At 65.3% G+C, this 55,177-nt stretch carries 59 protein-coding genes (1 of these 59 cut by a window edge); 31 read left to right on the forward strand and 28 right to left on the reverse strand.

Annotated features, from left to right (window positions below; translation table 11 throughout):
* From OB2597_RS02645 to OB2597_RS02665, 5 genes are all read left to right on the forward strand, one after another.
* The coding region (locus OB2597_RS02645; RefSeq protein ID WP_009803967.1) for a flagellar M-ring protein FliF C-terminal domain-containing protein at positions 1-743 on the forward strand (743 nt) is incomplete at its 5' end.
* 3 nt (positions 744-746) lie between these two features.
* Complete coding sequence (locus OB2597_RS02650; RefSeq protein WP_009803968.1) at positions 747-1,409, forward strand: FliH/SctL family protein; 663 nt, start codon at positions 747-749, stop codon at positions 1,407-1,409.
* A 3-nt stretch (positions 1,410-1,412) separates the two neighbouring features.
* A complete protein-coding gene (gene fliN / locus OB2597_RS02655; RefSeq protein WP_009803969.1) occupies positions 1,413-1,799 on the forward strand; it encodes a flagellar motor switch protein FliN in 387 nt (128 codons plus the stop codon).
* A gap of 3 nt (positions 1,800-1,802) precedes the next feature.
* The gene (gene fliP, locus OB2597_RS02660; protein ID WP_009803970.1) at positions 1,803-2,636 is read left to right on the forward strand and encodes a flagellar type III secretion system pore protein FliP; all 834 of its coding nucleotides are present in this window, start codon (positions 1,803-1,805) and stop codon (positions 2,634-2,636) included.
* Positions 2,637-2,651: 15 nt separating this feature from the next.
* Positions 2,652-3,698, forward strand: a complete 1,047-nt coding sequence (locus OB2597_RS02665) for a flagellar motor switch protein FliG (protein ID WP_009803971.1) — start codon at positions 2,652-2,654, stop codon at positions 3,696-3,698.
* Positions 3,699-3,704: 6 nt separating this feature from the next.
* Here the strand turns inward: OB2597_RS02665 and OB2597_RS02670 are convergent, their stop codons facing one another.
* From OB2597_RS02670 to OB2597_RS02715, 10 genes are all read right to left on the reverse strand, one after another.
* The gene (locus tag OB2597_RS02670) at positions 3,705-4,529 is read right to left on the reverse strand and encodes a DUF1217 domain-containing protein (protein WP_009803972.1); all 825 of its coding nucleotides are present in this window, start codon (positions 4,527-4,529) and stop codon (positions 3,705-3,707) included.
* Positions 4,526-5,008 (reverse strand): flagellar biosynthesis repressor FlbT, encoded by a 483-nt coding sequence (locus OB2597_RS02675; RefSeq protein ID WP_009803973.1) that lies wholly within the window; start codon positions 5,006-5,008, stop codon positions 4,526-4,528. Before OB2597_RS02675 ends, OB2597_RS02670 begins: the two co-directional genes overlap by 4 nt.
* Positions 5,009-5,011: 3 nt before the next feature.
* Entirely contained in the window at positions 5,012-5,410 is a 399-nt protein-coding gene (locus OB2597_RS02680; RefSeq protein ID WP_009803974.1) for a flagellar biosynthesis regulator FlaF, read from the reverse strand.
* 135 nt (positions 5,411-5,545) lie between these two features.
* Entirely contained in the window at positions 5,546-6,382 is an 837-nt protein-coding gene (locus tag OB2597_RS02685) for a flagellin N-terminal helical domain-containing protein (RefSeq protein ID WP_040608967.1), read from the reverse strand.
* A gap of 307 nt (positions 6,383-6,689) precedes the next feature.
* The gene (locus tag OB2597_RS02690; protein ID WP_009803976.1) at positions 6,690-7,526 is read right to left on the reverse strand and encodes a flagellin N-terminal helical domain-containing protein; all 837 of its coding nucleotides are present in this window, start codon (positions 7,524-7,526) and stop codon (positions 6,690-6,692) included.
* A gap of 282 nt (positions 7,527-7,808) precedes the next feature.
* Positions 7,809-8,645, reverse strand: a complete 837-nt coding sequence (locus OB2597_RS02695; protein ID WP_009803977.1) for a flagellin N-terminal helical domain-containing protein — start codon at positions 8,643-8,645, stop codon at positions 7,809-7,811.
* Between the two features lie 264 nt (positions 8,646-8,909).
* Positions 8,910-9,746 (reverse strand): flagellin N-terminal helical domain-containing protein, encoded by an 837-nt coding sequence (locus OB2597_RS02700; RefSeq protein ID WP_009803978.1) that lies wholly within the window; start codon positions 9,744-9,746, stop codon positions 8,910-8,912.
* Positions 9,747-9,852: 106 nt separating this feature from the next.
* A complete protein-coding gene (locus OB2597_RS02705; protein WP_009803979.1) occupies positions 9,853-10,254 on the reverse strand; it encodes a flagellar P-ring protein precursor in 402 nt (133 codons plus the stop codon).
* Positions 10,251-10,574 carry a rod-binding protein gene (locus tag OB2597_RS02710; RefSeq protein ID WP_009803980.1) on the reverse strand — a complete coding sequence of 108 codons (324 nt, stop codon included), beginning with the start codon at positions 10,572-10,574 and terminating at the stop codon, positions 10,251-10,253. Before OB2597_RS02710 ends, OB2597_RS02705 begins: the two co-directional genes overlap by 4 nt.
* Before the next feature lie 12 nt (positions 10,575-10,586).
* Positions 10,587-11,693, reverse strand: coding sequence for a flagellar basal body P-ring protein FlgI (locus OB2597_RS02715; protein ID WP_040608968.1), 1,107 nt, complete (start codon positions 11,691-11,693; stop codon positions 10,587-10,589).
* A gap of 179 nt (positions 11,694-11,872) precedes the next feature.
* On the opposite strand from OB2597_RS02715, the gene OB2597_RS02720 reads away from it, so the two are divergent.
* Complete coding sequence (locus tag OB2597_RS02720) at positions 11,873-12,586, forward strand: response regulator transcription factor (protein WP_009803982.1); 714 nt, start codon at positions 11,873-11,875, stop codon at positions 12,584-12,586.
* Positions 12,587-12,732: 146 nt separating this feature from the next.
* Here the strand turns inward: OB2597_RS02720 and OB2597_RS02725 are convergent, their stop codons facing one another.
* From OB2597_RS02725 to OB2597_RS02740, 4 genes are all read right to left on the reverse strand, one after another.
* On the reverse strand, positions 12,733-13,815 hold the full coding sequence (locus OB2597_RS02725; protein ID WP_009803983.1) for a flagellin: 1,083 nt from the start codon (positions 13,813-13,815) through the stop codon (positions 12,733-12,735).
* A 12-nt stretch (positions 13,816-13,827) separates the two neighbouring features.
* Complete coding sequence (flgK, locus tag OB2597_RS02730) at positions 13,828-15,240, reverse strand: flagellar hook-associated protein FlgK (RefSeq protein WP_009803984.1); 1,413 nt, start codon at positions 15,238-15,240, stop codon at positions 13,828-13,830.
* Between the two features lie 62 nt (positions 15,241-15,302).
* A complete protein-coding gene (locus OB2597_RS02735; protein WP_040608969.1) occupies positions 15,303-16,613 on the reverse strand; it encodes a flagellar hook protein FlgE in 1,311 nt (436 codons plus the stop codon).
* Between the two features lie 136 nt (positions 16,614-16,749).
* Positions 16,750-18,531: a hypothetical protein gene (locus tag OB2597_RS02740; protein ID WP_148234657.1), complete on the reverse strand. Its 1,782-nt coding sequence runs from the start codon at positions 18,529-18,531 to the stop codon at positions 16,750-16,752.
* Between the two features lie 242 nt (positions 18,532-18,773).
* Between OB2597_RS02740 and flgF the strand changes: the two genes are divergently transcribed.
* From flgF to OB2597_RS02765, 5 genes are all read left to right on the forward strand, one after another.
* Positions 18,774-19,526: a flagellar basal-body rod protein FlgF gene (flgF, locus tag OB2597_RS02745; protein ID WP_009803987.1), complete on the forward strand. Its 753-nt coding sequence runs from the start codon at positions 18,774-18,776 to the stop codon at positions 19,524-19,526.
* 12 nt (positions 19,527-19,538) lie between these two features.
* A complete protein-coding gene (gene flgG, locus OB2597_RS02750) occupies positions 19,539-20,324 on the forward strand; it encodes a flagellar basal-body rod protein FlgG (RefSeq protein ID WP_009803988.1) in 786 nt (261 codons plus the stop codon).
* A 15-nt stretch (positions 20,325-20,339) separates the two neighbouring features.
* A complete protein-coding gene (gene flgA / locus OB2597_RS02755) occupies positions 20,340-21,008 on the forward strand; it encodes a flagellar basal body P-ring formation chaperone FlgA (RefSeq protein WP_009803989.1) in 669 nt (222 codons plus the stop codon).
* The gene (gene flgH, locus OB2597_RS02760) at positions 21,005-21,778 is read left to right on the forward strand and encodes a flagellar basal body L-ring protein FlgH (RefSeq protein WP_009803990.1); all 774 of its coding nucleotides are present in this window, start codon (positions 21,005-21,007) and stop codon (positions 21,776-21,778) included. The genes flgA and flgH overlap by 4 nt, the downstream gene beginning before the upstream one ends.
* A gap of 87 nt (positions 21,779-21,865) precedes the next feature.
* Positions 21,866-22,687 (forward strand): hypothetical protein, encoded by an 822-nt coding sequence (locus OB2597_RS02765; RefSeq protein ID WP_009803991.1) that lies wholly within the window; start codon positions 21,866-21,868, stop codon positions 22,685-22,687.
* On the opposite strand, the gene OB2597_RS02770 is transcribed toward OB2597_RS02765, so the two are convergent.
* The 10 genes from OB2597_RS02770 to OB2597_RS02815 all read right to left on the reverse strand — a co-directional run bounded on the left by OB2597_RS02770 (position 22,688) and on the right by OB2597_RS02815 (position 33,025).
* Positions 22,688-23,353: a flagellar hook assembly protein FlgD gene (locus tag OB2597_RS02770; protein ID WP_009803992.1), complete on the reverse strand. Its 666-nt coding sequence runs from the start codon at positions 23,351-23,353 to the stop codon at positions 22,688-22,690. It lies immediately after the preceding gene.
* A gap of 10 nt (positions 23,354-23,363) precedes the next feature.
* The gene (locus OB2597_RS02775; protein ID WP_009803993.1) at positions 23,364-24,707 is read right to left on the reverse strand and encodes a flagellar hook-length control protein FliK; all 1,344 of its coding nucleotides are present in this window, start codon (positions 24,705-24,707) and stop codon (positions 23,364-23,366) included.
* A complete protein-coding gene (locus OB2597_RS02780; RefSeq protein ID WP_009803994.1) occupies positions 24,707-25,456 on the reverse strand; it encodes a sigma-70 family RNA polymerase sigma factor in 750 nt (249 codons plus the stop codon). Before OB2597_RS02780 ends, OB2597_RS02775 begins: the two co-directional genes overlap by 1 nt.
* Positions 25,457-25,552: 96 nt before the next feature.
* Positions 25,553-26,311 carry a hypothetical protein gene (locus tag OB2597_RS02785; RefSeq protein ID WP_148234658.1) on the reverse strand — a complete coding sequence of 253 codons (759 nt, stop codon included), beginning with the start codon at positions 26,309-26,311 and terminating at the stop codon, positions 25,553-25,555.
* A gap of 279 nt (positions 26,312-26,590) precedes the next feature.
* Positions 26,591-27,610, reverse strand: a complete 1,020-nt coding sequence (locus OB2597_RS22620) for a flagellar motor protein MotB (protein WP_009803996.1) — start codon at positions 27,608-27,610, stop codon at positions 26,591-26,593.
* A gap of 26 nt (positions 27,611-27,636) precedes the next feature.
* On the reverse strand, positions 27,637-28,053 hold the full coding sequence (locus OB2597_RS02795) for a MucR family transcriptional regulator (protein WP_009803997.1): 417 nt from the start codon (positions 28,051-28,053) through the stop codon (positions 27,637-27,639).
* Between the two features lie 81 nt (positions 28,054-28,134).
* The gene (locus tag OB2597_RS02800) at positions 28,135-28,452 is read right to left on the reverse strand and encodes a MucR family transcriptional regulator (RefSeq protein WP_084658542.1); all 318 of its coding nucleotides are present in this window, start codon (positions 28,450-28,452) and stop codon (positions 28,135-28,137) included.
* 118 nt (positions 28,453-28,570) lie between these two features.
* On the reverse strand, positions 28,571-30,430 hold the full coding sequence (locus OB2597_RS02805; protein WP_009803999.1) for a tetratricopeptide repeat protein: 1,860 nt from the start codon (positions 30,428-30,430) through the stop codon (positions 28,571-28,573).
* Between the two features lies 1 nt (position 30,431).
* Positions 30,432-31,781 (reverse strand): FkbM family methyltransferase, encoded by a 1,350-nt coding sequence (locus OB2597_RS20795; protein WP_009804000.1) that lies wholly within the window; start codon positions 31,779-31,781, stop codon positions 30,432-30,434.
* Positions 31,778-33,025, reverse strand: coding sequence for a hypothetical protein (locus OB2597_RS02815; RefSeq protein ID WP_009804001.1), 1,248 nt, complete (start codon positions 33,023-33,025; stop codon positions 31,778-31,780). The genes OB2597_RS20795 and OB2597_RS02815 overlap by 4 nt, the downstream gene beginning before the upstream one ends.
* Positions 33,026-33,136: 111 nt before the next feature.
* Between OB2597_RS02815 and motA the strand changes: the two genes are divergently transcribed.
* From motA to repC, 6 genes are all read left to right on the forward strand, one after another.
* A complete protein-coding gene (gene motA, locus OB2597_RS02820; protein WP_009804002.1) occupies positions 33,137-34,003 on the forward strand; it encodes a flagellar motor stator protein MotA in 867 nt (288 codons plus the stop codon).
* The gene (locus OB2597_RS02825) at positions 34,003-34,347 is read left to right on the forward strand and encodes a hypothetical protein (RefSeq protein WP_009804003.1); all 345 of its coding nucleotides are present in this window, start codon (positions 34,003-34,005) and stop codon (positions 34,345-34,347) included. Before motA ends, OB2597_RS02825 begins: the two co-directional genes overlap by 1 nt.
* On the forward strand, positions 34,347-34,763 hold the full coding sequence (locus tag OB2597_RS02830; protein ID WP_009804004.1) for a hypothetical protein: 417 nt from the start codon (positions 34,347-34,349) through the stop codon (positions 34,761-34,763). Before OB2597_RS02825 ends, OB2597_RS02830 begins: the two co-directional genes overlap by 1 nt.
* A 161-nt stretch (positions 34,764-34,924) precedes the next feature.
* A complete protein-coding gene (repA, locus tag OB2597_RS02835) occupies positions 34,925-36,103 on the forward strand; it encodes a plasmid partitioning protein RepA (protein ID WP_009804005.1) in 1,179 nt (392 codons plus the stop codon).
* Between the two features lies 1 nt (position 36,104).
* Positions 36,105-37,082: a plasmid partitioning protein RepB gene (repB, locus tag OB2597_RS02840; protein ID WP_009804006.1), complete on the forward strand. Its 978-nt coding sequence runs from the start codon at positions 36,105-36,107 to the stop codon at positions 37,080-37,082.
* A 181-nt stretch (positions 37,083-37,263) separates the two neighbouring features.
* Positions 37,264-38,409, forward strand: coding sequence for a plasmid replication protein RepC (gene repC, locus OB2597_RS02845; protein WP_040608971.1), 1,146 nt, complete (start codon positions 37,264-37,266; stop codon positions 38,407-38,409).
* A gap of 254 nt (positions 38,410-38,663) precedes the next feature.
* On the opposite strand, the gene fliI is transcribed toward repC, so the two are convergent.
* Complete coding sequence (gene fliI, locus OB2597_RS02850; protein ID WP_009804008.1) at positions 38,664-40,016, reverse strand: flagellar protein export ATPase FliI; 1,353 nt, start codon at positions 40,014-40,016, stop codon at positions 38,664-38,666.
* Between the two features lie 105 nt (positions 40,017-40,121).
* Here fliI and OB2597_RS02855 point away from each other — a divergent pair, with 105 nt between their 5' ends.
* From OB2597_RS02855 to flhB, 8 genes are read left to right on the forward strand one after another with little or no spacing between them, the layout of a single operon-like run.
* The gene (locus tag OB2597_RS02855; RefSeq protein WP_040608972.1) at positions 40,122-40,508 is read left to right on the forward strand and encodes a flagellar basal body rod protein FlgB; all 387 of its coding nucleotides are present in this window, start codon (positions 40,122-40,124) and stop codon (positions 40,506-40,508) included.
* A 15-nt stretch (positions 40,509-40,523) separates the two neighbouring features.
* A complete protein-coding gene (flgC, locus tag OB2597_RS02860) occupies positions 40,524-40,934 on the forward strand; it encodes a flagellar basal body rod protein FlgC (RefSeq protein WP_009804010.1) in 411 nt (136 codons plus the stop codon).
* Positions 40,935-40,944: 10 nt separating this feature from the next.
* Positions 40,945-41,271, forward strand: a complete 327-nt coding sequence (locus tag OB2597_RS02865) for a flagellar hook-basal body complex protein FliE (protein ID WP_009804011.1) — start codon at positions 40,945-40,947, stop codon at positions 41,269-41,271.
* A gap of 10 nt (positions 41,272-41,281) precedes the next feature.
* Entirely contained in the window at positions 41,282-41,551 is a 270-nt protein-coding gene (locus OB2597_RS02870) for a flagellar biosynthetic protein FliQ (RefSeq protein ID WP_009804012.1), read from the forward strand.
* On the forward strand, positions 41,551-42,327 hold the full coding sequence (locus OB2597_RS02875) for a transglycosylase SLT domain-containing protein (RefSeq protein ID WP_009804013.1): 777 nt from the start codon (positions 41,551-41,553) through the stop codon (positions 42,325-42,327). Before OB2597_RS02870 ends, OB2597_RS02875 begins: the two co-directional genes overlap by 1 nt.
* Before the next feature lie 3 nt (positions 42,328-42,330).
* Entirely contained in the window at positions 42,331-44,436 is a 2,106-nt protein-coding gene (gene flhA, locus OB2597_RS02880) for a flagellar biosynthesis protein FlhA (RefSeq protein WP_009804014.1), read from the forward strand.
* Complete coding sequence (locus OB2597_RS02885; protein WP_009804015.1) at positions 44,436-45,188, forward strand: flagellar biosynthetic protein FliR; 753 nt, start codon at positions 44,436-44,438, stop codon at positions 45,186-45,188. Before flhA ends, OB2597_RS02885 begins: the two co-directional genes overlap by 1 nt.
* 10 nt (positions 45,189-45,198) lie before the next feature.
* Complete coding sequence (flhB, locus tag OB2597_RS02890) at positions 45,199-46,323, forward strand: flagellar biosynthesis protein FlhB (protein WP_009804016.1); 1,125 nt, start codon at positions 45,199-45,201, stop codon at positions 46,321-46,323.
* Between the two features lie 110 nt (positions 46,324-46,433).
* Here flhB and OB2597_RS02895 read toward each other — a convergent pair whose 3' ends face one another.
* Both OB2597_RS02895 and OB2597_RS02900 read right to left on the reverse strand, forming a co-directional pair.
* Positions 46,434-47,207, reverse strand: coding sequence for an alpha/beta fold hydrolase (locus OB2597_RS02895; RefSeq protein WP_009804017.1), 774 nt, complete (start codon positions 47,205-47,207; stop codon positions 46,434-46,436).
* Positions 47,200-49,182, reverse strand: coding sequence for a flavin-containing monooxygenase (locus tag OB2597_RS02900; protein ID WP_009804018.1), 1,983 nt, complete (start codon positions 49,180-49,182; stop codon positions 47,200-47,202). The genes OB2597_RS02895 and OB2597_RS02900 overlap by 8 nt, the downstream gene beginning before the upstream one ends.
* A gap of 243 nt (positions 49,183-49,425) precedes the next feature.
* Here OB2597_RS02900 and OB2597_RS02905 point away from each other — a divergent pair, with 243 nt between their 5' ends.
* The 6 genes from OB2597_RS02905 (at position 49,426) to OB2597_RS02930 (ending at position 54,452) form a co-directional block, all read left to right on the forward strand.
* Positions 49,426-50,217: an SDR family NAD(P)-dependent oxidoreductase gene (locus OB2597_RS02905; protein ID WP_009804019.1), complete on the forward strand. Its 792-nt coding sequence runs from the start codon at positions 49,426-49,428 to the stop codon at positions 50,215-50,217.
* Between the two features lie 36 nt (positions 50,218-50,253).
* Entirely contained in the window at positions 50,254-51,015 is a 762-nt protein-coding gene (locus tag OB2597_RS02910; RefSeq protein ID WP_009804020.1) for an SDR family NAD(P)-dependent oxidoreductase, read from the forward strand.
* A 36-nt stretch (positions 51,016-51,051) separates the two neighbouring features.
* Positions 51,052-51,834, forward strand: coding sequence for an ABC transporter ATP-binding protein (locus OB2597_RS02915; RefSeq protein WP_009804021.1), 783 nt, complete (start codon positions 51,052-51,054; stop codon positions 51,832-51,834).
* Positions 51,831-52,544: an ABC transporter ATP-binding protein gene (locus OB2597_RS02920; protein ID WP_009804022.1), complete on the forward strand. Its 714-nt coding sequence runs from the start codon at positions 51,831-51,833 to the stop codon at positions 52,542-52,544. The genes OB2597_RS02915 and OB2597_RS02920 overlap by 4 nt, the downstream gene beginning before the upstream one ends.
* Before the next feature lie 12 nt (positions 52,545-52,556).
* Complete coding sequence (locus tag OB2597_RS02925; RefSeq protein WP_009804023.1) at positions 52,557-53,435, forward strand: branched-chain amino acid ABC transporter permease; 879 nt, start codon at positions 52,557-52,559, stop codon at positions 53,433-53,435.
* A 90-nt stretch (positions 53,436-53,525) separates the two neighbouring features.
* Positions 53,526-54,452: a branched-chain amino acid ABC transporter permease gene (locus OB2597_RS02930; protein ID WP_238529695.1), complete on the forward strand. Its 927-nt coding sequence runs from the start codon at positions 53,526-53,528 to the stop codon at positions 54,450-54,452.
* Between the two features lie 277 nt (positions 54,453-54,729).
* Here OB2597_RS02930 and OB2597_RS02935 read toward each other — a convergent pair whose 3' ends face one another.
* Positions 54,730-55,177 carry the end of a flavin-containing monooxygenase gene (locus tag OB2597_RS02935; RefSeq protein ID WP_050759187.1) on the reverse strand. 1,223 nt of this gene lie beyond the right edge of the window, so 448 of the gene's 1,671 nt are visible here — the last part of the coding sequence; the start codon falls outside the window, past its right edge; the stop codon is at positions 54,730-54,732.

Below are 55,177 nucleotides of genomic sequence, written 5' to 3' on the forward strand. Positions count from 1 at the left end.
GCAAGACCGACGAGGTCGTGAATTACGAGATCGGCAACACGCAGAGCGAGACGGTCCGCGAACCGGGCGAGATCCAGCGCATCTCGGTCGCGGTTCTGGTGAACGGCATCTACAACATCCAGGACAACGGCGAAGTCGCCTATGAAGAGCGCAGCGAGGAAGAGCTTCAGCGGCTGAACCAGCTGGTGCAGGCCGCCATCGGCTTCGACGAGCAGCGCGGCGACAGCGTCTCGGTCGACAGCCTGCGCTTCATGGACTACTCGATGGACGTGGGCGAGCCGGTGTCGACCAGCTTCGTGCAGATCCTCAAGGACAACATGATGGCCATTCTGCGGGCGGTCTTCGCCCTGGCCGTGATCGCCGCGATCCTCGTGTTCGGGGTGCGGCCGCTGGTGGCGCGCGCCCTGCCCGAAAGGACCGAGGGCGAGGACCAGTCCGATGTGCCGGCCCTGCCCGGCGGCGAGGCGCAGGCCGAGGGCGAACTCGCGGCCGACGGCGACCGCGCTCCCCAGGGTCTTCCTGCGCCGCAGCAGGCGCGGCCTCGGCGCGCCGGGTCGGGCGGCGCGGTCTCGGGCACCGTCCTCGAACCGATCAGCATGGCGGGGCCGGATGACCTGGTGACGCTCGGTGCGGTGAACGGAGGCGTTCACAAGGGTTGGATCAATACCGTAAGCGGACTGGTCGAGCACCAGCCCGACGATTCACTGAAGGTCGTGAAGACCTGGCTGGCAGAGGGGTTGTAATCCATGAGCTTTGTCTTTGACCGGGATTTCGACGAGGAAGCGGAATTCGAGAAACGCAAGCGTATCCACGAGCAGCGGGCGATCTTCACGCCCGAGGACCTCGAGGAAGCGGTGCAGAAGGCGACGCAGGACGCCTACGAGGACGGTCGGCTTGCCGGACGCGCCGAGGCCTCGGTCCAGCATGCGGAAACCAACGCCGCCCGCTCGGCCGACGCGCTTGTGGTGCTGGCCCCCCGCCTGCAGGAGATCCTGACCCAGGCGGACCAGCACAAGGCGGCGCTGGAGCATCAGCTGCTGGACTATATCCTGACGATCTTCCGACAGGTGGTGCCGCAGCTGATGGACGACACGGCGCTTCTGCGGACCGAGGCCGAAATCAAGCACGCGATCCGGATGGCCATCGGCGCCTCGTCGCTGCGCATCGTGGTCCCCGCGGACATCGCGGGCGATCTGACCGAAAGCATCGATCATCAGGTGCAGCAGGCCGGCTTCCACGGCCGTGTCCAGATCCAGACCGATCACCGGATGCAGCCCGGTGATACCAAGGTGGTCTGGGATCACGGGATGCTGGACTTCAGCCTGAACGAGATTTGCGACCACATCCTGAAGGCGCTGAAGCAGGCCACCGACGACGCGCTGGCCCGCAGGAAAGCTGAATTGGAGTAAGCCTTGGCCGACGAACCCGAAGACAAGAAGCCGGACGAGACGGAGACCGCCCCCGAGCAGGCCGAACAGGCCGCTCCGGAGGCCGAGGAAACCGTGATGGACGCGATGATGTCGTCCCGCGGGGACGGCAAGGACGGCTACAACATCGACGCGATGCTGAATGTCGGCCTGAACATCCAGATCGTCCTGGGCCGGACACGGATGCCGATTTCGCAGTTGCTCAAGCTGTCGCGCGGCTCGATCATCGAGCTCGACAAGAAGATCGGAGAGCCGGTGGACATCGTGATCAACGACCGGCTGGTGGCGCGCGGCGACCTCGTCAAGCTGGACGAGGAACGGGTCGGTGTCTCGCTCATCGAGATCGTCAAAGACTACGTGTCGGAGAAATAGACGGTGCGGGCGGGGCTGACCGTCCGTCCGGCTGTCCCGGCGCTGCTCGCGCTCGGGCTGCTGTGGCATGGGGGCCCCGCCGTCGCGCAGGACGGCGGCAGCTTCCTGTCGTCCGTCACCGACGCGCTGAGCGACGCGGCCCCCGGCTCGGACGAACGGGCCACCCTGGCGGGCCGGCTGATCCAGCTGGTCGCGGCGATGACGGTGCTGTCGATCGCGCCGGGGCTGCTGGTGATCATGACCTCGTTCACCCGCTTCGTGATCGTCTTCTCGATGCTGCGCTCGGCGCTCGGGCTGAACCAGACGCCGCCGAACATGGTGCTGTCCTCCATGGCGCTGTTCATGACCTTCTTCGTCATGCAGCCCGTGTTCGAGGACGCCTGGGAGATGGGGATCGACCCGCTGATCAACAACGTGATCACCGAGGAGCAGGCGCTGGAACGCACCGCCGAACCCTTCCGCACCTTCATGCTGGCCAACACGCGTGAAAAGGACCTGGCGCTGTTCCAGGACATCGCGGCCCGCTCGGCCGGACAGACGGGGGCGGACAATCTCCAGGTGGACGAGGACGGCCTGCCCTCGTGGCGCAGCCTCGTCCCGGCCTTCATGATCTCGGAACTGCGCCGCGCCTTCTCGATCGGGTTCCTGATCTACCTGCCTTTCGTGGCGATCGACCTGATCATCGCCTCGATCCTCATGTCGGCGGGCATGATGATGCTGCCGCCGGTGCTCATCTCGCTGCCGTTCAAAGTCATCTTCTTCGTCCTCATCGACGGCTGGTACATGCTGGCCGGCTCGCTGATGGAAAGTTACCTGCCCGTCGCGGGCGGGGGTTAAGCAAAGGAAACCGCCATGGCCGTCACCGAAGTTCAGCGCAAGCAGACCCAGGGCCGTCTCCCCTCCCGCCGGCCGCTCAAGGGGCCCGAGAAGGCCGCGATCCTGTTCCTGTGCCTGGGCGAGCAGCGCGGCTCGGCCCTGATGCAGAAGCTGTCGGACGACGAGATCCAGACCATGACCCGCGCGATGTCGAGCCTCGGCGTCATCGATGCCGAACAGGTCGAACAGGTGATGACGGATTTCGTCGAGGGCATCGCCAACGGCGGCGGCGTCGTCGGCTCGTTCAGCGTGGCCGAGGACATGCTGCGCGCCTTCCTGCCCGAGGAACAGGTCAACGGCATCCTCAAGGACATCCGCGGCCCGCTGATGGAAAAGGACCTCTGGGCGCGGTTCTCGCAGCTGTCCGAGAACGTCATCGCCAACTATCTCAAGAACGAGCACGAGCAGACCATCGCGGCCATCCTGTCGAACGTGAAGACGGATGTCTCTGCCCGGGTCCTGCCGTTGCTGGGCCAGGACAAGATGCAGAACGTGGTGGAACGGATGATCCGCATGGAGGCCGTGCCCCACCACATGATGAAGCAGATCGAGGAAACGCTCCAGACCGACATCATCAGCGCCCCGGCCCAGCCGACTGCGAATGAGATGCAGCAGAAGATGGCGGACCTGTTCAACAAGCTGGACGTCGTTGCGTTTCAGGAACTCTCCGAGGCGCTGGAGCAGCGCATTCCCGAGACCTTCAGCGCGATCAAGGGCAAGATGTTCACCTTCGACGATCTCGCGAACCTCGAGGCGATGGACCTGGCCCGCGTCATGCGGGGCGCGCCGGGCAACGCCCTGCCGATCGCCCTGCGCGGTGCCAAGAAAGAGGTGCGCGACGTCTTCCTCGCCGCCCTGCCCGGCCGGTCGCGCGACATGCTCGAGGAAGAGATGAACACCATGGGCCCGGTTCGCGGTCGCGACGTCCGCGAGGCGCAGGCGGGGCTGGTCGACTATGCCAAGGAGCTGGCCGACGACGAGGTCATCGCCCTGCCGATGGCGGACGACGAGGAGTTCATCTGACCCGCGTCAGAAGTAGAACCGCGAGGCGGAATAGCTGACCGGGTCGATGTTCATCGTGATCTCGATGATCGAGGCGGCGGCGTTGCCGGAATTGCCGGTCAGCATCTGCAGCGCGCCGTTGCTCTGCGTCGAGGTGCCGCTCAGCGCGTCCGAAATGGCGACATATTTCCGCACCAGCTTGTCGACCACCTCGGGATCGCTCAGCGTGTCGAGGTCGATCTTGCTTTCCAGCAGTTCGGCCTGCTTGTCGATGTCGATGCCCGACATCTGCGACGGCAGCCCGAGCGCGGTCTGGAAGAACCGCGTCATCTGGTTGTCCTTGAGGATATCGAAGACCGAGTTGATGTCGCCGACCTTGTTGCGGAACTCGAGCGCGATCCCGACCGTCTCGTTCTGCTCTTCGGTGAAGTTGATGAACTGCCGTTCCACGTAACGGTCGACCATGCGGTTCTGCCAGGTGTTGAGGATCGTGTTCAGGTTCCCCTCCCCGTCCGTGCCGAAGCCGAGTTCGTTGTACATCTCGCGGAAGCGCGGATCCGTCAGCCGGTTCACCAGCGCGTCGTTCTCCTCGATGTTGCTCTTGAGAACCTTTTCGATCATCGCCTTGCCGAAGATCTGGTCCTCGAGATCGAAGGCGCGCATCACGAAGGCGTAGAGCTCCTGGTCCTCCAGCAGCTGATCCACGGTCTCCACGTCCTTGATATTCGCCTTGAAGTGCTCGATCGCGCGCTTGTGCTGCGCAGAGTTGCGAATGAGATCGAGTTGCGTGTCCCTGGTCTGCTCGACCAGTTTCAGGCCCGTGATGGACGGGAGACCGGATGTGGGGATCATCCTGCTTCTCGGCGGTACGCCGGCTCCTCTTCCTGGACGACGTGCTGGCCGTCGCGCTCCATTTCGTCGCGCAGGCTGGCGGGGCGCGGCACGTTCGCCCCGAGGATCTCGGCCTCGCGTTTCATCAGCGGACGCAGGGCGCGCAGGGCTTTGTAGAAATCGCCCTGGCTGACGAAGTTCGCGGCCTCGAACACGCAATGCACGTTCGGCGGCCCGAATGCGGTGGCCAGCGCCGCCAGCTGCTGCTGGATCGGCTTGCGCAGCTTGTCCTGCAGGGCGGGATCCGTCAGCGCGGTCTGGACCAGGAAATAGGCCTGGTTCACCGGCGTCACGGCCGCCTTCTTGCTCAGCAGGTCCTGGCCGCGCACGACGTCGGCCTTGGTCTCGATGACGATCGTCGACTTGCGGGTCGAGTTGCGGACCACGCATCCGTTGATGACGAGCCTCTCGAACGGTTTCAGTGTAAGTTGCAGCGCCATCCGTCAGCCCCTCGGTCCGGGTGAGTGGCCGGAGAGGCCGGAGATGAGGTTCTGGTTGATCTGGACCAGCACGCCCAGCCCGGCGCTGCCGCCAAGGCAGTTGGCCGTCTGGCGTTCCACGAACAGCGCCAGCGAGATTAGGCCGGCCTTCAGCTGAACCGGCAGACCGTTTTCGGGCTGGGAAAGATCGTGCTTGATCGTGGACCAGAGCTTGAGGTTCTCGGCCAGGTGCGACCGAAGCCCGCCGGCCAGGAGATCGGCCCTGTCCGCGCGCGAGGCGGCCTTGTCGAAGGGCGTTGATTTCTTTTCGAGTTCGCCCGTCACGCGAAGGAAGACCCTCCGTTCGATCTGTCGGGGGGACTCACTTTCTCGGATCGTGCGTTTGTACGCCGCGATGCTCATCTTGACCTGTCCTCGTGTTCCGCTTTCTGCGGTTTTGATTGTGTGGTTCGTTTTGTGCCCCCGGTTGGGTCCGGGGTGGATTGTCGGAGGGCCGCGGCCAAAGCGCCCCTCCGCTTTTCATGATCGCTCGGCGCGTTACTGGAACAGGCTGAGGATGTTCTGCGGCGACGAGTTCGCGATGGAGAGCGACTGCGTGGCCAGCTGCTGCTGCACCTGCTGCGCCTGAAGCCGTGCGGCCTCCTGTTCCATGTCGGCGTCGATCATCGACCCGATGCCGCTGTCGAGCTTGTCGGTCAACTCGGCCAGGAATTCCTTCTGGGTTTCGATGGACCGTTCGGCAATGCCGAGCGAGGTGGCGGCGGCCACGGCGGCCGAAAGCTGCGCTTCGGCTTGCTGCAGCACGGCGACCTGCGCCCCGGCCGAGTCGGCGGTGGTGACGTTGATGGCGTTCATGACAGAGGCGATGGCGCCCAGGTCCTGCTGCATGAAGGACATCGTCGTGGTGCTGATCGTGCCTCCGGCGGCGCGGCTGATCCCGGTGACCAGCGTCACGGTCGTGGCGGCGTTGACATAGTCGGTGCCGTTGAAGGTCGACTGCGCGATGGTCGTGGTCATACGGGCGACCAGTTCGTCCAGTTCCGCCTGGACGTCGGCGCGGACCTCTTCGGTGCCGCCCTGGGCAAAGGCGACGCGTTCGACGAAATCATTCGCCAGTTCGACCAGCGTTTCGGCGCCGAGGCGCGCGGTCGAGACGGCGTTTTTCTGCAGAGTCAGGGTCTCGTCGATCGCCTTGAACATGCCGCTGTCGCCGGCCATCGTCTTGGAGATCGAGAAATAGGCTGCGTTGTCCTTGCCCGATGCGATCTTGAGACCGGTGGAAATACGCCCCTGCGTTTCCGTCAGGTCGTTGTTGATCTGACGCAAAGTGGACAGCGCGGTCATCGCGCTGTGGTTCGTGAGGATAGAAGACATCTCTTACTGCTCCGATTTATTTTTATCGTGTCGCCGACTTCTGTCGAAAACGGGCCTGCCCGTGCGCGCACCGTAACACCTCTGATTGTGAATGTGTAAGAGAATATTTGCACGTGCAGCGACTGTTGCACAGGCGTCACGCCCCGCACCCTTTCAGGGCAGGTGGCGCAGGTATATCAATAAGTGCAATTACGTCAGTGCAATAGCCCGGCAGACACGGTGTGCGTCAGCAAAAGATCGGGGGTATGCAGTCGTGGTGAGGCCGCGTTCTGCCGCGGCCCCGATTGTTGACTAAGTGCTATTCCTGTTAGCGGAACAGACTGAGGATGTTCTGTGGTGCCGAATTCGCGATCGAGAGCGATTGCGTCGCCAGCTGCTGCTGGACCTGCAAGGCCTGAAGCCGCGCCGCCTCGTCCTCCATGTTGGCGTCCACCATCGAGCCGATGCCGCTGTCGAGCCGGTCGGTCAGTTCGCCGAGGAAGTCCTTCTGCGTCTCGATGGATTTCTCCGCGATACCCAGGGCCGTGGCCGAGGCGACGGCGGCGGAAAGCTGGTACTCGGCCGCCTGCAGCGCAGAGGCCTGTTGCGTGGCCGTGCCCGCAGAAGCGATCGAGACCGCATCGAGCGCGGACTGGATTGCGCCCAGATCCTGCTGCATGAAGGACATCGTGGTGGTCGAGATCGAGCCCGAAGAGGACCGGCTGATCCCGGTGACGACCGTCACCGTGCTGTTCGCGTTGACGTAGTCGGCGCCGTTGAAGGTCGACTGCGCGATCGTGGTCGCCATGCGGGCGGCCAGTTCGTCAAGCTCGGCCTGAACGTCGTTGCGGACTTCCTGGGTGCCGCCCTGCGCGAAGGCGACGCGCTCGACAAAGTCCTGGGCCAGGTCCACCAGGGTTTCGGCGCCGAGGCGCGCGGTCGAGACGGCGTTTTTCTGAAGTGTCAGGTTCTCGTCGATCGCTTTGAACATGCCGCTGTCGCCGGCCATCGTCTTGGAGATCGAGAAGTAGGCGGCGTTGTCCTTGCCCGAAGAGATATTCAGGCCCGTCGAGATCCGGCCTTGCGTGTCCGAAAGGTCGGAGTTGATCGAACGAAGGGTCGACAGGGCGGTCATCGCGCTGTGGTTTGTCAGGATGGAAGACATTGTCTGCTCCGATTATTCTTATCTATTTATCGGATTTCTTCCGAACCCGGGCCTGCCCGTTGGGCCAGTAAACAAGGACTTTCGGGCAAAATTAAGAAACCGGTCACAAAGAGCGCACTTTATCGCGAGTTTTTTTCCGTGATTTGCCAAAAGGTTGTGTGGCGCTCGCGTGGATCGGGGCGAAATGTGGCGGAAATGGGGCAAAGGATCGGCAAAATCGGAAGGCCGCGACCAGGGCGGCCTTCCGAAGGTTCTCGGCCCTGGCGGGCTAGCCGAAGCGGATCAACGGAACAGGCTCAGGATGTTCTGAGGGGCCGCATTCGCGATCGAGAGCGACTGCGTCGCCAGCTGTTGCTGGACCTGCAGGGCCTGAAGTCGCGCCGCCTCGTCCTCCATGTTGGCGTCGACCATCGACCCGATGCCGCTGTCGAGCCGGTCGGTCAGTTCGCCAAGGAAGTCCTTCTGCGTCTCGATGCTTCTCTCGGCGATCCCGAGCGAGGTCGCCGCGGCCACGGCGGCCGACAGCTGCGCCTCGGCGGTCTGCAGCGCGGTCGCCTGCGCGCCGGCGGAATCCGCACCCGTCAGGTCGATCACGCTCAGCGCCGTCTGGATCGCGCCCAGGTCCTGCTGCATGAAGGACATCGTGGTGGTCGAGATCGAGCCCGAAGAGGACCGGCTGATCCCGGTGACGACTGTCACCGTGCTGTTCGCGTTGACATAGTCGGCACCGTTGAAGGTCGACTGCGCGATGGTGGTCGCCATGCGCGCGACCAGCTCGTCGAGCTCGGCCTGCACATCGACACGCACTTCTTCGGTGCCGCCCTGCGCGAAGGCGACGCGCTCGACGAAATCCTGGGCCAGGTCCACCAGGGTTTCGGCGCCGAGGCGCGCGGTCGAGACGGCGTTTTTCTGCAGCGTCAGCGTCTCGTCGATCGCCTTGAACATGCCGCTGTCGCCGGCCATCGTCTTGGAGATCGAGAAATAGGCGGCGTTGTCCTTGCCCGATGCGATGCTCAGGCCGGTCGAGATCCGGTTCTGCGTGCTCGCAAGGTCGCCGTTGATTTGCCGCAGGGTGGACAGCGCCGTCATGGCGCTGTGATTGGTGAGAATGGAAGACATGGTCTGCTCCGATATGTTTCTTATCGAGTCATCGGATTTCTTCCGAAAACGGGCCTGCCCGTACTGCAGAGTCTGCGCCCGGTTTCGGGCATAAATAAGATAGCGAAACCACCCGAGACCGCGCGCAAGCTGCGCGGGATCCAAGCGTAAATTCATATAGTTGAATTTTTTTGCCCGCCGAATTGCGGCAGAAATGTGGCGAATCAGCTTCAAAAGCAAAGGGGAGGCCGCGCGCGGCCTCCCCTCGTCATCCAGGTACCCGCCTCAGCGGAACAGGGACAGGATGTTCTGTGGCGCCGAGTTGGCGATGGAGAGTGACTGCGTCGCCAGCTGTTGCTGGACCTGCAAGGCCTGAAGCCGCGCCGCTTCGTCCTCCATGTTGGCGTCGACCATCGAGCCGATGCCGCTGTCCAGCCGGTCGGTCAGTTCGCCGAGGAAGTCCTTCTGCGTCTCGATGCTCTTCTCGGCAATGCCGAGCGAGGTCGCCGCGGCCACGGCGGCCGACAGCTGCGCCTCGGCGGTCTGCAGCGCGGTCGCCTGCGCGCCAGCGGAATCCGCGCCCGTCAGGTCGATCACGCTCAGCGCCGTCTGGATCGCGCCCAGGTCCTGCTGTGCGAAGGACAGCGTCGTGGTCGTGATCGACCCCGAGGAGGAGCGGCTGATGCCGGTGACGACGGTCACGTTGGCGGTCGAGTTCACATAGTCGGCGCCGTTGAAGGTCGACTGGGAAATCGTGGTGGCCATCCGTGCGGTGAGTTCGTTGAGTTCCGCCTGAACGTCTGCGCGGACCTCTTCGGTTCCGCCCTGTGCAAAGGCGACGCGCTCGACAAAGTCGTTGGCCAGGTCGACCAGGGTCTCGGCGCCGAGGCGCGCGGTCGAGACGGCGTTCTGTTGCAGGGTCAGGTTCTCGTCGATCGCCTTGAACATGCCGGAGTCGCCGGACATCGTTTTCGAGATCGAGAAATAGGCGGCATTGTCCTTGCCCGAAGAGATGTTCAGACCGGTCGAGATACGGCCCTGGGTGGCCGAAAGGTCAGAGTTGATCGAGCGCAGGGTGGACAGCGCGGTCATCGCGCTGTGGTTCGTCAGGATGGAGGACATATTCTGCTCCGCAGTTTTTTTGTTATCGCGTAACCAGATTTCTTCCGGTGACGGGCCTGCCCGTGGGCTCAACTAAACGGCGAATTGGGGCGAGAATATGAAAAATTCAGAGCGATTGGTCGAAATGTTGGGAGGACGAGACGTCGCGCGGGCGCTTTTCGCCGTCGGGCCCATAAGTGCCCGAAAGCGAATGACGGTCGCGGATCCGGTCGAGCTCGTCGATGATGGCTCCGGTGGCATCCGTCATTTTCTCAAGCAAAGCATGGTCTTGCGCGATCAGTTCGCGCAGTTCGGCAAGCTTCGTGCGCAGCTCGGCCGCCTGCGGATGGTCCACCAGAAGAGCCTGCGGCGTCGCGAATGCCTCTTCGACCTCGGCCAGAAGGGCGGTCTTTTGCGGATAGATCTCGGTCACTTCGCCAAGCCGGCCGCTGGTGATCGCGGCGATTTCGTCCCGCAGCAGCCGCGAGAGCCGCTCTACCACAGAGAGTGCCTGCGCCATCGAGGTCATGTCGCACCGCCTTTCGCGGTCATCGCGTCGCGGTAGGCGCCGATGCTCTGTTCCACGCTCTGCGCGATGCCGGTGGTGCCGCGCGCGGCCAGCTCGTCGGCATAGGCGCGGGCCAGGAAGCTGCGCCAGGTTTCCTCGGCAAAGCCGCCGGCCATGCTGCCGACCTCGACCGTCTTGAGCATCTCCTCCATGACCTGGGTCAGGAAGACCGACTCGAAATCCCGGCCCGCGGACTGGGCCGGGTCGGGCGCGCCGCCTTGCCGGGACATGTATGCCTGGCCCCGTGCCAGCGCGGTCATCGTCGTGCCGGAAATGTCCATCCGTTTCCTCCCTCAGATGATTTCCAGATCGGCGTGCAGGGCCCCCGCGGCCTTGATCGCCTGAAGAATGGATATGGTCTGCGACGCCGTGACGCCGATGGCATTCAGCCCGTCGACCAGCCGCTGAAGGCTCACGTCGCCTTCGAGGATGGTGAAATGCGCCTCGGCCTCCTGCACCTCGACCTCGGTCTGGGGCACGACCACGGTGGTGCCGCCGATGGTGATCGGCTCGGGCTGGCTGACCTCGATATCCTCGCGGATCACGACCGTCAGCCCGCCCTGGCTGACCGCGACCTTGTCCACCCGGACATTCGCGCCGATCACGATGGTGCCCGACCGCGCGTCGATCACCACCTTGGCCACGCTGTCGGGCTGAACCATCAGGTTCTCGACGGCCGCCATCATCTCGGGCGTGTCGCCCTTGTCGTTGCCCACGACCTCGATCGTGGTGCTGTCGAGAACCTGTGCCGTCCCCGGCCCCAGGGACTGGTTGATCTTGTCCGCCACGCGATGCGCGGTGGTCATGTCCGGCGTGCGCAGCGCGATCCGGAACGACCGCAGCGAAGCGAGGCGGAAGTCGATCTCGTTCTCGACCGTCGCGCCATTCTCGATCCGGGCGACGGTCGGCACGCCCTCGACGATCGAGGCATTCGCCCCCTGCGCCGCATATCCCGCCACGGCGATCGGCCCCTGCGCCACGGCATAGACCTCGCCATCCGCGCCGGATAGCGGCGTCACGATCAGCGTCCCGCCGCGGAGGGACGATGCGTCGCCGAGGGAGGAAACCACGACATCAATCGTCGAACCGCGGCGGGCGAACGGCGGCAGCATGGAGGTCACCATGACCGCCGCCGTGTTCTGGGTGCGCATTTGGTCGTCCGAGAGGTTGCCCACCCCGAGACGTTCCAGCATGCCCTCGATGGATTTCTCGGTGAACGGGCTGTTGCGCAGCGTGTCGCCCGTGCCGTTCAGACCGACCACGAGGCCATAGCCGACTAGCTGGTTCTCGCGCACGCCCTCGAAACTGGCGATATCCTTGATCCGGACATCCGCCTGGGCGGCATCGATGGCCGGTGCGACGGCCAGCATCAGGGAAAGGACTGCTCTGAGAACCCGCATGACCCACGTTCTTCGTGTTTGTTGCAAGAATTATTGCCCCAATTGTGACATAAACACAAGAATAGATTGTAAACGGATCTTGCCTGTGGACGGATTTGCTTGACGCTCACATAACTGTGTTTCTATCATGTAAGAAAAACACAAGAGGCCGATCAAAATAACAAGGATCGGGGAGCAGTATGCATATTTATCTTTACGAGCCGCGCGCGGATCGTCTCAACGGACTCATGGTTGAACTCCGGTCGGCGCGGATGAAGCCGGTGCCCATCCAGGCCGCCTTCTTCCGCGGCGAGCTCGGGCTTCTCAACCGGGGCGGGCACGAGGACCGGCCCTTCCTGCTGGCCGAGAACCCCGACCTGCTGGACCAGATCGCCGCGCTGCGCGCCGCCGGCTGCTCGAACCCGATCCTGGTGATGCGCGATTTCCGCAATTCGCGCGACACCGCCGCCGCGCTCGATGCGGGCGCCGACGACGACATCGTCATTCCGGTGAAGGCGGTCGAGCTGCGCTCGCGGATCAACTCGATCACCCGCCGCTCGCACGGCCATGCCGCCGAAAGCATCCAGGTCGGCGAGGTCACGGCCTTTTTCGACGGGCGCGATCCGGAGGTGTCGGGCGGCGTGGTCAAGCTGTCGCGGCGCGAACATGCGATCTTTCAGCAGCTGGTGCTGAATGCCGGTCGCGTAGTATCCAAGGGGGCGATCTACGACGCGGTTTACGGCATGGCCGAGGATCAGCCCTTCGACAAGGTGATCGACGTCTACATCTGCAAGATCCGCAAGAAGATCGACCAGGCCTCGGCGTCCGGTCACAACTATATCGAGACGGTGCACGGCCGGGGCTACAAGTTCTCCGCCGCCCCCGAGATCCTCAAACGCGCCGGGGGCATGTAAGCCCGCCGCAGGTCGCCCGCGCCGGCGTCATCCTCGGGCCCCGCCCGGGGGTCTCGTGCCGTCCGCGCGCCCCGTGAACGAAGACCCGACCCCGGGTGCGAGGATGATATTCCGCGGGAGGGGCGACATCACCGCCGCCCCCTGTATCAGCGCATGAAGTTGACGAAGGACAGCTGCGACAGCCGCGCCGTCACGGCATAGCTGGCCTGAAGCTGGGTCTGCGTCGACGTCAGCCGCGAGGCCGCCTCGAAGGGATCAACCGACTCCAGTTCGCTGATGTGCAGGGTCAGGACCTCGCGCTTGGCGTGCAGCCGGTCGTTGGAATCCTCGACCAGTTTCTGCATGCTGCCCGTCCGTGCCTCGGCGTTCAGCACGCCCGTCACCCCGGCGCCGAGCGCGGCCGCCGCCTCGCCCACCCAGGCCTCGTAGGCGCCGTCGTCCGTGATCGTCGCCGGATCGCCCGCGGCCAGCATGGCCAGCCCGCGCATCATGTCGCGGAATCCCCTGTCGTTCGCCTGGACGCCATAGCCGATGTCCAGGTTCTCGTCGATCGACGCCGCCAGGCGGGGGTTTGCATTGCCCAGCCCGTCCTCGAGCGGGGTGCCGTTGAAGAACGTCGCCTCGTACCCCCAGGCAGGGTTCGCGGGCGTGCCGTTGAAGACCGCGTCGATCTCGGCCAGCTTGGCGTTCGCGTCCGCCGCATCGGTGATCCCGCCGCCGACGATGGTCGACATCACGTCCGAGGCGCTGAGCCCGGTGGCCGCGTCCCTCTCCGCCCAGCTGTTCATCGCGGTCCGGTCGCTGTCGACGCCGCCGAACAGCGCCTTGCCGTTGTAGCTCGCGTTCATGAACGAGACGATGGAGTCATAGGCGTCCTGCGCGAGGTCCTTGAGGTAGAGCTGCCGGGACGAGGTCGGATCGGTGTTCGAAATCGTCATCGTCAGCACGTCCTGCGCCGCGTCGCGCACATTGCCGAGCGCGGTGGCCATGAGATCGAGCCGGTTCTGCAGCAGGGTGTTGGATTCGATCCGCCCCTCGGTCCGCTCATAGACGGCGCGGGTGTTCATCGCCTCGACCGCCCGGGTACCAAGCGCGGAAAACGGGTCGGCATGGCGCCCGGTCGCGACCTCTTCCTCGGCGATCATCATCAGCCGGGTCATGTCGGTCGTTGTGCGCTGCCGGGTCAGCAGGCTCTGCAGGGACGAAACGGTCTGGACGTAAGAGATCATGGGTCAGCCCCCTCAGAACATGTTCAGCAGCGTGTCGATCATCTCGGACGCGACACGCAGGGCCTGGGAGTTTGCGTTGTAGGATTGCTCGATCAGCGACAGGTTCTGCAATTCGGTGTCGATGTTGACGCCGCGGGCGTTCAGGCGCGCCGCGCGATAGGTCTCGGAACTGGCAATCAGCGAATTCAGGTTGCTCTCGGCATCGACCCGCCGCGCCTGCTGTTGCGAGATGGCGCCGGTGGTAAAGTCCATGATCGTGCCGGTGGCCCCCTGCCCCGCCGCCGGATCGAAGGCGACCTGCGTGTCGAAGAAATCGAGGAAGGCCAGGACCTGCGTGTTGTCCGAGGCGGCGCCGGTCGTCACGGCCCCGATCCCGTCGCGCAGCAGGGACAGGTCGCCGCCCCGGAAAGGATCGATCGCATCGTTCACGGCGATCCGTCCGGCCAGCCCCGGCGTCACCGGTGAGCCGAGCGCCATGCCGCCGTTGGTAAATAGCCCCGCCTGCCCCGGAGCGAGCGAGGTGTCGGCATCCTCGAACCCCTGGATCAGACCCCGGGCGATCTCGTCCAGTTCCAGCCGCTGCTGCGGCACGACGTCGTTGAGCAGTGTGACGTAGCCCGACAACGACCCCTGTTCGGCGCCGCGCCGGCCGGCCACGCCCGGCGTCACGTCCTGGTCGCCGGAATAGAGCGTGCCGGTCGGCCGGTCGAAACTGAATTCGTTCACATGCCCCGCGACCACCAGCGACTGCCCGCCCGCGGCGTGAACATTCGCCCGGCCGTCGGTGTCGTAGGACACCTGGATCTGGACGATGTTCGCCAGCTTGTCGAGCTCGGCCGCGCGCCGGTCCTCGAGCGCGGCATAGGTTTCGGTGCCCTGCTCCGTCTTGCCGATATCCGCATTGATCCGGGCGAGTTCGCGGAGCGCCTCATTCGCCGCCGAGATGTCGTTGCCGATGCCGTTGACCGCCGTGGTCTCGACCGTGTTCAGGGCCGAGTTCGCGCTGCGGATCGCCCCGGTCAGCGCCTTGGCCGAGAGGTAGACCTCCTGCTGCAGGCTCGCATCGCCGGGATCGTTCGACAGCAGTCCGAGGTCGTTCTGGAACGCCGAGAGCAGGTTCGGAATGCTCGTTTCGGTATCCAGCTCGCCCAGCTCCGCGCCATAGACGCCCAGCGTCGTGGCCATGGCGTCCTGTTTCGCGGCAAAGGACATTTCGGTGCGATAGAGCGCGTCCATCGCCGTATCCATCGCGCGCGCGACGCCGATCACCCGGACGCCGCCGCCGAGCGCCTCGGTCACTTCCAGGCTGCGGTGCGAATAGTTTTCGTCCTGGGCGTGCGCGATGTTGGTCGAGACCAGCTGCGCCCGCTGGGAATTCGCCTGCAGGCCCGACCGGCTGGCGAGAATGGCGGTAAGAATGCTCATAGACCTTATCCTTCTGGATGTGGTCCGCCGCGCCCGTTTCTACAGGCGCGGCGATATCGTCATCAGCGCTTCAGACGGACCGTTTCGTCCAGCATCTCGTCAGCCGTGGTGATGATCTTGGCATTGGACGAGAAGGCGCGCTGCTTCTGGATCAGTTCGGTCAGTTCCTCGGCGATATCCACGTTCGAGCTTTCGACCGAGCCGCCCGTGATCTCGCCCGCCGTGCCGGAGCCGGCCATCGAAAGCGTGAACGAGCCCGAGGCCTCGCTCACCAGGAAGGTGGCGTTGTCGGCGGTCATCAGCCCGTTCGGGTTGGGCACGGTCGCCAGCGGGATCTGGTACAGCGCCCGGCGCATGCCGTTGTCGAAGATGCCGTAGACCACGCCGTCGTTGCTGATCTCGGCCCGCGCGAGCGATCCGGACTGCGTGCCGTCGGCATTGCCGACCAGCGGGACATAGTCGCCCGAGAACTGGCTGAGGCCGCCGAAGGTGTTGGGCGCGCCCATGTCCACGGTGATGGTCTGCGGCGTGGTGCCGTTGTTCACCGTCACGGTCGCGACGCCGGTGGAGGTGTCGAAGCTGAAGGCCGCCGGCGCGGTGGCCGTGCTGGTCACGGCGGAAAAACCCGAGGGCGTGCCGGCCAACGGGCCGCTGTCGTTGAAGGTGGCCGTCAGGCTGCCGTAGCTCGCGCCGCTCGAGTCGGTGACCTCGAGCTGCCATTCGTTCGCGGTCGACGAGGGCTGCCACGAGAACTGGAGCCGTTCCGCCGCACCGAGCGGGGTGAAATACTCGATGGACGAGATGAACGGGTCGCCCGGCGTGGCCAGCCCGGTTTCCTGCGAGGGCAGGTTGCCGGTCAGCGTCATTTCCGAGGTCGGGTTGCCGGCGATCGACATCTCGGCGATCCGCACGGTCTGCAGGCCCGAGAACTGGTTGCGGTCGATCACGCCGAGCGATCCGGACTCGTCGTAGGGAAAGCCCGCCAGGTACATGCCCGAGGCATTCCGCAGATAGCCTTCGCTGTCGGGCTGGAAGTCGCCGGCCCGGGTCATGAAATGCTCGGGCTCGCCCGTGCCTTCGTTGATGTTCCGTGTCACCGCGAAGAACCCGTTGCCGCTGATCGCCAGGTTGGTCGCGGCGCCCGTGGTCAGCGGGGTGCCGTCCTGGGTGTTCTGGTGCACGACCTCTGCCCGCACGCCCGAGGCCGAGACCGTGCCCGTCGGGATGGTCGCGCCGCTGGTCAGCATCTGCGCAAAGCTGCGGCGGAAGCCATAGGTGTCGGAATTGGCGATGTTATAGGAGATGCGCGCCACGGCCTTGGAGTTGGCCATAAGTCCGCTGACCCCAGACATCATTGCCTGTGAAATGCTCATTATACTGCCCCCGAGCTTTTTATATTGGGTATGGTTTTACTCGGCACATCATATAGGCGGGCCAGTTTTCGGCCCGGTTAAAGAATTGGGAATTTCGCGAGGCGTGGCACCCGGGCCGGCCGGCGGGGAAGCGGCCTCAGTTCGTTCCGGGCTGGACCGTGCCGAGGTTTTCCAGCGTGCGCGAGGCGCTTTCCATCCGCTCGCGTGCCGTGTCCTGACGCAGCGGCCAGAGCTCGGCGGCCGGATCCACCAGCCCCTCGGCGATGGCGCTCCACTGCGGAATGCCGGTGAGTTCGGGGAATTCCCGCGACAGCGCCAGCGTCGTGGTCAGGTCGTCGTTGCGGTAGGACGACAGCAAGAGCCGGATCGCGTCCTCGAACGGAAGCTCCTGCCCAGTCTCGTCCCATATCGTCTGGAAGGTCGCCTGCGCGTCGGCCCAGTCCTCGCGGTCGAAATAGGCGTTGGCCTTGAGACGGAGAAAGGGAATGTCGGGCGCCGAGACCGAGGTTTCCAGCAGCGCACCGGTCTGGCCCGTGTCGGCATAGAGCTGCGCCAGCAGTTGCGAGCGGCGGTCCTCCAGCTCTGCCGTGCCCGAGGCCAGCGGTTCGCGGAGCGCGGCAAGCGCCTCTTCGTACTGCCCGCCCAGTTCGAGGCTCTCGGCCTGTTTCAGGCGCAGCTCGTCCAGGCGCCGGTCGCTGACGTCGCTCAGGCCGAGATCCCGCCCCACGGCCAGATGATCGTGCACCGCCTCGTATTCCTGCGCCGCCACGAGCGTCGAGCCCACGTCGAGGAACCGGTCGGCGAAACGTTCCGCCTGCACGTCGAACCCGGCCTGAAAGCGGAAGTCGGGCGCGATGCGGCGATGCGCCTGAAGAAAGGCCGACAGGGGCAGATCGCCGCTCGCCCCCTCTTCGTAGATCTCGGCGATCAGCGCGCGGGCCTTCTGGCGCGCCAGCGCCGCCGCCGGGTCGCGGGGAAAGCGGTCGAGGATGGCGCCGTAGGTATGCACCGCCGCCACCCGGTCGCCGTCCGCCCGGTCCAGCGCGGCAAGGTCGCTCAGCACCGACAGGGCATAGGCGTCGCCGCGCCAGAGATGGGTTTCGCGTTGCAGCAGCTCGCGCGCTTCGGGAATGCCGATCAGGTCGTGCCGCAGACCGAGGGCCACGATCGCCGTCCGCGCCCGGTGGCCGTGGACGTCGTGTTGCTCTCCCGCCAGGCGATAGCTGTCGAAGGCCGCCAGGATGTCGCCCCCGGCCTCGGCCGCACGGCCCAGCAGATAGCGAAACGCGCTGCTCTCGCGCAACGCGGGGTGCTTGCGGAACTCCAGCGCGAAATCCCGCGCGACCTGCCACTGCTCGGTGGCGATTGCGGCCTCGAGCAGACCCGGCAGGATCACCGCCGCATAGCCCGCGGGCAGCCGCTCCAGCCTATCGCGGACCAGCGGCAGGTAATCCGCCGCCGCCTCGAACCGGTTGTTGCGCACCGATTGCAATGCGAGGAAGACCTGCTGGTCCGGCCAGCTGCGATAATCCGGCCCCAGCATCCTCTGCGCGCGGTCGCTCAGCGGCCGGTCGCGCGGATCGATCAGCCCGAGCGCCAGTTCCAGCGCCGCGCGCCGCAGCTCCTGCGTTTCCGAGAGGTTGCCGCGGTCCAGCCCCTCGAGCACGGAAAGCCCCTCGGGGCCGAAGCCATGACGATAATTCAGCCGCGCCATCGCCAGAAGCGTATCGGCGGTCTCGCCGCTCATCCCCCATTGCGCGCTGGCCTTGCCGAGCGACCGGGCCAGGGCGTTCTGGATCGCCCGCCTCTCTTCGATGAAGGGTCTGTCGGTGCCCGGCACCTGATAGAGCATCTGCGCGGTGGTCTTCCAGGCCTCGGCCACGTCCTGCGGCAGGTCCGGCCGGGGCGGCTCGGACATCTGCCGCCCGGGCGCCGGCGCCTGTTCTTCCGCCGGCACCGTGCCATGCGGATCGGTTTCCGGAATCGCCGGTCCGCCAAGAACAACGCCGATCAGGCAAAAGGATATGCAAAGATAGCTGCGCAATTCTTGACTTCAGTTCATGGAGGTGGTTCTATCTATCCAAGAAAAACGCTGTCATCGCAAGAAAAGAAAAAGGATAGACAGCAAATCAGGTTGGGACCGGGCAGAGGATCTCCGCAATGGACAACACCACGTATGTGGCATTGTCGCTGGCCCGCGCGATGAAGCGCGATCTGGACGTGACGGCGAACAACATCGCCAACGCCAATACCGCCGGCTTCAAGGCCGAGCGGATCATCTTTGCCAGCTACCTGCATCAGGACGAGGGCCAGAGGGTCGGCGAGGGCACGAATTTCGTGGTCGATCAGGGATCCTATCTCGACAAGACGCAGGGTGCGATGACCCGCACCGACAACCCGCTGGACCTCGCGATCAAGGGCGAGGCCTTTCTCAGCTACCGGATGCCCGGGGGCCAGACCGCCTATGGCCGCGACGGTCAGCTGGCGCTCGACCGCGACGGGTATCTGGTGACGCTCAGCGGCGCCCGGGTCCTGGACGAGGGCGGCGGCGACATCGCCATCCCGCCCGGTGCCGGCAAGATCCTGATCTCGCCCGACGGCACGATCGCCTCGGATGAAACCGGCGTGCTGGGGCGCGTCGGCCTCTTCGATCTGCCGGACGTGCAATCCTACATACGCCTCGGCAACTCGATGCTCGTTCCGCCCGAGGGCCGCGAGGGCCAGGCGACTGCCGCCGAGGGCTCCGAGATCCTTCAGGGGCAGATCGAACTCAGCAACGTCTCGCCCGTGGCCGAGGTCACGCGGCTGATGATGATCCAGAAGGCCTATGACCGGGCCACCAAACTCATGAGCACCGAGGACGAGCTGCGCAAGGACATGCTCCGCCGTCTCGGTTCTGCGGCAATCGGATAGGAGTGACCTGACATGAAAGCCCTTGGCATCGCCGCGACCGGCATGATGGCGCAGCAGACCAACGTCGACGTGATCTCGAACAACATCGCCAACGCCTCGACCACCGGGTTCAAGTCGGCGCGCGCCTCGTTCCAGGACCTGCTCTACGAGAACATCGAACGCGAGGGAGCCCCGACCTCGGATCAGGGCACCTACCTGCCCGTCGGCATCGACGTCGGCCTCGGCGTGCGCACCGCCGGCACCGTGCGGCTGAACACCCAGGGCGGGCTGACCCAGACCGAGAACCAGACCGACCTCGCGATCGAGGGGCGGGGCTATTTCGTCGTCAACATGCCCGACGGCAACGCGGCCTACACCCGCGACGGCAGCCTGCGGCTGAACGCCGAGGGACAGATCGTGACCCAGCAGGGCTACGAGGTGAACCCCGGCATCGTGGTGCCGCAGGACACCACCCGGGTCGAGATCGGCGAGACGGGCATCGTCTCGGCCTATGTCGGCAACGACGCGATCCCGGTCGAGATCGGGCAGCTGACGCTGGCCACCTTCATCAACGACGCCGGGATGCGGCCGCTCGGCAACAACCTCCTGGCGGCGACTGTCGCCAGCGGAGACCCGACCCAGGCCAACCCCGGCGATCCGGCGGTCGGCATCCTGCGGCAGGGCTATCTCGAAACCTCCAACGTCAACATCATCCAGCAGATCACCGACCTGATCTCGGCCCAGCGGGCCTACGAGATGAACTCCAAATCCATCGAGACCGCCGACCAGATGATGTCCACCGCCAACCAAATCCGGTAAGCCCAGGGTAAAGCCATGAGAAGCTTTCTTTACTATACCGCCATCGCGATGATCGTCTTCGTCCTGCCCGGCGCGCTGCTGGCCGAGGATGTCAGGACGCTGATCGAGGAACGGGCGCGCGACCGCTACGGTCCGGAACTCCCCGAGAACGCGGGCTTTCACATCACCACCCCGGACGGCGCCCCGGCCGAGGCGCTGATGCTTTCGGCCTTCTGGATGGACAAGTCGACCGGCCGCTACCTGGCCAACGCGGTGCTCGACGACAGCAACGTCGTCCGCCTCGAGGGGCTGGCCATCGCGACGCTCGACGTGCCGGTGCCGGTGGCGCGGATGCTGCCGGGCGAACGCATCGGCGAAGAGGACCTGGGCGCGGTCAAGCTTCCGCTCGCCCGGATCGGCGCCTTCACCGTCACCGACCCGGCCGATCTGGTCGGAATGCAGGTCAAGCGGCTGCTCACCCAGGGCCGCCCGGTGATGACGCAATCCGTCATCAAGCCGCTCATCATCGACCGCGGCGACCGGATCTCGATCCGCTACGACGACGGTCTCCTGGCGCTCTCCGCGCCCGGTAAGGCGCTCGACGCCGCGCACAAGGGACAGGAGATCCGCATCGTCAACCTCGCCAGCAATACCTCCCTCACCGGCGTCGCCGTCGGCAGGGGCATCGTGGAGGTCACCCGTTGAAATCCCCCCGTACCGCGCAGGCGCTGCGCCTGACCATCTCGACCCTCGCCGTCGTCGCCGTGGCCGGCTGCGCCAGCGACCCGTTCGATCGGGATCCCAGGATCTCCGGTGTCGAGATGTCGCCGCATGTCATGCCCGAGGTCGCCCGCGTCCAGGTGCCCATGCCCCCGCCCGAGGTGCCCCGCACCCCGGAACGCGGCGAACAGTCTTCGCTCTGGCAGCGCGGCTCGGGCGGGTTCTTCGCCGATCAGCGCGCGACCAAGGTCGGCGACATCCTCACCATCACGATCGAGATCGACGATCAGGCGCAGCTGTCGAATTCCACCGACCGCGAACGCTCGGGCAACAGCGAATTCACCAAGCCGCAGTTCTTCGGCTATGCCAGCAAGCTGCACAAGATCCTGCCCGGCGTCGGCGCGGGCCAGGTGCCCGACCCGCTGGTGCAGTCCAGTTCCTCGACCACGGCCAGCGGCTCCGGCTCGATCGCGCGGAACGAGACCATCAGTCTCAAGGTCGCGGCGCTGGTCGTCCAGATGCTGCCCAACGGCAACATGGTGGTCGCCGGACGGCAGGAGGTGAAGGTCAACGAAGAGCTGCGCGAACTGCGGGTCGCGGGGATCATCCGGCCCGAGGACATCGCCACGAACAACACCATCCCCTACGAGAAGATCGCCGAGGCGCGGATCACCTATGGCGGCGAGGGCAGCCTTTCGCGGCAGCAGAGCCGCAGCTACGGCGAAGACATCGTGGACATAGTCTTGCCCTATTGAGTCCCATATTCGCCCCGATCCGGAAAAACTCTCGCCTTGATCGGAGGGCATATCGACGCCTGAGGCAAAGTCCATCCAGGTGTCGAGATGAAGAAGTCGCATATCGTTCTGACGGTGCTCCCCCTGCTCTGCGCCCTTGGCGGCTTCGGCGCGGGCAAGCTCATGTCGGATGGACCCCATCCCGCCCATGCCGGCGCGCAGGACCTGCAAAATCCGCAGAGCCCCGCCGAAGAGGTTCTCCATTTCCTCGCCGAACAGGAGGGCCATGCAGCGCGGGCCCAAGACGACCGGCACAGCGCCTTCGACGCGCTCCGCCAGTTCGTGCCGGCATCGCTGACCTTCGACGACGCGGGAAGCCGGCCGGGTCCGGTCGATCTGCACCGGGTGGATCGCGACAAGCTTGCCGCCCATGCCGAGAAGCGCGCCCGGGAAGAGGTCATGGAACGCGCACGGCAGAAGGTCGAGCAGAGCCACACCGCCTATCCGGTCACGAAACGCCCCGCCCGGACGGCGCATCCCTCGCTCCTGCCGGTGAAGACCGAGGCCGAAATCCATGAGGGCGCGATCAAGAAGATCGCCGATACCGACGACCACGTCGTCCGGCTGGGGCGCCTGACGGTCCCGGTCTATTCGGCGCGCGCGATCAGCTATTTCGTCGCCGACTTCGGCGTCTCCGTCACCGATCTCGACCAGGCGAACCACTATTACGACGCCGAGAACGCCGCGCGCCTGCGCGACCAGATCGTCACCACGATGCACACCGTCGCCGAAACCCAGCTTCTGCGCGGATCACAGGTCGACAGCGCCAAGGTGGCCGAACGCGTCGCCCGCGACCTGCGCACGAACTTCTACGGCATCGAGGATTTCATCTTCCTGTCGCTCTACAAGACCGAAGTTCCGCGCGGCTGATCACTCCACCGCCGCCACCAGCGACGACAACGCGGTATTGCCGTTGCTTAGATGCAGCACGGACTCTCCGCCCGACAGGGTCAGCCGTTCGACCGTGGCGCGGGTGAAGGCCGAGGCCCCCAGCACGTTGCCCTCGGGGCCGGTGGCGATGATCTCGGCGGTATAGATGCCGTCGGCGACCGGCGTGCCTTCGGACCCGATCCCGTTCCAGTCGACGGAATGCAGCGTCTCGGCCCCGGTCTTCAGCCCCTCGATCTGCGCGACGGAATTGCCGGCGCTGTCGCGGATGATCGCCCGGACCTCGTTCGCGGTCGTCGCCAGCACGTATTCGAAGGTCCCCTTCCCTCCGATCAGGTCGAACAGGTCGCCGGGCACGCTCACCTCGCGCCCGATCAGCCCGAGATCCGAGGTCAGCCCCGCGTTGGCGAGCTGTCCCGAGATGGATTCCAGATGCGTGTTCGTCTGGATCGACTGTTCCACCTGGCTGAGCTGGGCCAGCTGCGACACGAAGGTCGAACTGTCCATCGGCTCCAGCGGATCCTGGTTGGTCAGCTGCGCCGTCAGAAGCTTGAGAAAACTCTGATAATCCGCCGACAGCTTGTTCGACGCGACGGTCGAGAGCGTCTGGCCGCTGGTGGCCGCGGCGGTTCCCGTGATGTCTACCATTGCGACCTCCTCAGGTCAGGATGTTCAGGCGGCCGTCGCCGGCCGCGGGGGGGGCGGCGGCGATCTCTCCGCCCTCGTCGTCGTCTTCCGCGATGACCGGGCCGGTCACGGTGGACCCCAGGGGGTCCTGCCCGCCCGGGTTCCGCCTCTGGCCCAGGTCCTCGAAACTCATCGCGCCCTCCTCGACCGAGGTGCCGCCGTCGCGCAGCAGCCCCGCCAGCATCTCGCGGTCCGACCGCATCGCGTTCAGCACCGCCGGGTTCTCGGCCCGCAGCACGACGCGCAGCTTGCCGGCCTCGTCGGGCGCGATCTCGATCTCGATGCTGCCGAGGCCCGCAGGCGACAGTTCGATCCGGGTGGTGCCTTCGGCGAAACTGACGCCGCGGATCTGCCCCGCCAGGTTGCGCGCCAGCCCCTGCTGCGGGGTCGGCTGGGCGGTCGTCGGCGGTGGCGCTGTCTCGGCGACCGAGGCGATCAGCGGCGCGGCGGTCGGCTGGGGCGCCGAGAGGATCGCCTGCACCTCGGGCGGCAGGGTCCGGTCCGCCGGTGCTGCGACGGCCTGCGCCAGGATGATCCGCAGCGCATCCGGCAGGGGGGCCGCCTGCGGCAGCGCGGCCATGTCGGTCCGGGCGGTTCCGGGATCGGCGCTCAGCGCCTCCACGACGCCGGAGGCCGCGTTCGGAGCCCCCCCGGCCTTCCGCGCCGGAGCCGGCGCCGTGCCGTCCCGCGCCCCGTCCCCGATCACCGGCGTGACCGGCGCGGCAGGGGTGGGACCGGCCACGACCGGCACGCCCTGCCCCGCCGGCGCGGGCGCAGCGGGCGCCGCGCCACGACCTTCGGAAACCGTGCGACCGACCTCGGGTCGAACCGGTGCCGGTGCCGGTGCCGGTGCCGTGGCGACCTCGGCCGGACCGGTCCCGCGGGGCGTTCCCGTCACCAGTGTCTGCGCCGCCTGGATCAGCAGCGTATCCGCATCCTCCAGGGCCGGCGCCTCCAAGGGTGCCAGCACCTGCGCCAGGTCGGCCACCGTCACGCCCGCCTGCTGGAGCATCCCGTCCAGACGGGTCAGCATGGTGCGGGCCCAGTCGTTCAGCGCCTCGCCCGGCACGATCACACCGTCGGGAAAAACCTCTGACAGGCTCTCCTGCGCCTCGGCCCGGAACTTGCCCAGCAGCGCCGCCAGCTGCGTCACCTTGCCATCGGACGCCGCCGCCGGCGTCTCGGCCCCGGCGATCACCTGCGACAGCAGCGCGGCGAAACCCGGCCCGGCGCCCTCGGCCGCCGCCTGCTGGGACCCCCTGGCCTCGACGCCCTGCGCCTGCCCGAAACCACCGAAATTCAAGATACCCAGCATCAGTTCAACATCGCCCTCTGGAAACCGTTGTCGAGGAGGAACCTCCTCAGCCGGGTCATGGCGCGGCGTTCCACCTGCCGCAGCCTGTCCCGGGTCATGTTCATCGCATCGGCCAGATCCTCGAGCGTCTCGGGCACGGCCTGAAGCCGCCGCCGCCGGATGATCTCGGCCTCCTGCGCGTTCAGACCCGACATCGCCTTCGCGATCAGCCGCCGCTGCACATCGTGCAGCGACTCGGCCGCCGCCGTCTCTTCGGGCGTCAGGTCCGAGCTCACCAGCGCGTCCAGCAGGGAATGGGTGCCGTCGCCGACCGGCGCGTCCAGCGCCACGATCCCCTGCATCGCCATGGTGATCACCGTGTTGTCCTCATCCGCCAGCCTGCCGCTGCGCATCTCGGTCACCGCGCGCGGCGGCACGTCGATCACCGACCGGATCCGCGCGGCCGCCGCCGAGACGCCGTTCATGACCCACCAGGCCGCATAGGTCGAAAAGCGGACATCCTGGCCGAGGTCGAAATTGTCCGCCGCGCGGATCAGCCCGATCACGCCCTCCGCGGCCAGATCCTCGAGATGCACCGGGTTGTCGGTCCAGCGCGCCGCCATCGACCACGCCTGCCGGGCATGGGACCGCAGCAAGAGGGTCAGCGCCTCGCGGTCGCCGTGATCCTGCCAGCGCCGGATCGCATTCCGTTCCTCGTCGATGTCCAGCAGCGGAATCTTTGCCGCCGCCTGGATACTGTTGGGCATCATTTGGTGTGCCTGCTTTCCTGCCAAAAAGCATGGACAGGTAAGCACAGAATGCGAATTCTTTGAAGAATTGTTTGATTTAAAACAAGTTAAAAAGCGTCAGTTTCTTTGCGAATTGTTGGCCCGGACCCCCGGAATCCTTGTTGACACACCGATTTCAGCGGAAACCACCTGCCCGACATGCTGCATCCAGTCGTCGAACCCGCGGGTGCCGCCCTGCGCGAGCATCAGACGCGCAGGGACGGCCTCGGCATCCGTGAGTGAAAAGCTGGCATCGAGAGCCCGCAGATACCTGAGCAATTCTGGCTGACGCAGAAAGTCGGGCCGGTCGAACAGCCCGCAGGTGTCGGCTCCGGCCTGGCGCGCACCGCACCAGTACGCGCCGAGCGAGGCCGCCAGCCCGAGACGGAATTCGCAGCCGTCCAGCCCGCTGTGCCGAAAGCCGCTGGCCTCGACCAGCTTGTCGTAGGAGGCGGCCATCGCGAACAGCGCGTCGGTCTCGCGGTCCATCGGGAACAGCCCGGTGCGCAGAAGGCCCAGGAGGATCTCGCCCAGGATCGTGCCGGCGTCGTACGAGACCGGCGCCGGCGACCCGGCATCCCGCAACACGACGAGCGCGCCATACGGCACGTCGAGCCCCAGTTCCTCGACCAGCACGTCGCCCAGCGGCAGTGCCGGCATCATCTCGGCATCGTCCATCAGAACCTCGACCGGCGCCCGCCCGGTCTCGGCCGTCAGAAGCACGTGGTGCACTGGTACAAGGGCCCGCAGCTGGCGCGACAGAGAGCCTGCTTCTCCGCCGCGCGCTGCCCGTATGCGCCCCATCCAGATGTCTTCCAATACTCTGTCTTGGCTCATGCCACTGCCCCAATATCTTGTATTCTTAACCTACAGATAGGCGGGGTCAGAGAAAAGAAAACTAACGGCTCCGGGCAACAAAATGTGGGGATAACTTGACCCGCTTCGCCCATATTTGGCCCGTTTTTGGGTCAAGGGCGGATCACAAGCCGTTAAACCGCCTGTCACTTTCCCTTGCGCAACAGGCTGTGGAAAACGCCCCGTGCCGGATACGCAAATATGGCGCTTTTGGGGCTATATCAGCCGTGCCGAGGGGCCGACAGCCCCAAATCTGGTGGTTCAGCGATTCGGCGCGTCCATATCCGGCGCCAATGGCGCGGGATAGGCGAGAAGGACGCCGATGCGCCGGTTCTCGGCCGCCTCCGGATCGTCGGCGTTCAGCGGATCGGTCGAGGCGAGCCCCGAGATCCGCTTGATCCGCGCGGGCGAGACGCCGGTGTCGATTAGCACCCGCCGCGTGGCATTTGCGCGGTCGGCCGACAGTTCCCAGTTCGAATAGCCCAGGTTGTTCACGAAGGGCACCGCGTCGGTATGGCCCGTGATGACGATGGCGTTCTGCATGTCGACGATGGATTCCCCGATGATGCGGATCAGGTCGCGGGTGCGGCTGTCGACCCGGGCCGAGCCGCGGGCGAACATCGACCGGCCCTCCTTGTCCATGATCTGGACCAGCAGCCCCTCGGAGGTGCGGTCGAACCGCAGGTTCTCGCCCAGATCCTCGAGATCGACGCGCTCCTGGATGTGCCGGCGGATCTCCTCCTCCAGCCGCTCCATGTTCGCCTCTCGCTCCTTCACCTCGGCCTGGTACTGCTCTTCGAGCGCCTGCCGCTCCGCCGCCTGCTCGGCCGCGGATCCGTCCTCCTCGTCCTCGCCCTCGCCCATGGATTTCGGCTCCATCGTGCCGTCCTCCTTGGTCTCGTATTCGACGATGACATCCGTGGCCTCGTCGCGCAGGCGGCTGTCGAAGACGGCAAGCGGGTTCTCCTGTCCGAAACTGGGCAGGCGGGTGTTGCCGTCGGGCGTGTTCGACCCGCCCTGGTCCCCGTTCGGGGCGATGATCGTCCCGTCCAGCATCCCCTGCCCCTTGCCGCCGGCCTGCGACAGCGACGGGGTGAAATAGTCGGCCAGCCCGCGCAGCGCCTCTTCGTCCGAGGCCGCGAGGATCCACAACAGCAGGAAGAAGGCCATCATGGCGGTCATGAAGTCGGCATAGGCCACCTTCCAGCCGCCGCCGTGGTGTCCGCCACCGCCTTCGCCCTCGATCTTCTTGATGATGATCGGTTGTTCGTTGCTCGCCATCTGCCGTCCGCCTCAGCGCTGTCGGGTTACGCGTCGCTGTCCTGCCTGTGGACACCGCGGTCGTACTTGCCGAACCCCGCCTGCTTGGCGTGGCTGGCCTTCTTGCGGGAATAGTTGGGCGCGACCAGCGGAAAATCCGCCGGCAGGCCGAACATCGCGCGATACTCGGCCTCGGTCAGCCCGTGTTCCGCGCCCAGGTGCCGTTTCAGCATCTTGAAGCCGCGTCCGCAGCACAGGCAATAGACCTTGTCCTCGGTCACCGCCCGGTCCAGCGGCAGGGCCGGCACCGCGGTGCCCTGCGGCGCGGGGGTCCCGGTCTCTTCCCCCGCCTCGTCCATCAATCTGTTATAAAGCTCGACGATCGCGTCCGGTGTCGCATCCGGTCGCGATGCGAAGGATGCGACGATCGTTGCGATCATGTCCTTCTTGGTCTGGTCTGCCATGCCTGTCCTCAATCACTGCCATGCGGAGCCCATTGCCCGGTCTTTTTGCCGGATCCGGCCCTCTTTGTCTGGTTGTCGTTCTTACCCATGGCGCTCTGCCTGTCGCGCGGCGGCTTTCCGGCGCAGGTAGTTCGCGGCGACCATGGGGTATTCCGGTGGCAGCCCCCATCTGTCCCGATACTCTTCCGGCGTCATGCGGAGCGTTTCCCGCAAGTGCCGGCGCAGCAGGACCTGGCGCGACCCCGTTTCCAGGCAGACAAGGAAATTCGGCGTCACGCTGTCTTCGATCCGCACCGCGGGGCGCAGGGCGATGCCCGGAGCACGGCGCATGCGCGACAGCACCGAGAGCCACGCCAGCAGCCCCCGCCTTTCCCGCAATGCATGTCGCCGGCTTCTCATGACAGTCCCCAAACCACGCCTTCCCGCGCCTCCTGTTGAAGAACAGATAGGCCGACAAGGTTAAAGACCGTTATAAATCCGTGGTGTTTCATGGTCCGGCAAGATCTGTTCCGTGCCGTCAAGGACACACGGCGTTTCGCATCATGGTCAGCGGCTCGTCCCAGACCCCCAGCCGGGTCTGGCGATAGAGCGAGAGATTCCCGTACCACGGATCGCGGTCGCCCGCGTCGCCCCAGTACCACATGCATTCCGACCCGGTCGGGATCAGCACATGGGTATCGGGATGGCCGATCGCGCCGCAGGTATGGGCCGTGGTGTTGTCGATGGTCAGCACCCGGTCCATCGCCGCGACCTGCGCGAAGAAGGTGGCGAGGTCGGACATCTGGTCGACCTCGGGATCGTCCAGGATCGACACGCCGGGCCGGGCCCGCCGCGCGGCCTCGATCTCGGCCTTGCAGTCGCCGTATTGCAGGTTCACCACCAGCGCGCCGTCGGGCACGCAGGAGAGAATGTCCATCAGGCTGACCGAGCGCAGATGCCCCAGCATCGACCCCGAGGCCCAGGCCGCCCCGATGATCGGCCCGCCATCGGCCAAGCGTTCGTACTTGTCCCGCAGGTGCTGCATCCGGCCCGCGTCCGGCGTGACCCAGGACCCCTGATGGGCGGCGCGATTTCCGGCGTCGATATAGCGGGTCAGGTCGCCGATGTAGACAAGTTCGTTGGGCGCCAGCACCCGCGGCTCCGAGGTGAAGATCTTGCGGTCCAGCACCTCGACCCCCAGGCCATTGCCCTCCAGCGCCTTCACGAACCGCGCTTCCGTCGCCAGCGTCACGGGCGTTTTCGCGGTATCCACCGGGCACAGCCGGAACAGCGACATCAGGGCAAGCTGGTCGCCCACCCCCTGCTCGCCGATCAGATAGAGCTGCGACAGGCCGCGCATGTTTTCGGGCGACGCGTTCTCGTAGGGGATGTAGCTGCGCTGCCGTGTCTCGAACCGGTCGGCGAAATAGGCCGGCCCGTCCTCGAAATTCCCGCCGCGCATCAGGAAGGCGCCGTAGGCCTTCGAGACCTTCAGCTTGGCGCCCGTCACGTGCATCCCCTCGAGATAGGCGTCCCCCGCCTCTTCGCCGCGGCCGATGTCCTGCAGGATGTTGGCGACGATGCCGCGCAGTTCCGCATAGCGTTCCGCGCTGGTGAACTCATGCGCCTCGGCCAGGGCCAGCGCCTCTTCCGGCCGGTTCGAGATGCGCAGGATCAGCACCTTGTAGAGCAGGACGGAATCCTTGTCCTGCGTCGCCGGGTCGGCCATGAGCGCATTCGCCAGCTCGTCCGCCTGCTCCAGCCGGCGGCTGTAGATCAGCCCGCGCAGCCGGCCGATGCGATAGACCTCGGGCTCCGGATCGAGCCGCCAGGCCCGGTCCAGCCACACCGCCGCCTTCGCCGTCTCCTCGATGTCGGTCAACATGTCGGCCAGCTTCATGCAAAGCTCGGCATCCTCCAGCTTCTTCAGGACCGGGATGACGACATCCGTCGCGACCTGCACCCGGCCCATCTGGCGCATCAGCTCCATGTAGAGGTTGACCAGCCCCTTCTCGTCGGCCCCGGCCGCGAAGGCACGGGCGGCCACGCGCACCGCATCCTCGGGTTTGACCTGAAGCACCTGGGCCTTGGCCAGCCCGACCAGCGCCGAGGTCTCGTTCGGGGCGAAATCCAGTGCACGCTGAAAGAACGCCTCGGCCGTGTCGCCCTCGCGCTGCGCCAGTGCCGCGCCGCCCATGACGACCCAGGCATGGACCGACTTGGGATGGCTGCGGGTGATCGGATGGGCCAGCTGCACCGCCCGCATCACGTCGTTCTGGCTCAGCGCCCGGTAGGCCTCGTGCAGATCGAGCGATTCCTCGCCCTTGATCCCGTAGATCTTCGAGGCCTTGGCGATCCGGGCGCGCCGGTCCTTTCGGGAAAGTGCGGTATCGGCCATGTCACTCCTTGGGCACTGCGAAATAGTCGATGGTATGGACGTAAGGTGTCGAATCGACGATCCGGTAACCGGCGGCGCGGCACCATTTCTGGGCAAAGCCCAGCATGTTCTCGCGCAGCACCTCGACCCAGATCACCGGCCGGTCGCGCGCGATCAGGGCCTGCGCGCCTTCCAGCACGTCCAGCTCCATCCCCTCGGCGTCGATCTTGATGAAATCCACGGTCTCGTCCCCCAGAAGCTGGTCGAGCGTCCGCGTCTCGATCCCGCCCTCGGCATCCGCCACCAGACGGGTCGCGCCCAGGTTGTCGGCATTGTCGGTCTGGGTGCGGAAGGTGCCGCTGTCCTTGCCGGCGCCATAGCCCATGCCGCGCGTGTCGATGCGGGCGCGGATACCGTTGGCGTCGATGTTCTCGTTCAGGATGCTCAGCGCCTCGGGGTTCGGCTCGACCGGATAGATCCGCTCGGCCGCGAGGTGGCGCGCATACCAGACCACATGGTTGCCGATGTTGGCCCCCACTTCGACGATCCGGGGGTTCGGCGCCTTGATCAGCTTTTTCAGCTTGGACAGGCTGTCGGCTTCGAAGAATTCGCCGCGCAGGTGTGTCATCTGGATCAGGTCGTTGGGGTTGGTCACCCGCATCCGGGCGGGGCCATCCCCGGCCCCGCCATCCTCGACCTTCGCCCAGATCGGCACAGCCCTGAGCTGGTCGGCCCATTGCGCATTCGTCGCATTGTTCCAGTCCAGCCCCGTCGCGGCCCTCGGTCCCGTCGAGTGCTGCCCGCGCCGATTGACGAAGAAGATCTCCGGGCGCTTGCCACAGCGGCAATGTTCCCAGAGCTGACAGTAGAGCTTGTAGTCCTCGCCGGTATCCATGGCCTCGTCGAAACCGAACCGGGCCACCGCCTCCGTCCGCATGAAGCCGCCGATCTGCACCGCGGAATAGGGCGGCACCGACAGGAAATCCTCGCGCGTGTCCAGCCGTTCCGCCTGGTCCTCGCGCAGGGCGGGCTCTCCGCCCTCGTCCAGCGTGCAGATCAGGCCCCAGACCACGTCAAGTCCGGGCTCGGCCGCGATCACCCGGCCGAAGGCCTCGAAGGCGTTCGGGGTCAGCAGGTCGTCCGCATCGAGAAAGAAGACCCAGTCCGACCCCGCCTCCTGCGCCATGCGGACCGCCTCGTTTCGGCGGGCCGAGCGGCCATGGCGCCCCTCGGTGTCGTCCATCATCAGATGCTCGACCTCGGTGAAGGGCCCCATGTGATACGCCCTGGCCTGCGCGACCGACGGCGCGCAGCTGGTCCGGAACAAATCCATGTGGCCCGGACCGACCGGCGTGATGACCGTGCAGATCATCGGCCGGCTTCCTCGCGCGCCATGGTGCCGATCAGGTCGAGCGGCGTGCCGATGAACCGCGTCACCTCCGGATCCGCCTGCCCCGCCGGCGCGCTGCTGCTGGCCCGCCAGTCGATGCCGATCGCCCGGCCGTCCTCCATGTAGGACAGGATCGCCCCCGTGGCGGCGCCGACCGCGACCAGGGCGAGCATCGCCGCGCGCAGCGGCGTGACCACCCGGCGCAGGACCGGACGGGGGGCCGGCTCGGACTTCTCCTCGACCACCAGCTCGGCACCCGGCGCGACGAAGATCCCGCGCGGGGTCAGCGTGACCTCGGCCTCGCGCGCGCCCTTCAGCCGCCGCGCCAGCGCGACCGGAAACCGTTCCACGGGGACGTCGATCACCGCGGCCTGACCCGGCCGCCAGTTGCCCAGCACCCCGCGCGGGATCATGAACCGGGCGAAATCGTCACGGAAACACAGGTCGGTCACGCGAATCGGTGCGGTGTTCACCGACAACCGCTCACGCGAGAGGATCAGCCGGATGGCGCCGTCCTGCTCTCCGATCTGGCCATCCACGATATGGCACTCGTCCAGCGCGGCCTCTGCCGCGGGCGCATAGCCCGGCGGGAACTGCGGCTCGGCCCGGGGCGCGGGCACCGGCTCCGGATCGGGCGCGACCGCACGGGCCAGGTTCCCCATGGTCAGCCGCAGGCGCGGACGGATCCCCGCGGGGCGGTCGGCGGCCGGCTTCGGCGCGGGGCGCACCGGCTCGGGCCGGGCCCGGTGGCGGAAGGTCGGGGTGATCACCTCGGCCGTCTCGCGCGCGGCCCCGGTTTCGGGTCGGGGCGCCGGCCGGGGCTTCATCGTGTCCGGGTTCAGACCCTGATCCTGCGCATAGCGATAGTTGATGGCATAGTCCTGCGCCGCCTCGGGCAGATCAACGGCATCGGCCACGATCGACAGCATCTTCTGCTCTTCCGAGAACAGCACCTTGCGGGTCGGATAGCCGCGCATCTCGGGCACCACCATGAACTCGCCCAGCGACCGGCCGAAAAGCGCGGCGACCTTGCGCAGGACGCTGCGCCCCTCGCCCTGGTGATAGACCAGCACCTCGCAGCCGCCCGAGTCGTCGAGGCACAGCACGACGTTCATGTCGTCCGGCCACTCGACGAACACGCCAGCCAGTTGTTCCGCTTCGAGGAAATACGCCAGCTTGTTCGCCAACCCGCCCATCTGCGCCATCAAACCGCCCTGTCTGATCATGAAACAATCGCCAACTATTCTTGTTTATACTTGATCAGATGTCAATTATACATATGGTGTCTGGCAACAACCTAGAATAAATCGGCAGAGCAGCAGAATAGGTGACAACCGATGACGATGTTCCTTGGACTGGCGATGGTGTTCGGCCTCGTCTTCGGCGGTTTCATGCTCTCCGGCGGCAAGATGGACATCGTGCTGCACGCCCTGCCCTTCGAAGGCATGATGATCGGCGGCGCGGCGCTCGGCTCCTTCGTGATCGCCAACTCCTTCACCGTGATCAAGGCGTCGGGCAAGGGCGTCGGCAAGGTCATCAAGGGCCCCAAGTGGAAGGCCAAGGATTACAACGACCTGCTCGCCCTGATGTACGAGCTGACGCGGCTCTACAAGGCCAAGGGCGTGCTGGCGCTGGATGACCACATCGAGAACCCCGAGGGGTCCGAGATCTTCGGCCGCTATCCCCGCATCCTCAAGGATCACTTCGCCATCGACCTGATCCGCGACAGCTTCCGGATGCTGTCGATGCAGTTCGACGACAAGTACGCCACCGAGGACGTGATCAACCGCAAGATCAAGAAGCATCACCACGAAAGCCTCGAGGCCGCGCATGCGATCCAGACCATGGCCGACGGTCTGCCCGCCATCGGGATCGTCGCGGCCGTTCTGGGGGTGATCAAGACCATGTCCTCGATCGACCAGCCCCCCGAGGTTCTGGGCGCGATGATCGGCGGCGCGCTCGTCGGGACCTTCCTCGGCGTGTTCCTGGCCTATTGCATGGTGCAGCCGATCTCGGGCCGTCTCACCCAGATCGAGGACGAGGACGGGGCCTTCTACCACGTGATCCGCGACATCTTTGTCGCGATGGTGTCGAACCAGCCGCCGAACATCTGCGTCGAGATCGGCCGCGGCAACATCCCCACCCGGATGCAGCCCGACTTCTATGAGGTCGAGGCGGCGCAGAAAGAACTCCCGGCTGCCTGATGCGTGTCGGGGTCTACCTGATGGCCGCCGCGACGGCCGTGACGCTTCCGGGCATCGTGGCCAACCAGATGGGCATGAGGATCGGCGATCTCAGCATGTTCGAGGACGAGGCCGAGGAGGAACAGCCCGACGGGCCCGCCCCGCAACTTGTCATCTACGAGGACTCCGAGGCCGACCCCGCCGCCGAAGTCCCCGTGGACGAAGAGATGCTGCCCCGGCGCGTCAAGCGCACCGGCTCCTTCGTCGCCCTGCCCGATCCCGTGCTGGTCGCCATGCGCGACAGGATCCTGGCCGAGCGCGGTGAAGCCCCCGAACCGGAGCCCGAAAAAGGCGGGGGTCACTGATGCCCGCCAAACGCCGCCGCGCGCTGTCCCTGATGGAGCGGATGTACGGGCTCGACATCGACCAGGTCACCCGCGACATGGCCGAGCTGCGCCGCCAGATGAAGACGCTCAAGGCCAACCGCGAAGACCTGCGCGAGCGCCTCACCCGCGAGCGGAACGTGACCAGCCGCGAGGCCCAGCCCTATGTCGCCTCCTTCGTCGACGCGGTGACGCGCCAGATGCGGCGGCTGGAGCACAAGATGCTGGAACTCGAACCCGAACTGATCAAGCACGAGACCCGTCTGCGCGACCTCTACCAGCAGCAGAAGATCTATGAATCGGTCCGGCTGAAGGACCTTCGCGACGAACAGGCGGCCCGCCAGAAGCGCGAACAGGGCGAGCTCGAGGAACTCACGCTGCTGCGCTGGAACCGCTAGGCGTGGCTTCAAGACACTATATAAGTGTCTAATTCCACCGAAAGACACTATTCGTGGCAGATTCTGCTTGCCCGAATCCCAAAAAGCCCGCATCTAATTACGCCAAGAAGCGTATAAAACGGCAAAATCCGTAACAAACGGATTAGCAAAGGGGCAAAGCAGTGGCATACCGTCGCGAAAGGATCGACGAACTCATCGGCGACCATGCCGAAAAACTCTCGGAACGGCTGCAGCAGCACCGGGCCCAGCTGTTTCCTCCGAACGCGCGCAAGGACATGCGCAAGTTCGCCGCCGGTGAGGTCGCGGGTCTGCTCGGCGTCAAGGACAGCTATCTGCGCAAGCTCCACCTCGACGGCAAGGCGCCCGAGGTCGAGATGCGCGGCAACGGCCGGCGCTATTACACCTCGGAAGACATCCAGGCGCTGCGGGTCCAGCTGGAACGCGGCGCCAAGGTCGAAGGCACCTACATGCCCGGCCGGCGCGAAGGCGACCACCTTCAGGTGATCACCGTCATCAACTTCAAGGGCGGATCGGGCAAGACCACCACCGCGGCCCACCTTGCACAGAAGGCCGCGCTGGACGGCTACCGCGTGCTGGCGATCGACCTCGATCCGCAGGCCTCGCTCTCGGCCCTGCACGGGTTCCAGCCGGAATTCGACCTGCTGGACGGCGGCACGCTCTACGATGCGATCCGCTACGAAGAACCGGTGCCGCTGAGCGACGTGATCCAGAAGACCTATTTCACCAATCTCGACATCGTTCCCGGCAATCTCGACCTCATGGAGTTCGAGCACGAGACCCCCCGCGCCCTGGCCGAACGGTCGGCTAGCCTCTTCTTCACCCGTATCGGCGACAAGCTGGGCGAGGTCGAAGCCGATTACGACGTCGTCGTGATCGACTGCCCCCCGCAACTCGGGTTCCTGACGATGTCCGCCCTGTCCGCCGCCACCGCCGTTCTGGTCACCGTGCATCCCCAGATGCTCGACGTGATGTCGATGTGCCAGTTCCTGCTGATGACCTCGAACCTTCTCGGCGTGGTCAGCGAAGCGGGGGGAAACATGGACTACGACTGGTTGCGGTACGTCGTCACCCGGTACGAGCCCGGCGACGGGCCGCAGAACCAGATGGTCAGCTTCATGCGGTCGATGTTCGGCGAACACGTGCTGAATCACACGGTTCTGAAATCGACCGCCATTTCGGATGCGGGGATCACGAAACAGACCCTCTACGAGGTCGAGAAAAGCCAGTTCACCCGGACGACCTATGACCGGGCCCGCGAAAGCCTGGATGCGGTGAACGGCGAGATCGAGGGCCTCATTCAACAGGCTTGGGGACGATAGGATGGCACGCAAGGATCTGCTCAAGGGATTGATGGGGGATCCGCCCCCGAAAGACGACGACGCGGAAAAGTTGACAGCTGTCAACTTTGAGGCAGAGGAGGCCGCCTCCCCTGCCCGTCCGCGTTACTCCAAGGGCGCCATCGGTGCCGTCAGCCAGTCCATCGCCGAGCTGAAGAGCCGCGCGCTGATCGAGGTTCCCGCCGACATGATCGACCCGGGCGGGCTCGAGGACCGGCTCGACGAGGATCCGGCCGACATGGAGGCGCTGCAGAATTCGCTGAAGGAATACGGCCAGCAGGTGCCGGTCCTGCTGCGCCACGATCCGAACACCGAGGGGCGCTATCAGGTGGTCTATGGCCGCCGCCGCGTCGCCGCGCTCCGCGCGCTGCGGATGCCGGTCAAGGCGATGGTCCGAAACCTCAACGACCGTGACCTGATCGTGGCCCAGGGGCAGGAGAACTCGGCCCGGCGCGACCTCTCTTTCATCGAAAAGGCGAATTTCGCACGGCAGATGCGCGACAACGGCTTTGACCGCAAGGTGATCTGCGACGCGCTGCATATCGACAAGACGGTGATCAGCCGGATGCTCGCCATCGCCGATGCCATGCCGTTCGAACTGATCCGCGCCATCGGCCCGGCCCCCTCGGTCGGGCGCGACCGGTGGAAGCTTCTGGCCGACCGCTACGAGAAACGGCGCACCGCGGCCGAACTGGCCGGCGCGCTGAAACGCTCCAAAGACCTGCCCTCGGACCAGCGGTTCGAAGAGGCCCTGAAGGCCCTGACCGAGAAGAAGGAAAAGCCCAGGCCCGTCGAACGGACGTTCACCGGCCCCGACGAGACCCCCCTCGCCCGCGCGCGCACCAGCGGCCGCAAGACGGTGCTGACCTTCGACGCGAAGGAAACCGGCGGGTTCGAGGAATGGCTGATGGAAAACCTGAACGATCTTCACCGCGACTGGCTGAAGTCCCGCGGCGAATAACCCCGAAGCAGCAACCAAGGAGGCACGAGCAGAGGCAGATTCAAAAGAAAAGACCCCCCAGGACATATCATCCCGAGAGGCCTTGTTCGTTCTAGCACCTCGAATCTAGTCCCTCAGGTTGACAGCTGTCAACTCCGCCCAAGGCGGAGAACGGGAAAGATTTGCCTTCGTGAAGAAAAAAATGAGGACAGTGACGACGACGCCCTTCGGGGCGCGGCCGGTGACGGCTTGCCTGGTGGATCACCACGCGCGCGGGCAAGGTCCCGCCCCGGTGTCCGAGGTCGACAAGTGGGAAGTTCTGAACGCCCTCTCGCTCTGCGGCCGCGACTACGGCTTGGGCGACCGCACGATCGGCGTGCTTCAGGTCCTTCTCAGCTTCCACCCGGACCGGGTGCTGCGGGACGGCCAGCCGCTGGTGGTCTTCGCCTCAAACCTTGCCATCTGCCAACGCGCCCACGGGATGCCGGAAAGCACCCTGCGCCGGCACATCGCCGCCCTGGTCGGGGCCGGCGTGATCCTCCGCCACGACAGCCCGAACGGCAAACGCTATGCCCGGCGCGGACAGGGCGGCCAGATCACCCGCGCCTTCGGCTTCGACCTGCGCCCTCTGCTTGTGATGGCCCGCGAACTTGCCGAACGGGCCGCCGAGGAGCAGGCCAGACGCGACAGGTTGAAAACCCTGAGGGAAGAGGTCTCGCTGATGCTGCGCGACGCGGTCAAGCTGATCCTCTTTGCACAGGAGAGCGGCAGGGGCGGCCACTGGGATGCGCTGGACGACCGCGCCCAGCTCGCCCGGCGGTATCTCCGCCGCAAGCTGAGCGAAGACCAGCTGATCAGCATGCACGACGACATGACCGACCTGCTGGCCCAAATCCGGGCGCGGACCGGTGTGGACAACCCGGCGGAGAACGTCGTCGAAATCGCCCCGAAAACAGAGGAAATGAGCGGCAGCGCCGGCAAAAATGAGCGGCACTATCAGACATCAGAAAAAGAAGCTTCTGATAGAACTCCGCCGCCTCTCGGTCAGGTGCTCGACGCCTGCCCGGACGTGCTGCCCTATCTCGATCGCCGCATCACCGGGTGGAACGACTTCGTCCAGGCAATCTGCCGGGTCGCGCCGATGACGGGGATCGACGCCCGGACATGGGCCGAGGGCTGTCGCCACATGGGGTCCGAGAACGCGGCTGCGACCGTAGCGGGAATCGTGCAGAGAATAGGCCAGATTGCCAATCCCGGTGCCTATTTCCGGACGTTGGCGCGCAAGGCGGAGCAAGGGAACTATTCCCCCCATTCACTGCTCGGACCTCTCGAACGGCAGGCGGCGTGAGAAAGTTGACAGCTGTCAACTTTGCCGGATCTGCGGGCGAAATCCGCGACGGAACCACCAGCCTCGGAGTCCATGCTTCATCTGCCAATCAGGGCGACCGGCGGCGTGGAGGGGAAAAGTTGACAGCTGTCAACTTTCGCCGATGGGGGTGCAGGGGCGCCGTCTTCCTGGCGCAGACCCGGGCAAAAGAAACGGCCAGGCCGATGATGCAGCCTGGCCGGTCACGCGGTTCAGAAGTTGACAGCTGTCAACTTTTACTCCTTGGGCGCTTCCACCTCGATCCCCGAATGGCCCAGAAGCTCGTAGAGCTTGGCGAAGGCCTGTTCCGAGGTCGTGCTTTCCGTCTTGCTCTGGGTAAGGAAGTTCTCGGCGGGACGGGCAAAGCGGACGGCGGCGTCGATCTCTTCGTCCGATCCTTCGCGATAGGCACCGATGCGGATCAGTTCCTCCATATCGGCATAGCGGGCGAGGGCGCGGCGCGCGGCCTTGAGAACCGCGTATTCGCCGGGGTTGTGGCAGTCGGGCAGCATCCGGGAAACCGATTTCTGAATGTTCACGGCCGGGAAACGGCCCTGTTCGGCAATGGCCCGATCCAGCACGACGTGGCCGTCCATGATCCCCCGCGCGGCATCGGAAACGGGTTCGTTCATGTCGTCGCCATCGACCAGCACGGTGTAGAGCGCCGTGATGTCGCCCTTTTCACCGACCCCCGGCCCCGAGCGTTCCAGCAGCTGCGGCAGTTCGGAAAAGACCGTGGGGGGATAGCCCTTGGTGGTCGGCGGTTCGCCCCCGGCCAGCCCGATCTCGCGCTGCGCCATGGCAAACCGGGTGACGCTGTCGATCAGCAGCAGGACCTGAAGCCCCTGATCCCGGAAATATTCGGCCACGGCGGTCGCGGTCCAGGCGGCCTGCCGGCGCATCAGCGGCGGTTCGTCCCCGGTCGAGACCACGATGACCGACCGGTTCAGACCCTCGGCGCCCAGGTCCTTCTGGATGAAGTCCTGCACCTCGCGGCCGCGTTCGCCGACAAGGCCCACGACGATCACGTCCGCCTCGGCCCGGCGGGCCATCATCGACAGGAGAGAGGATTTTCCGACGCCCGAACCGGCGAAGATGCCCATGCGCTGCCCCTTGCAGAGCGGGGTGAAGACATCGAAGACGCGGACGCCGGTGTCGATCCGCTCGCCGACGCGGCGGCGGGCATAGGCGTTCGGGGGCGTGTTCTTGGGGGGGCAGGGGACGGGCCCCTCGTGCAGGCTGCCCAGCCCGTCGATCGGGTCGCCGAGCGCATTCAGCACGCGACCGATCCAGCTGAGATCGGGGCGGATGCTTTCGCCGCTGGTCGAGATCTCGACCCGGTCCCCGATGGTGACGCCGTTCCAGTTTCCGAAAGGCAGGACCTGTGTCCCCTTTTCGTCGACCGAAACGACTTCGGCCAGGACGGGCCCCTTCTTTCCCTTGATGGTGCAGCGCTGGCCGATCCCCAGGGCCCGGTTCAGGCCGACGACGGTCAGGGTCAGCCCAACGATGGCGCTGACCTCACCGGCTATCCTTGCCCCTTCCGTGGTACGAGCAAGGGTAGAGAGCTGAGAGAATGCTGTCTTCATGTTAACTATCCATTGCTCTTGCGCTTTTATTCATGCTAATCTTAGTTTGGTTTTAGTATATCCTTGGGCGTTCGAAAAGGAAATCTTGCTGTGCGGTTGACGGACATGTCTTTCTTCGATCTGGCCTCGCGCCGGATGAACTGGCTCGGCGCGCGCCAGCAGGTGATCGCGCAGAACGTGGCGAATTCGGACACGCCGGGCTACAAGGCGCGGGATGTCTCGAACTTTGCCGAGGTGCTGCGCGGGGCAGGGGGCGCCGGGGTGCGCACCACCGACTCTCGGCATATCGGTGGGGTCGGCGGCGGCGCGATCGACGGGGTGAACATCCGCGAGGACGAAGGCGCGCACGAGGTCTCGCTCGACGGGAACAGCGTCGCGCTCGAGCAGCAGTCGATCAAGGCGGCCGAGATCTCCGAGAACTACCGGCTGGCGGCGCAGCTCTATCGCAAGGGTCACGAGATGCTGACCCTCGCGGTCACCGGTGTCAGGTAAGGGCAGGGGGCTTTCATGGATCCGTTGAAATCCATTCTCACCATTTCCGCCAGCGGGATGCTGGCCCAGGGCGAGCGGCTCAAGGTCGTGTCCGAGAACGTGGCCAACGCCTCGTCCACCGCGATGTCGCCGGGCGAGGACCCGTACCGCCGCAAGACCATCACCTTCGAGGAGTTGCTGGACAGCGAATCCGGCGTCTCGACGGTCGGGGTGTCGAGCATCGATCGCGACGACAGCGACTTTTCCCTCCGGTTCGAGCCGTCGCACCCGGCGGCGGACGAGCAGGGGTTCATCAAGGTCTCGAACGTCTCGCCGATCATGGAGATGGCCAACATGCGCGAGGCGTCGCGCAGCTACGAGGCCAACATGAACCTGTTCGAGGCCGCGCGCCGGATGCGGTCGCAGGTCATAGATCTGCTGAAATAGAGACTGAACCATGGACAAGCTGATCACCACCGGCCTCGTCAACAGCGCCTACGGGTCGTCGAGCCGCCTGCAGGGCGGTCCCGGGCAATTGGCCGGCGCCGCCGGGGATGCGGACAAGGTGAACTTTGCCGAACTGGTGCGCGACGCCGCCCAGGGCAGCATGCAGACCATCCGCGAGGCAGAGCAGGTCCAGCAGGCCGGCATGGTGGGCGAGAACGTGTCGGCCCAGCAGGTGGTCGAGGCCACGCTCGAGATGGAGACCACGCTGCGCCTGGCCGTCTCGGTCCGCGACCGGCTGGTCGAGGCCTATCAGCAGATCATGCAGATGCCCATCTAGGCGGGGTGACGTGACCGAAACGGACGCATACGAAATCCTGTCGGACACCTTCCTGACCGTCCTGATCGCCTCGTCCCCCATCCTGGGGGTCGCGCTGGTGGTCGGGCTGGTCATCGCGTTCTTCCAGGCGCTGACGCAGATCCAGGAGATGACGCTGACCTTCGTGCCCAAGATCGCCGCGATCTTCGTGGTGCTGCTGGTCGCGACGCCGCTGATCTATGCCACGGTCAAGAGCCTGTCGGATCAGGTGTTCGACCTGATCTCCAGCGGAACGGTCTGATGCGGGCGGCGCTGGCGGCGATCCTTCTGCTCTGGCCGGGGCAGTCGATGGCCCAGTGGACCGGGTTCTACACCCCGTCCGAACCGGCGCAGGAGGCGCGGCCCCCGGCCGGGCCGACCGGCGCGAGCGGTCTCTGCGTAAGGGAAATCCTGCTGGCGCAGATGCGCTATCGCATCCCCGACAACCTGCTTCTGGGAATCGGCCTTCAGGAAAGCGGCCTCTACCGGGGCGGCGATCTGACCGTCTGGCCCTATGCCGCCAATGCCGAGGGACGCGGAAAGTATTTCGACAGCGAGGCCGAGGCCGTCGCCTGGGTCAATGCGCAGAAGGCGGCCGGCGTGAGCTCGATCGACGTGGGCTGCATGCAGATCAACATGCACTGGCATCCGGATGCCTTCGACACGGTGGCCGACGGATTCAATCCGGCGCGCAACGTCGATTATGCCGCCGCCTACCTGACACGGCTCTATCGCGCCAAGGGCGACTGGAAAGAGGCGGCGGCCTCGTACCATTCGCGCACGGACGAGCTGGGGCAGGCGTATCTGGCCCGGCTGGAGCACAACGTGCAGGTGGCGAACGCGCGGTTCGACAAGTTCCGCGACATGGCCGGCGCCACCGACCGCGCGCCCCAAGGCGCCGAGGTCCGCCGGATGCCCACCTCTGGCGTCTTCTGGACCGCCGACCTGGGCGGGGGCACCGGCGGGGCAGGGGGGCGGAGCCTCTTCGGCCCCGGCGAGATCGCCCCGATCCTGCCCGACCTGAGCCGGGGGTCCTGAGGCATGGCGAACAGCGAACTTGCCGGAACCAGTCGCCAGGGGCAGATGTTCGCCCTGGGTCTGAAGAACCGCGACATCGCCTTTGCCGTCGGCGTGACGCTGGTGCTGGCGGTGCTGTTCATCCCGCTGCCGCCGATCATCCTGGATTTCGGGCTGGCGATCTCGCTCTCGCTGTCGGTGCTGATCCTGATGGTCGCGCTGTGGATTCCCAAGCCGCTCGATTTCAACTCGTTCCCGACGCTGCTGCTGGTGGTGACCATGTTGCGGCTGTCGCTGAACGTGGCCTCGACCCGGCTGATCCTGTCCGAGGGCCACACCGGCCCCGGCGCGGCGGGGGGCGTGATCGAGGGGTTCAGCCGGTTCATCGTCTCGGGCAACTTCGTCATCGGGATCGTGATCTTCGCGATCCTCGTGGTGATCAACTTTCTCGTCATCACCAAGGGTTCGACCCGCATCGCCGAGGTTTCGGCCCGGTTCAGTCTCGATTCCATGCCGGGCAAGCAGATGGCGATCGACGCCGACCTGGGCGCGGGCCTGATCGACGAACAGGAGGCCAAGACCCGCCGCAAGACGCTGGAAGACGAGAGCGGGTTCTTCGGGGCCATGGACGGTGCGTCGAAATTCGTGCGCGGCGATGCGGTGGCGGGGATCATCATCACCCTGATCAACGTGATCGGCGGCATCCTGATCGGCGTCATGCAGTACGACCTCTCGGTGGCGGATGCGGCGAATTCCTATACCACGCTGACCATCGGCGACGGGCTGGTCACCCAGGTCCCCGCGCTGATCGTGTCGCTGGCCGCCGGCCTGATCGTCACCAAGGGCGGCACCGAGGGCGCGGCGAACGAGGCGGTTCTGGGCCAGCTCTCGCGCTTTCCCAAGGCGCTGTATATGGCCGCCGGCCTGCTGGCGGGGATGGGGCTGCTGCCGGGCTTTCCGACCATCGTCTTCTTTGCCCTTGGCGGGCTGATGGCCGGTCTGGGCTGGTACATCGGCCAGCAGGAGGAACGTCTGGCCGAAGACCGGCGCCGCGCCGAGATCGAGAAGGAGAGGGCAGGGGCCGCCGCCAAGGAAGAGACCGTGCAGTCCACCATGAAGCTGGACGACCTCCGGCTCGAGATGGGCGAGGCGCTGGTGCCGCTGATGTCCGCCGCCGACGCCGCGCTGCCGGGCAAGATCAAGTCGCTGCGCAACCTCTTTGCGCGCGAATTCGGCTTTGTCCTGCCTTCGGTCCGGATCACCGACGAACCCTCGCTGCCGATGAATTCCTACGCCGTGCTGGTGCAGGGGGTCGAGGTGGCGCGGGGCGAGGTGCGCCCCAACGGGATGATGGTGGTGAACCCCTCGGACAACCCGCTCCAGATGGCGGGCGAGGCGGCCAAGGACCCGACCTTCGGGCTCGACGCGCTGTGGATCCAGCCGCAGCAGGCCGGCGAGGCCGAGCGGCAGGGCTATACCGTGGTCGACCCCGAGAGCGTCATCACCACCCACCTGACCGAGGTGGTGAAGGAACACATGCCCGACCTGCTGACCTACGGCGCGACGCAGGGACTGATCGAGAACCTCGACCGCGACTACCAGAAGCTGGTCGGCGAGATCGGGGGCACCTCGCCGGCGATCATGATCCAGCACGTGCTTCAGGGTCTGCTGGGCGAACGCGTCTCGGTCCGCAACCTGCCCCTGATCGTCGAGGCCATCGCCGAGGCCAAGCGGACGACGTCGAACGTCACCGGCATCATCGAACACGTGCGCCGGCGTCTGTCCAACCAGATCTGCAAGTCGCTGACCGACGAGAGCGGCATGATCCCGGTGATCACCCTGTCGCAGAAATGGGACCAGGAGTTCGTCGACAGCATCCGCATGAACGGCGACGACAAGACCCTGATCATGTCGCCGCAGCGCATCCAGGAATTCGTCCTAGACGCGCGCCGCACCATCCAGACCCACGCGGCCGAGGACCGCTGGCCCGCGATCCTGGTGTCGCCGGATGCGCGCAGCTTTATCCGCAACATGCTGGAACGGGTCAGCCCGATGACGCAGGTGATCTCGCATAACGAGGTGCACCGGAACGCCAACCTGCGGACCCTGGCCACGATCGGGAGGGAGTGATGGATCTGGGCGCGCTTCTGACCGCCCAGTTCCTCGCGACGGCGCTGGTCTTCGGCCGTATCGGGGCGGCGATGATGTTCCTGCCGGGCTTCGGCGAAAGCTTTGTCTTCGTGCGTCACAGGCTGGCCGCGGCCGTTCTGCTGTCTCTGGTGATCACGCCGCTGGTGGCGCAGGGCCCGGTGCCCTCGTCTCCGACCGATCTGGTGCGCGCCATGGCCGTCGAGGTCACGCTCGGCATCTGGATCGGCCTCGCCGCCCGGGTGCTGCTGACGGCGATGCAGGTGGCGGGGGCGCAGATCGGCATGGTCTCGGGGTTGTCGAACGCCTTCGCCCCCGACATCGGGTCCTTCCAGGGCTCGACGCTGATCGCCACGGCGCTGCTGCTGGGGGCGGTGGCGGTGATCTTCGCCGCCGATATCCACCACCTGATCATCGAGGCGCTGATCGAAAGCTATTTCACCTTTCCCCCGGGCCTGCTGATGCCGGGAGATCTGGCGGAACAGATGGCCATGGCGGCGCAGACCGCGCTCCATATCGGCCTCTCCGTCGCCGCGCCCTTCTACGTCATGGGCGTTGTGCTGAATGTCGGGCTGGGCCTGACCAACCGGATGCTGCCCTCGCTCCCGGTGTTCTTCGTCGCCGCGCCGGTGCTGATTGCCGCGGGGCTGTTCGTTCTGGTTCTGGCCGTTCCGACGGCCATCCGGACCTTCATGACCCGCTTTGTCGAGTGGCTGGGTCTGCTGAGTTTCTGAGGGGGCGGGCATGGCCGAGAACGAAGACCAGACGAACAAGACCGAGGAACCGACCCCGCGAAAGCTGCGACAGGCCCGCGAGAAGGGCGACGTTCCCTCATCCCGCGAAGTCGGCAACATGATGTCGGTGATGTCGCTGTTCCTGGTCGCGATCTTCTTCCTGCCGCAGCTGGGGCCGACGCTGGTCGGCACGCTGCGCCGGGTGTTCGAGAACGCGGGGCAGGTCCGGATCGGAGAGGACGTGCAGGGCCTGCGCGACCTGGGCCAGGTGACGATGGAGCTGTCGGGCGGACTGGCCACGGTGCTGGCCCCCGTCGCCGCGACGATGCTGCTGGCCGCCGTCGCCGCCGTGCTGATCCAGGGCGAGGTCGTGGTGGCGGTCGACCGGATCACCCCGAAGCTGTCCAAGATCAATCCCATCCAGGGCTTCAAGAAGATCTTCTCGATCGACTCCTTCGTCGAGTTTCTCAAGAGCGTGGCCAAGGTTCTCGTCGTCGGCGGCATCTCGATCTACATCGCCCAGATCGCCGTGCGCGGCATCTGGCAGACCGAGGGCGTGACCCCTGAATCGGTGCTGTCCTATATCGGGCGCTACGCGGCGCTCCTGCTGATCACCGTGACCCTTCTGCTGACGGTGCTTTCTGTCGCCGACGTGATGTGGAAGCGGTTCCAGTGGATGAAGAAGCAGCGCATGTCGGTGCAGGAGATCCGCGACGAGCACAAGGAGATGGAGGGCGACCCGCTGATCCGTGCCAAGCGGGCCGAGCAGCGCCGCAAGCGTGCCCAGCAGCGCATCACCACCGCCGTGCCGCAGGCCACGGTCGTCCTGACCAACCCCACCCATTTCGCGGTCGCCCTGCGCTATGACAACGGCACCGACCAGGCGCCTGTCTGCGTCGCCAAGGGCGTCGATTTGATGGCCGCGCAGGTGCGGAAGGTCGCCCGCGAGAACGAGGTGCCGGTGGTCGAGAACAAGCCCCTCGCCCGCGCGCTCTACGACGTGGCCGAGATCGACGAGGAGATCCCCTTCGAGCACTGGCAGGCGGTGGCCGAGATCATCGGCTACGTGATGGATCTCAAGCACAACCTGAACCGCCAGCCGCCCGCCGGGTCGTCCCTGCGGTGGTGGGACTGACATGGACCGGGACCGCCGCGAGCGCGCGGCCGGTCCCTGCAGCGCAGACGGGGAGCGATGCCATCGGCGCAGTAGGGGCGCCGTGCCTCTCCGGACTGCGCCGGGCTCGCTCAGTCCGGCAGTCGCGTGGCGAGTATGTCCAGCACCGCCGCCTGGCATTCGATATGCGGCAAGTGTCCGCAATCGTCCAGGACATGCAGGGTGGAATGGGCTATCGCAGCCTTCCAGAGCGGGCCGTACCCGGTCGGCACGATGCGGTCCGTGTCGCCCCAGATGATGGTTGTGGGAACGGTGATGGACGAGAGTTGTTCCGGGAAGTCCGGATTGTAGAACCCCCGTGCCCCCAGCCTTGCGACGGCCTTGCCGTTGCGTGCGCGCATGTCCATCTGCTCGGGGGTGAGCGGTTGAGACAGGACCATATCCGCGACGGCGGAAGAGGCGAAGACCGCGCGCATCAGTTCCTCGTAGGACATCGACAGCATGTCGGGCAGGTCCAGCTGCGGCGTGTAGATGCCGGCCGGGCTGATCAAGGTGAGCGACCGCAGCAGGCTTTCGTCACGGACCGCGATCTCGCTGGCCAGCCATCCACCCAGCGAACTCCCGATGAGGTGGACCGGTCCTATTCCCTCCGTTCCGAGGAATTTCACGTAGAAGTCGGCGAGCTTGGCAATGGAATCCGCCCAGGAATAGCCATCGGACAAGCCGAAGCCGGGATGTTCGGTAGCGATGACATCGTGATCCTTCGCCAGAGCATCGGCGAAGGGCAGCCATCCTTGATGGCCGGCGGCACCGTGCAGGAACAGGACCTGCGTACCCTCTCCGCCGCGCTGCATGCGCAACTCGGTGCCGTCGATGTCTACCTTGTGTTCCGCATTCTCAATCATCGCTGCTGCTCCTTTCCGCGCTCACGAGCTGCGATTGTTCGGGGGACTTCCGAGGGGTGAAAGTGTATTCTGCCGGGTCGAACCTTCGGGTCAGCGCCCAGTAGTCGACCAGTCGCCAGGGCGACGTGATCGTGACCCTGTTCTTGTCGTTCTTGTACCAGCTGTTCACCCCGGGATGCGACCAGACCATGTTCTTGCAGGCTTCGTCGACGCGGTCGTTGTAGCGATCGTGAACGTCCTGACGGACCTCAACAGAAGCTTGGTCCCGTTCGATCGTCTCGCGCATCGCCTGCAGGATGTACTTGACCTGGCATTCGATGTGGAAAATCGCGCTGCCGCCATGTGCCAAGCCGGTATTTGGCCCCAAGGTCATGAACAGGTTGGGAAAATTCGGAGCCGCTATGCCAAGGTAGGCGCGCGGGTCCTCTCCCGCCCATTGATCGGAAAGTTGGCGCTCGCCGCGCCCGGCGACCTCGAGCGGCCACAGGACCCGCGTGGCGTTGAAGCCGGTGGCCAGGATCAGGACATCGGCGGCGTGCGTCACGCCATCCGAGGTCTCGACACCCTCCGGCACCACCCGGCTGATCGCGGTGTCGATCAGATCCACATTGCCGCGCAACACCGTCTTGTACCAGTTGTTGTCGCGTAGCATCCGTTTGCCGTAGGGCGGATAGCTGGGCACGCATTTGCGGATCAGTTCTTCGTCGCCGTTCAACTGCTCCTTGATGTAGTTGACCAGCATTTCCCGCATCGCGTGGTTTTCGCGGTTCAGAGAGATGTCGGGCTGGGGCCAGTCCGGATCCATCTTGAGGGTGCTGTGGAAGCCGTCGGAGGAGGCCCAGAACATCAGGAACCGCTGCCATTCCGCGAACAGCGGAACGTTGGCCAGCGCCCACATCTGCCCCTCGGAGACCGTCTTGTGGTAGAGGGGGTTGTACCCGGCCCAATGCGGCGACCTCTGGAAGATGCTGAGATGCCGGACCTTGCCGGCGATGGCGGGTCCGGCCTGCATGCCGCTGGCCCCGGTGCCGATCATCGCCACACGCTTGCCGGCGAGCTCGACCTCGTGGTCCCACTCCGCGGTGTGAAACTTTGCGCCCCGGAAGTCGTCCAGCCCGGCGATATCGGGATAGGCCGGGCGATTCAGTATGCCGACCGCGGTGATGACGAACCGGCTATCGTGCAGGGAAGTTCTGCCATCCCTGTGGCGCAGGCGTGACTGCCAACGGGCCGAAGCCTCGTCCCAGGCCATGGATTCCACTTCGACCCCGAAGCGGATGTGATCGCGGATCCCGTAGTCACGCACCGTTTCGAGGATATAGTTCAGGATCTCGTCCCGTTTCGAGAAGTAGCGGGACCAGTCCGCCTTGGGCTTGAACGAGTAGGAATAGATGTGGTTCGCGGTATCGACGCCGCAGTCCGGATAGTCGTTTTCCAGCCAGGTGCCGCCGATGTCGTCGTTCTTCTCGACGATTTCGTAGGGGATGCCGGCCTCCTGCAGGCGGACCGCGGCACAGATGCCGGACAGCCCCGCACCGATGACCAGGACCTTGTGGTCCTCCAGCCTCTGCTCGGAGGGTCGGGTCCGCCACTGCAGACGACGCGTGTCGGTCTCTGCAAGGCCCAGTTCTTCAACGACAAGAGGCTGGTATTCTTCGGGAACCTCCTGCCCGGTGGCCAAGGTCATCATCTCTTGCATGAGCGCACGCGGCGGTTCGCGCGGCGGGAAGTCCCCCGTGACGTCCAGATGCTGGAGGGTCTGGACCAGGCGGTCGATGATTTCTGCACGCAACTCATCGGGCAGGGACTGCATGTAGTCCCAGGCTCCGTCGATATGAGGGGCCGCCTTTTCCAGCAGGCTCGTGTCGCCGCTGAGATGCGTGGTGACGAGCAGGGTCGTCAGGATCTCGGCTTCTGCCAATGCTGACCGGAGGGCCGCTTCGTCCTCGATGGATCTGGACGTCAGGTTCTTCATAGGTACCCCCTGCCTGAGTGCTGTTGACCCTGCAGTTGGTACGGACGATCCGGCCGTGCCGGAACAGATCTCACGGCAATGGCGCCTATCTTGAAAATTGATGCCCCGGCCGTCCGGTTCAGACCTATCGGTGATACCCGCCATAAAAGGGTGGCGACTACCGCTGCACCGCGTGCCGGATAGAGTGCCCGGCAACAAGAGCTTTGCCGAACCGTTCAGGCATTGCGGGAGAGAGGGACGAAGATGAACGACGGCAGTCTGTTCGACATCCGGGGTCAGAGCGCCGTGGTCACCGGAGCCGCCAACGGGATCGGCCGCGCCATGGCTGAGATCCTGCTGGCAAATGGCGCCGATGTCACGATGGTCGATATCGACGATGCCGTGGTCGCCCTGGCCCGGGAGCACGATGGGCGCTCGGGGAAGGCCAGGGGCGTGGTTGCCGATGTCACGGACACCGCGGAACTGGGCGAAGTGATGGCGCAGGCGCACGCCTGGCAGGGCAGACTGGACATCGTCTGCGCCAATGCGGGCAAGGGGTCCGGGGCCGGGCCCCTGCATCCGGCCGGAGAGCTGGCGGCGGTGTCGCCGGAGGAATGGTCGGGCATCGTCAATCTGAACCTGACCAGCGTCTTCCACACCATCCAGCTTGCGGCGAAATACATGCGCCCGCAAAAGTCGGGCCGCATCATCGTCACCTCGTCGGTCGCCGGCCTGCGCGGCGAAACCATGGTAGGTTACGCCTATGCTGCGACCAAGGCGGCGACGGCAAATCTCGTGCGGCAATCCGCCGTGGAGTTGTCTCGGCACAACGTGTTGATCAATGCCATCGCGCCGGGTCCGATCCGCACCGACATTGGCAACGGCCGCCTACGCGAAGCCGAGGTCGAGCGGGCCTTCGCGGCCCGTACTCCGCTCGGCCGGATAGGCGAGCCAGAAGAAATCAAGGGGGTGACCCTGCTGCTTGCGTCTGCAGCGTCCAGCTACATCACCGGAACGGTCATCCCGGTCGACGGCGGCTGCAACGCCTGCGGGTGAGGGTGAATTGTGCGAATTGGCAGCGAGCGAGTAAACGTGAAACAACTTGAGAACAGGATCGCCATCGTCACCGGTGGAGCGCAGGGGATCGGACCGGTCACAGGGGCCCGTCTGGCAGCGGAAGGTGCGAAGATCGTGCTGGCCGACGTCGCCCCGTGCGAGAAGGCGGTCGAGGCCATCCGCGGCACCGGGGGGCAGGCGACATCCGTTCGCGTCGACGTGACCGATGCCGCGCAGGTCGCAGAGATGGTGGAGCATTGCCGCCGGACCTTCGGGGCTCCGGATATCCTGATCAACAACGCCGCCCTTGCCAGCGCCCTGGATTTCAAGCCGATCGAGGCGATCTCGAGCGAGGAATGGGCGCGCGTTTTCGATGTGAACGTGCGGGGCGTGTTCGAGTGCACCAAGGCCGTGGCGCCGGCCATGCGCGAAGGCGGTTACGGCACTATCGTCAACATGGGATCGGGAACCTTCCTGAAAGGCATGGCGGGGCTTCCACACTACGTGGCCTCGAAGGGCGCGGTCGTCGGAATGACCCGCGCCTTTGCGCGGGAACTGGGCTCGGACGGGATCCGGGTGAACTGCGTCTCTCCGGGGCTGGTCATGACCGAGGAAATGCGCGAACACGCGACCATGGGCTCCGAAGCCGTGGCCTCGGCGCAGATCGGGAGCAGGGCAATTCCACGAGAACAGGTGCCAGAGGACCTGGCGGGGGCAATCGTGTTTCTGTGCACCGGAAACAGCGACTTCATCACCGGACAAACCCTCGTCGTCGACGGCGGATCTTTCTTCCATTGATCTGTGCCCCCGCCAAAACCGAGAAGAAAAAACCACATGACTCATAGAAGCGAAACAGTCCTGGATGTGCAGGACGTACATGTCGAGTTCAGCGGCATCATCGCACTGGACGGCGTGTCATTCGGTATAGCGCAGGATGAGATCCTTGGTCTGATCGGCCCGAACGGGGCAGGGAAGACCACGCTCTTCAACTGCCTGAGCCGGCTGTATCACCCGTCGCGGGGCGACATCCTGCTGGGCGGGACGTCGATTCTGCAGTGGCCCGCCCACCAGATCGCCAGGGCGGGGATCGGGCGCACGTTCCAGAATGTCGCGCTGTTCGGCGATCTGACGGTGCGTGACAACATCAGCGTCGGGATGCACGCACTGACGCGCGGCAATCTGGTCAGCGACGCGCTGCGCCTGCCGATGTCGCGCCGGACCGAGGCCCGGATCAGGACCGAGACCGAGGAACTCGCCGAACTTCTGGAGATCGCGGACGTGCTTGAAGTGACGGCCGCCAATCTGCCCTTCGGCACCCAGAAACGGGTCGAACTGGCGCGTGCGCTGGCGTCGAAGCCTCGGATCCTGCTGATGGACGAACCGGCGGGGGGGCTGAACCAGGAAGAGGTCTTCCTGCTGGGAGAGCTCATGAAACGCGTTCGAACCGAGTTCAAGACCTCGATCTTGCTGGTCGAACATCACATGGGGCTGGTGATGTCGATCGCGGATCATGTGGTGGCGCTGAATTTCGGCAAGAAGCTGGCCGAGGGCACGCCGGCAGAAATCCAGGCACACCCGCAGGTCATCGAAGCCTATCTGGGAGGCGGCGACGCATGAGCGCATTTCTTGAAGCCAAAGACCTGGATGCCTTCTATGGCCAGGTTCAGGCTCTGCACGGGCTGTCGTTGTCGATGGAGCGAGGCACGATCACGACGCTCCTCGGCGCGAACGGCGCGGGCAAGACGACCACGTTGCGCGCCATCTGCAACATGATCCGCACCTCCGGCACGATCAGTCTGAACGGACAGCGGATTTCGGGTCGCAGCACCGAACGCATCGTCGAGATGGGGGTCGCTCATGTGCCTCAGGGCCGCGGGACTTTCACCACGCTGTCGGTCGATGAAAATCTGAGGCTGGGTGCCATGACGCGCACCGATCATCGCGGTATCGAGGACGATATCGAAAAGATGTTCGCGCGGTTCCCGATCCTGAAGAAGCGGCGGTCCCAACAGGCCGGGACCCTTTCCGGGGGCGAACAGCAGATGCTTGCCGTCGCCCGCGCGCTCATGCTGCGGCCCCAGCTCATGTTGCTGGACGAGCCATCGTTCGGCCTTGCGCCGCTGGTGGTGCAGGAGTTGTTCGAGATCCTGGGCCAGGTCAATCGCGACGACGGGGTCAGCATTCTGGTCGTCGAACAGAACGCACAGCTGGCGTTGAAGATCGCCACGAAGGCATACGTGATCGCCAGCGGCAGGATCGCGATGTCGGGCGCGGCAGAGGAGATCGCGCAGGATGACGAAGTGCGCAAATCCTATCTCGGTTATTGAGGAGGCGAGGTCATGGAACTTTTGATAGGCCAAACCCTGTCCGGACTGGCAAACGGTGCCATCTACGCCTGCATCGCCCTGGCGCTGGTGATGATCTACAAGACGATCGACCACCTCAATATCGCCCAGGGCGAAATGGCGATGATCTCGACATTCTTCGCCTGGCAGTTGATGGAGTGGGGCGTCCCTTACTGGCCCGCCTTCTTCCTCACGATCTTCGTTGCCTTCTGCGGGGGTGTCGCCATCGACCGGGTTCTGTTCCGACCGTTGGCCAAGGCCCCGGTGCTGACGCACCTGGCGGGTTTCGTAGCCCTTTTCATGATCCTGAACAGCGTGGCGGGGCTTGTCTGGGACTTCACCATCAAACCGTTTCCCTATCCCTTCGGCACGTCGCCGTTCCTGGGCAGCAGCCTGATCTCGACCCATCAGGCCGCGATGATCGGCATCTCGATGGTGCTGCTGTTCCTCCTGTACCTGTTCTTCCAGTTCACGCGGATCGGGCTGGCGATGCGGGCCGCCGCGACACTGCCTGAGTCCGCCCGGCTCGTCGGGATAAGGACGGGGCGGATGGTGTCTCTGGGCTGGGGCATGGCCAGTGCGATCGGAGCGGTGGCGGGCATGTTGATCGCCCCTGTCGTCTTTCTCGAACCCAACATGATGGCGGGCATTCTCTTGTACGGCTTCGCCGCTGCGGTTCTGGGCGGTCTGAGCAGCCCGGCCGGCGCGGTCGCCGGCGGCCTTCTCGTGGGAGTGTTCGAGAACCTGGTCGGCACCTTCGTTCCCGGCGTCGGCCACGAGATCAAGCTGCCCCTCGCGCTGGCCTTGATCATCGCCGTGCTCGCGCTCAAACCGAATGGCCTGTTCGGCCGCAAGATTACGCAAAGGGTCTGAATGATGGATATCGGCAATACTTCCACCCGAACAGATCCGTCGGCCGCGATACCGGCGCGTCCGGGTATCGGAGCGCGTTTCAACGTCATCGTGACGATTGTCCTTTTGCTGGTCCTGGTGTTCGCTCCCGCGTTCGCCAAGAATTTCTTCGTGTTCCAGATGACGCTCTGGCTGATCTACGCCATCGCCATCCTGGCTCTCAACCTCTTGACCGGCTCGAGCGGACAGGTCTCGCTCGGCCACAGCGCCTTTTACGCGATCGGCGCCTATACGGCGGCGATCCTGTTGAACGAGACGGGCCTGAACTACGTCCTGACCCTTCCGGTCGCGGCGCTGTTCGGTTTCGTCGCGGGCTTTCTGTTCGGTTTCCCTGCCTTGCGCCTCACCGGCGTCGCCCTTGCCATGGCAACCTTTGCCTTGGCCGTGGCCACGCCCGCGATAATCAAGCTGCATGTCTTCGAAGAATGGACGGGCGGTGTTCAGGGGCTCTTTGTCGACAAGCCCCGGGCCCCCTTCGGGTTGCCGATCTCGGATGACGCGTGGCTGTATTACCTGACACTGGCGGTCGGGGTGCTGGTCTTTCTGTTCGGACTGTCGCTTCTGAATTCGCGAACGGGCCGGGCCTGCCTGGCATTGCGGGACAACCCCATCGCGGCATCCGCCATGGGTGTGAACGTCGCCCTCTACAAGACGCTCATCTTCGGCGTGAGCGCTGCGATTGCCAGCATCGCCGGTGCGCTCAGCGCGATTGCCATCCAGTTCGTGGCGGTAGACAGTTTCACATTCCACCTCGCCATCCTGCTTTTCGTGGGGATGGTCGTGGGCGGAATAGGCTGGCTCCCGGGGTCGCTGGTCGGGGCGGCATTCGTCGTCTTCGTCCCCAATATCGCAGACGGTATATCGCAGGGGCTGTCGGGGGCGGTCTTCGGAGGACTGTTGCTATTGGTGATCTTCGTCCTTCCGAACGGGGCCAAGCAGATAGCCACGTGGCTTTCCGCCCAGTTCGGGGCGAAGTGACCTGCACCCGCCAGCCGCGGTTCATCCCACGGTCGCGCCGGGCGGGTTTTGCGGCCAAGAACGGTTACACCGCACACCCGGGGATGCTCCGGCCCCCGACTGGTCGAAGTCGAAACCGGCACTGTCGGAGGCGCGCGGTTTCGGTGTGAGTGAAACGGAACGCTGCCCGACCGACGGGGTCCGGCACGCACACGGATGGTCCGGAAGACGATGATGCTCAAGCGGCTTCAACGCGGCCCGAGCATCATCGGCATCTGTCGCTCCCGGAAAAGCGGCTTCAGCTCGCCTCTTCTTCCGCAAGCTCGGCTTCGGCCTCTGGCGATGCTTCACTGTAGAAGTCAAAACCTTCGTAGCCGTTCTGGGCGACCAACTGGCAGTCCTCGGTGTACCGGCCGAGGCCTCCGGCATACATCGGGAAGGTTCGCGGCTTGCCGGGAATGTTGGTGCCCGTGTACCACGTGTTGGCTTTCGGCATGAGGGATCGGCTCGCCAGCAGGGCGATACGGTCCAGCCATTTGTTCTCTGCCTCTTCGGTGGCTTCGACCGTGTCGAATCCGTTCGCGTCCATGTAGTCCAGAAGGTCGTTGATCCAGTTGACGTTCTGTTCGTTCAGCAGGATGAAATTGGCCAGGGCAGAGGGGCCGTTCACCGCGGCAGTGGTGAAGAGGTTCGGAAACCCCTGGATCGCCATGCCGAGATAGGACCGTGCGCCTTCGGCCCATTTC

Origin of the sequence: Pseudooceanicola batsensis HTCC2597 (assembly GCF_000152725.1) — a bacterium.
GTDB classification, from domain to species: domain Bacteria; phylum Pseudomonadota; class Alphaproteobacteria; order Rhodobacterales; family Rhodobacteraceae; genus Pseudooceanicola; species Pseudooceanicola batsensis.

Excerpts from the sequence above, each read along its gene's own strand:
- OB2597_RS02650 (WP_009803968.1), top strand. The coding sequence starts at position 747 with ATGAGCTTTGTCTTTGACCGGGATTTCGACGAGGAAGCGGAATTCGAG.
- OB2597_RS02665 (WP_009803971.1), top strand. The coding sequence starts at position 2,652 with ATGGCCGTCACCGAAGTTCAGCGCAAGCAGACCCAGGGCCGTCTCCCC.
- OB2597_RS02670 (WP_009803972.1), bottom strand. The coding sequence starts at position 4,529 with ATGATCCCCACATCCGGTCTCCCGTCCATCACGGGCCTGAAACTGGTC.
- OB2597_RS02675 (WP_009803973.1), bottom strand. The coding sequence starts at position 5,008 with ATGGCGCTGCAACTTACACTGAAACCGTTCGAGAGGCTCGTCATCAAC.
- OB2597_RS02680 (WP_009803974.1), bottom strand. The coding sequence starts at position 5,410 with ATGAGCATCGCGGCGTACAAACGCACGATCCGAGAAAGTGAGTCCCCC.
- OB2597_RS02685 (WP_040608967.1), bottom strand. The coding sequence starts at position 6,382 with ATGTCTTCTATCCTCACGAACCACAGCGCGATGACCGCGCTGTCCACT.
- OB2597_RS02690 (WP_009803976.1), bottom strand. The coding sequence starts at position 7,526 with ATGTCTTCCATCCTGACAAACCACAGCGCGATGACCGCCCTGTCGACC.
- OB2597_RS02695 (WP_009803977.1), bottom strand. The coding sequence starts at position 8,645 with ATGTCTTCCATTCTCACCAATCACAGCGCCATGACGGCGCTGTCCACC.
- OB2597_RS02700 (WP_009803978.1), bottom strand. The coding sequence starts at position 9,746 with ATGTCCTCCATCCTGACGAACCACAGCGCGATGACCGCGCTGTCCACC.
- OB2597_RS02705 (WP_009803979.1), bottom strand. The coding sequence starts at position 10,254 with ATGACCTCGATGGCGCAGGCACTCTCTGTGGTAGAGCGGCTCTCGCGG.
- OB2597_RS02710 (WP_009803980.1), bottom strand. The coding sequence starts at position 10,574 with ATGGACATTTCCGGCACGACGATGACCGCGCTGGCACGGGGCCAGGCA.
- OB2597_RS02715 (WP_040608968.1), bottom strand. The coding sequence starts at position 11,693 with ATGCGGGTTCTCAGAGCAGTCCTTTCCCTGATGCTGGCCGTCGCACCG.
- OB2597_RS02720 (WP_009803982.1), top strand. The coding sequence starts at position 11,873 with ATGCATATTTATCTTTACGAGCCGCGCGCGGATCGTCTCAACGGACTC.
- OB2597_RS02725 (WP_009803983.1), bottom strand. The coding sequence starts at position 13,815 with ATGATCTCTTACGTCCAGACCGTTTCGTCCCTGCAGAGCCTGCTGACC.
- flgK (WP_009803984.1), bottom strand. The coding sequence starts at position 15,240 with ATGAGCATTCTTACCGCCATTCTCGCCAGCCGGTCGGGCCTGCAGGCG.
- OB2597_RS02735 (WP_040608969.1), bottom strand. The coding sequence starts at position 16,613 with ATGAGCATTTCACAGGCAATGATGTCTGGGGTCAGCGGACTTATGGCC.
- OB2597_RS02740 (WP_148234657.1), bottom strand. The coding sequence starts at position 18,531 with ATGTCCGAGCCGCCCCGGCCGGACCTGCCGCAGGACGTGGCCGAGGCC.
- flgF (WP_009803987.1), top strand. The coding sequence starts at position 18,774 with ATGGACAACACCACGTATGTGGCATTGTCGCTGGCCCGCGCGATGAAG.
- flgG (WP_009803988.1), top strand. The coding sequence starts at position 19,539 with ATGAAAGCCCTTGGCATCGCCGCGACCGGCATGATGGCGCAGCAGACC.
- flgA (WP_009803989.1), top strand. The coding sequence starts at position 20,340 with ATGAGAAGCTTTCTTTACTATACCGCCATCGCGATGATCGTCTTCGTC.
- OB2597_RS02765 (WP_009803991.1), top strand. The coding sequence starts at position 21,866 with ATGAAGAAGTCGCATATCGTTCTGACGGTGCTCCCCCTGCTCTGCGCC.
- OB2597_RS02770 (WP_009803992.1), bottom strand. The coding sequence starts at position 23,353 with ATGGTAGACATCACGGGAACCGCCGCGGCCACCAGCGGCCAGACGCTC.
- OB2597_RS02775 (WP_009803993.1), bottom strand. The coding sequence starts at position 24,707 with ATGCTGGGTATCTTGAATTTCGGTGGTTTCGGGCAGGCGCAGGGCGTC.
- OB2597_RS02780 (WP_009803994.1), bottom strand. The coding sequence starts at position 25,456 with ATGATGCCCAACAGTATCCAGGCGGCGGCAAAGATTCCGCTGCTGGAC.
- OB2597_RS02785 (WP_148234658.1), bottom strand. The coding sequence starts at position 26,311 with ATGAGCCAAGACAGAGTATTGGAAGACATCTGGATGGGGCGCATACGG.
- OB2597_RS22620 (WP_009803996.1), bottom strand. The coding sequence starts at position 27,610 with ATGGCGAGCAACGAACAACCGATCATCATCAAGAAGATCGAGGGCGAA.
- OB2597_RS02795 (WP_009803997.1), bottom strand. The coding sequence starts at position 28,053 with ATGGCAGACCAGACCAAGAAGGACATGATCGCAACGATCGTCGCATCC.
- OB2597_RS02800 (WP_084658542.1), bottom strand. The coding sequence starts at position 28,452 with ATGAGAAGCCGGCGACATGCATTGCGGGAAAGGCGGGGGCTGCTGGCG.
- OB2597_RS02805 (WP_009803999.1), bottom strand. The coding sequence starts at position 30,430 with ATGGCCGATACCGCACTTTCCCGAAAGGACCGGCGCGCCCGGATCGCC.
- OB2597_RS20795 (WP_009804000.1), bottom strand. The coding sequence starts at position 31,781 with ATGATCTGCACGGTCATCACGCCGGTCGGTCCGGGCCACATGGATTTG.
- OB2597_RS02815 (WP_009804001.1), bottom strand. The coding sequence starts at position 33,025 with ATGATCAGACAGGGCGGTTTGATGGCGCAGATGGGCGGGTTGGCGAAC.
- motA (WP_009804002.1), top strand. The coding sequence starts at position 33,137 with ATGACGATGTTCCTTGGACTGGCGATGGTGTTCGGCCTCGTCTTCGGC.
- OB2597_RS02825 (WP_009804003.1), top strand. The coding sequence starts at position 34,003 with ATGCGTGTCGGGGTCTACCTGATGGCCGCCGCGACGGCCGTGACGCTT.
- OB2597_RS02830 (WP_009804004.1), top strand. The coding sequence starts at position 34,347 with ATGCCCGCCAAACGCCGCCGCGCGCTGTCCCTGATGGAGCGGATGTAC.
- repB (WP_009804006.1), top strand. The coding sequence starts at position 36,105 with ATGGCACGCAAGGATCTGCTCAAGGGATTGATGGGGGATCCGCCCCCG.
- repC (WP_040608971.1), top strand. The coding sequence starts at position 37,264 with ATGAGGACAGTGACGACGACGCCCTTCGGGGCGCGGCCGGTGACGGCT.
- fliI (WP_009804008.1), bottom strand. The coding sequence starts at position 40,016 with ATGAAGACAGCATTCTCTCAGCTCTCTACCCTTGCTCGTACCACGGAA.
- OB2597_RS02855 (WP_040608972.1), top strand. The coding sequence starts at position 40,122 with ATGTCTTTCTTCGATCTGGCCTCGCGCCGGATGAACTGGCTCGGCGCG.
- flgC (WP_009804010.1), top strand. The coding sequence starts at position 40,524 with ATGGATCCGTTGAAATCCATTCTCACCATTTCCGCCAGCGGGATGCTG.
- OB2597_RS02865 (WP_009804011.1), top strand. The coding sequence starts at position 40,945 with ATGGACAAGCTGATCACCACCGGCCTCGTCAACAGCGCCTACGGGTCG.
- OB2597_RS02875 (WP_009804013.1), top strand. The coding sequence starts at position 41,551 with ATGCGGGCGGCGCTGGCGGCGATCCTTCTGCTCTGGCCGGGGCAGTCG.
- flhA (WP_009804014.1), top strand. The coding sequence starts at position 42,331 with ATGGCGAACAGCGAACTTGCCGGAACCAGTCGCCAGGGGCAGATGTTC.
- OB2597_RS02885 (WP_009804015.1), top strand. The coding sequence starts at position 44,436 with ATGGATCTGGGCGCGCTTCTGACCGCCCAGTTCCTCGCGACGGCGCTG.
- flhB (WP_009804016.1), top strand. The coding sequence starts at position 45,199 with ATGGCCGAGAACGAAGACCAGACGAACAAGACCGAGGAACCGACCCCG.
- OB2597_RS02895 (WP_009804017.1), bottom strand. The coding sequence starts at position 47,207 with ATGATTGAGAATGCGGAACACAAGGTAGACATCGACGGCACCGAGTTG.
- OB2597_RS02900 (WP_009804018.1), bottom strand. The coding sequence starts at position 49,182 with ATGAAGAACCTGACGTCCAGATCCATCGAGGACGAAGCGGCCCTCCGG.
- OB2597_RS02905 (WP_009804019.1), top strand. The coding sequence starts at position 49,426 with ATGAACGACGGCAGTCTGTTCGACATCCGGGGTCAGAGCGCCGTGGTC.
- OB2597_RS02915 (WP_009804021.1), top strand. The coding sequence starts at position 51,052 with ATGACTCATAGAAGCGAAACAGTCCTGGATGTGCAGGACGTACATGTC.
- OB2597_RS02920 (WP_009804022.1), top strand. The coding sequence starts at position 51,831 with ATGAGCGCATTTCTTGAAGCCAAAGACCTGGATGCCTTCTATGGCCAG.
- OB2597_RS02925 (WP_009804023.1), top strand. The coding sequence starts at position 52,557 with ATGGAACTTTTGATAGGCCAAACCCTGTCCGGACTGGCAAACGGTGCC.